The 55,014-nt window shown below is 64.5% G+C and carries 57 protein-coding genes and 1 tRNA gene (2 of these 58 running past the window's edge); 30 read left to right on the top strand and 28 right to left on the bottom strand.

Annotation, left to right across the window (positions count from 1 at the left end):
* From CHB90_RS08265 to CHB90_RS08240, 6 genes are all read right to left on the bottom strand, one after another.
* Positions 1-2,140, bottom strand: partial view of a DUF4384 domain-containing protein gene (locus CHB90_RS08265; RefSeq protein WP_089277386.1) — the 5' portion only. Its footprint begins 476 nt before the window's first position; 2,140 of the gene's 2,616 nt are visible here — the first part of the coding sequence; the start codon lies at positions 2,138-2,140; the stop codon falls past the left edge of the window.
* 43 nt (positions 2,141-2,183) lie between these two features.
* Positions 2,184-4,082, bottom strand: a complete 1,899-nt coding sequence (locus tag CHB90_RS08260; RefSeq protein WP_089277385.1) for an SH3 domain-containing protein — start codon at positions 4,080-4,082, stop codon at positions 2,184-2,186.
* Between the two features lie 162 nt (positions 4,083-4,244).
* Entirely contained in the window at positions 4,245-4,973 is a 729-nt protein-coding gene (locus CHB90_RS08255; RefSeq protein ID WP_089277384.1) for an amino acid ABC transporter ATP-binding protein, read from the bottom strand.
* The gene (locus tag CHB90_RS08250; protein WP_089277383.1) at positions 4,973-5,785 is read right to left on the bottom strand and encodes an amino acid ABC transporter permease; all 813 of its coding nucleotides are present in this window, start codon (positions 5,783-5,785) and stop codon (positions 4,973-4,975) included. The genes CHB90_RS08255 and CHB90_RS08250 overlap by 1 nt, the downstream gene beginning before the upstream one ends.
* A 126-nt stretch (positions 5,786-5,911) precedes the next feature.
* Positions 5,912-6,727, bottom strand: a complete 816-nt coding sequence (locus CHB90_RS08245) for an ABC transporter substrate-binding protein (protein WP_089277382.1) — start codon at positions 6,725-6,727, stop codon at positions 5,912-5,914.
* 261 nt (positions 6,728-6,988) lie between these two features.
* Entirely contained in the window at positions 6,989-7,951 is a 963-nt protein-coding gene (locus CHB90_RS08240; protein ID WP_089277381.1) for an aldo/keto reductase, read from the bottom strand.
* 406 nt (positions 7,952-8,357) lie between these two features.
* Here CHB90_RS08240 and CHB90_RS08235 point away from each other — a divergent pair, with 406 nt between their 5' ends.
* Entirely contained in the window at positions 8,358-9,440 is a 1,083-nt protein-coding gene (locus CHB90_RS08235; protein WP_089277380.1) for a Gfo/Idh/MocA family protein, read from the top strand.
* Positions 9,441-9,580: 140 nt separating this feature from the next.
* On the opposite strand, the gene CHB90_RS08230 is transcribed toward CHB90_RS08235, so the two are convergent.
* Entirely contained in the window at positions 9,581-12,010 is a 2,430-nt protein-coding gene (locus CHB90_RS08230) for an FAD-dependent oxidoreductase (RefSeq protein WP_089277379.1), read from the bottom strand.
* A gap of 155 nt (positions 12,011-12,165) precedes the next feature.
* Between CHB90_RS08230 and CHB90_RS08225 the strand changes: the two genes are divergently transcribed.
* Entirely contained in the window at positions 12,166-13,713 is a 1,548-nt protein-coding gene (locus CHB90_RS08225) for a trimethylamine methyltransferase family protein (protein WP_089277378.1), read from the top strand.
* Positions 13,714-13,718: 5 nt separating this feature from the next.
* Here the strand turns inward: CHB90_RS08225 and urtE are convergent, their stop codons facing one another.
* The 5 genes from urtE to urtA all read right to left on the bottom strand — a co-directional run bounded on the left by urtE (position 13,719) and on the right by urtA (position 19,963).
* Positions 13,719-14,417, bottom strand: a complete 699-nt coding sequence (gene urtE, locus CHB90_RS08220) for an urea ABC transporter ATP-binding subunit UrtE (protein WP_089277377.1) — start codon at positions 14,415-14,417, stop codon at positions 13,719-13,721.
* A gap of 83 nt (positions 14,418-14,500) precedes the next feature.
* Positions 14,501-15,244, bottom strand: coding sequence for an urea ABC transporter ATP-binding protein UrtD (gene urtD, locus CHB90_RS08215; protein ID WP_089277376.1), 744 nt, complete (start codon positions 15,242-15,244; stop codon positions 14,501-14,503).
* Positions 15,241-16,407 carry an urea ABC transporter permease subunit UrtC gene (gene urtC, locus CHB90_RS08210; RefSeq protein ID WP_089277375.1) on the bottom strand — a complete coding sequence of 389 codons (1,167 nt, stop codon included), beginning with the start codon at positions 16,405-16,407 and terminating at the stop codon, positions 15,241-15,243. The genes urtD and urtC overlap by 4 nt, the downstream gene beginning before the upstream one ends.
* 228 nt (positions 16,408-16,635) lie before the next feature.
* Positions 16,636-18,579, bottom strand: coding sequence for an urea ABC transporter permease subunit UrtB (urtB, locus tag CHB90_RS08205; protein ID WP_089277374.1), 1,944 nt, complete (start codon positions 18,577-18,579; stop codon positions 16,636-16,638).
* 103 nt (positions 18,580-18,682) lie between these two features.
* Complete coding sequence (gene urtA, locus CHB90_RS08200) at positions 18,683-19,963, bottom strand: urea ABC transporter substrate-binding protein (protein ID WP_089277373.1); 1,281 nt, start codon at positions 19,961-19,963, stop codon at positions 18,683-18,685.
* Positions 19,964-20,343: 380 nt separating this feature from the next.
* Here urtA and CHB90_RS08195 point away from each other — a divergent pair, with 380 nt between their 5' ends.
* The 13 genes from CHB90_RS08195 to CHB90_RS08140 all read left to right on the top strand — a co-directional run bounded on the left by CHB90_RS08195 (position 20,344) and on the right by CHB90_RS08140 (position 28,821).
* Complete coding sequence (locus CHB90_RS08195; RefSeq protein ID WP_245823198.1) at positions 20,344-21,186, top strand: urease accessory protein UreD; 843 nt, start codon at positions 20,344-20,346, stop codon at positions 21,184-21,186.
* Positions 21,187-21,190: 4 nt separating this feature from the next.
* Entirely contained in the window at positions 21,191-21,493 is a 303-nt protein-coding gene (locus CHB90_RS08190; protein ID WP_089277371.1) for an urease subunit gamma, read from the top strand.
* Positions 21,494-21,535: 42 nt separating this feature from the next.
* Positions 21,536-21,700, top strand: coding sequence for a peptidase M23 (locus CHB90_RS26115; protein WP_141135823.1), 165 nt, complete (start codon positions 21,536-21,538; stop codon positions 21,698-21,700).
* Positions 21,697-22,005 carry an urease subunit beta gene (locus CHB90_RS08185; protein WP_089277370.1) on the top strand — a complete coding sequence of 103 codons (309 nt, stop codon included), beginning with the start codon at positions 21,697-21,699 and terminating at the stop codon, positions 22,003-22,005. Before CHB90_RS26115 ends, CHB90_RS08185 begins: the two co-directional genes overlap by 4 nt.
* 51 nt (positions 22,006-22,056) lie before the next feature.
* Positions 22,057-22,875 (top strand): cyclase family protein, encoded by an 819-nt coding sequence (locus CHB90_RS08180; protein ID WP_089277369.1) that lies wholly within the window; start codon positions 22,057-22,059, stop codon positions 22,873-22,875.
* A 4-nt stretch (positions 22,876-22,879) separates the two neighbouring features.
* Entirely contained in the window at positions 22,880-23,185 is a 306-nt protein-coding gene (locus CHB90_RS08175) for an antifreeze protein (protein ID WP_245823197.1), read from the top strand.
* On the top strand, positions 23,185-23,580 hold the full coding sequence (locus CHB90_RS08170) for a carboxymuconolactone decarboxylase family protein (protein ID WP_089277368.1): 396 nt from the start codon (positions 23,185-23,187) through the stop codon (positions 23,578-23,580). The genes CHB90_RS08175 and CHB90_RS08170 overlap by 1 nt, the downstream gene beginning before the upstream one ends.
* Positions 23,581-23,628: 48 nt before the next feature.
* A complete protein-coding gene (gene ureC, locus CHB90_RS08165) occupies positions 23,629-25,338 on the top strand; it encodes an urease subunit alpha (RefSeq protein WP_089277367.1) in 1,710 nt (569 codons plus the stop codon).
* Between the two features lie 95 nt (positions 25,339-25,433).
* Complete coding sequence (locus CHB90_RS08160; protein WP_141135822.1) at positions 25,434-26,021, top strand: hypothetical protein; 588 nt, start codon at positions 25,434-25,436, stop codon at positions 26,019-26,021.
* Positions 26,018-26,488 (top strand): urease accessory protein UreE, encoded by a 471-nt coding sequence (gene ureE, locus CHB90_RS08155; protein WP_089277365.1) that lies wholly within the window; start codon positions 26,018-26,020, stop codon positions 26,486-26,488. Before CHB90_RS08160 ends, ureE begins: the two co-directional genes overlap by 4 nt.
* Entirely contained in the window at positions 26,484-27,119 is a 636-nt protein-coding gene (locus tag CHB90_RS08150; protein WP_170941010.1) for an urease accessory protein UreF, read from the top strand. Before ureE ends, CHB90_RS08150 begins: the two co-directional genes overlap by 5 nt.
* Positions 27,116-27,727, top strand: a complete 612-nt coding sequence (gene ureG, locus CHB90_RS08145; protein WP_089277363.1) for an urease accessory protein UreG — start codon at positions 27,116-27,118, stop codon at positions 27,725-27,727. Before CHB90_RS08150 ends, ureG begins: the two co-directional genes overlap by 4 nt.
* 2 nt (positions 27,728-27,729) lie before the next feature.
* Positions 27,730-28,821, top strand: coding sequence for an NAD(P)/FAD-dependent oxidoreductase (locus CHB90_RS08140; RefSeq protein WP_089277362.1), 1,092 nt, complete (start codon positions 27,730-27,732; stop codon positions 28,819-28,821).
* A 227-nt stretch (positions 28,822-29,048) separates the two neighbouring features.
* Here CHB90_RS08140 and CHB90_RS08135 read toward each other — a convergent pair whose 3' ends face one another.
* Positions 29,049-29,483, bottom strand: coding sequence for an RbsD/FucU family protein (locus CHB90_RS08135; RefSeq protein WP_089277361.1), 435 nt, complete (start codon positions 29,481-29,483; stop codon positions 29,049-29,051).
* Between the two features lie 211 nt (positions 29,484-29,694).
* On the opposite strand from CHB90_RS08135, the gene CHB90_RS08130 reads away from it, so the two are divergent.
* The 3 genes from CHB90_RS08130 to CHB90_RS08120 all read left to right on the top strand — a co-directional run bounded on the left by CHB90_RS08130 (position 29,695) and on the right by CHB90_RS08120 (position 31,384).
* The gene (locus CHB90_RS08130; protein ID WP_089277360.1) at positions 29,695-30,390 is read left to right on the top strand and encodes a hypothetical protein; all 696 of its coding nucleotides are present in this window, start codon (positions 29,695-29,697) and stop codon (positions 30,388-30,390) included.
* A 28-nt stretch (positions 30,391-30,418) separates the two neighbouring features.
* Positions 30,419-30,874, top strand: a complete 456-nt coding sequence (locus CHB90_RS08125) for a hypothetical protein (protein ID WP_089277359.1) — start codon at positions 30,419-30,421, stop codon at positions 30,872-30,874.
* 105 nt (positions 30,875-30,979) lie between these two features.
* The gene (locus CHB90_RS08120) at positions 30,980-31,384 is read left to right on the top strand and encodes an acyl-CoA thioesterase (protein ID WP_089277358.1); all 405 of its coding nucleotides are present in this window, start codon (positions 30,980-30,982) and stop codon (positions 31,382-31,384) included.
* Positions 31,385-31,386: 2 nt separating this feature from the next.
* On the opposite strand, the gene CHB90_RS08115 is transcribed toward CHB90_RS08120, so the two are convergent.
* Positions 31,387-31,593 carry a cold-shock protein gene (locus CHB90_RS08115; RefSeq protein ID WP_089277357.1) on the bottom strand — a complete coding sequence of 69 codons (207 nt, stop codon included), beginning with the start codon at positions 31,591-31,593 and terminating at the stop codon, positions 31,387-31,389.
* Positions 31,594-31,894: 301 nt separating this feature from the next.
* Between CHB90_RS08115 and CHB90_RS08110 the strand changes: the two genes are divergently transcribed.
* Positions 31,895-32,368, top strand: a complete 474-nt coding sequence (locus tag CHB90_RS08110) for a DUF2938 domain-containing protein (RefSeq protein ID WP_089277400.1) — start codon at positions 31,895-31,897, stop codon at positions 32,366-32,368.
* A gap of 135 nt (positions 32,369-32,503) precedes the next feature.
* On the opposite strand, the gene CHB90_RS08105 is transcribed toward CHB90_RS08110, so the two are convergent.
* Positions 32,504-32,980, bottom strand: coding sequence for a hypothetical protein (locus CHB90_RS08105; protein ID WP_089277356.1), 477 nt, complete (start codon positions 32,978-32,980; stop codon positions 32,504-32,506).
* A gap of 193 nt (positions 32,981-33,173) precedes the next feature.
* Complete coding sequence (locus CHB90_RS08100) at positions 33,174-33,566, bottom strand: DUF1036 domain-containing protein (protein WP_089277355.1); 393 nt, start codon at positions 33,564-33,566, stop codon at positions 33,174-33,176.
* Between the two features lie 297 nt (positions 33,567-33,863).
* Here CHB90_RS08100 and CHB90_RS08095 point away from each other — a divergent pair, with 297 nt between their 5' ends.
* Positions 33,864-34,523 (top strand): hypothetical protein, encoded by a 660-nt coding sequence (locus tag CHB90_RS08095; RefSeq protein ID WP_089277354.1) that lies wholly within the window; start codon positions 33,864-33,866, stop codon positions 34,521-34,523.
* A gap of 114 nt (positions 34,524-34,637) precedes the next feature.
* On the opposite strand, the gene CHB90_RS08090 is transcribed toward CHB90_RS08095, so the two are convergent.
* A tRNA-Ala gene (locus CHB90_RS08090) sits at positions 34,638-34,713 on the bottom strand.
* 194 nt (positions 34,714-34,907) lie between these two features.
* The gene (locus CHB90_RS08085; RefSeq protein WP_089277353.1) at positions 34,908-35,231 is read right to left on the bottom strand and encodes a TIGR02300 family protein; all 324 of its coding nucleotides are present in this window, start codon (positions 35,229-35,231) and stop codon (positions 34,908-34,910) included.
* Positions 35,232-35,336: 105 nt separating this feature from the next.
* Here CHB90_RS08085 and CHB90_RS08080 point away from each other — a divergent pair, with 105 nt between their 5' ends.
* Positions 35,337-36,026, top strand: coding sequence for a M48 family metallopeptidase (locus tag CHB90_RS08080; protein ID WP_089277352.1), 690 nt, complete (start codon positions 35,337-35,339; stop codon positions 36,024-36,026).
* Positions 36,027-36,052: 26 nt separating this feature from the next.
* On the opposite strand, the gene CHB90_RS08075 is transcribed toward CHB90_RS08080, so the two are convergent.
* Positions 36,053-36,541: a J domain-containing protein gene (locus CHB90_RS08075; RefSeq protein WP_089277351.1), complete on the bottom strand. Its 489-nt coding sequence runs from the start codon at positions 36,539-36,541 to the stop codon at positions 36,053-36,055.
* Positions 36,542-36,774: 233 nt separating this feature from the next.
* On the opposite strand from CHB90_RS08075, the gene CHB90_RS08070 reads away from it, so the two are divergent.
* A complete protein-coding gene (locus CHB90_RS08070) occupies positions 36,775-37,422 on the top strand; it encodes a GntR family transcriptional regulator (protein WP_089277399.1) in 648 nt (215 codons plus the stop codon).
* 60 nt (positions 37,423-37,482) lie between these two features.
* Positions 37,483-38,568 (top strand): cation:proton antiporter, encoded by a 1,086-nt coding sequence (locus CHB90_RS08065; protein WP_089277350.1) that lies wholly within the window; start codon positions 37,483-37,485, stop codon positions 38,566-38,568.
* Between the two features lie 46 nt (positions 38,569-38,614).
* Here CHB90_RS08065 and CHB90_RS08060 read toward each other — a convergent pair whose 3' ends face one another.
* From CHB90_RS08060 to CHB90_RS08045, 4 genes are all read right to left on the bottom strand, one after another.
* The gene (locus CHB90_RS08060; protein ID WP_089277349.1) at positions 38,615-39,028 is read right to left on the bottom strand and encodes a thioredoxin family protein; all 414 of its coding nucleotides are present in this window, start codon (positions 39,026-39,028) and stop codon (positions 38,615-38,617) included.
* Between the two features lie 22 nt (positions 39,029-39,050).
* Positions 39,051-39,764 carry a cytochrome c biogenesis CcdA family protein gene (locus CHB90_RS08055; protein ID WP_089277348.1) on the bottom strand — a complete coding sequence of 238 codons (714 nt, stop codon included), beginning with the start codon at positions 39,762-39,764 and terminating at the stop codon, positions 39,051-39,053.
* Between the two features lie 85 nt (positions 39,765-39,849).
* Entirely contained in the window at positions 39,850-41,046 is a 1,197-nt protein-coding gene (locus CHB90_RS08050; RefSeq protein WP_089277347.1) for a hypothetical protein, read from the bottom strand.
* A 4-nt stretch (positions 41,047-41,050) separates the two neighbouring features.
* Positions 41,051-42,013: an acetyl-CoA carboxylase carboxyltransferase subunit alpha gene (locus CHB90_RS08045; RefSeq protein WP_089277346.1), complete on the bottom strand. Its 963-nt coding sequence runs from the start codon at positions 42,011-42,013 to the stop codon at positions 41,051-41,053.
* A 122-nt stretch (positions 42,014-42,135) separates the two neighbouring features.
* On the opposite strand from CHB90_RS08045, the gene CHB90_RS08040 reads away from it, so the two are divergent.
* Positions 42,136-42,999: an AraC family transcriptional regulator gene (locus CHB90_RS08040; protein ID WP_089277345.1), complete on the top strand. Its 864-nt coding sequence runs from the start codon at positions 42,136-42,138 to the stop codon at positions 42,997-42,999.
* On the opposite strand, the gene CHB90_RS08035 is transcribed toward CHB90_RS08040, so the two are convergent.
* Positions 42,996-43,589 carry a LysE family translocator gene (locus tag CHB90_RS08035; protein ID WP_089277398.1) on the bottom strand — a complete coding sequence of 198 codons (594 nt, stop codon included), beginning with the start codon at positions 43,587-43,589 and terminating at the stop codon, positions 42,996-42,998. The genes CHB90_RS08040 and CHB90_RS08035 overlap by 4 nt on opposite strands.
* 72 nt (positions 43,590-43,661) lie before the next feature.
* Between CHB90_RS08035 and CHB90_RS08030 the strand changes: the two genes are divergently transcribed.
* Entirely contained in the window at positions 43,662-44,114 is a 453-nt protein-coding gene (locus CHB90_RS08030) for an Lrp/AsnC family transcriptional regulator (RefSeq protein WP_089277397.1), read from the top strand.
* A 37-nt stretch (positions 44,115-44,151) separates the two neighbouring features.
* Here the strand turns inward: CHB90_RS08030 and CHB90_RS08025 are convergent, their stop codons facing one another.
* Positions 44,152-45,111 (bottom strand): L-malyl-CoA/beta-methylmalyl-CoA lyase, encoded by a 960-nt coding sequence (locus CHB90_RS08025; protein WP_089277344.1) that lies wholly within the window; start codon positions 45,109-45,111, stop codon positions 44,152-44,154.
* A gap of 148 nt (positions 45,112-45,259) precedes the next feature.
* Positions 45,260-46,777 (bottom strand): COG3904 family protein, encoded by a 1,518-nt coding sequence (locus tag CHB90_RS08020; protein ID WP_089277343.1) that lies wholly within the window; start codon positions 46,775-46,777, stop codon positions 45,260-45,262.
* A 210-nt stretch (positions 46,778-46,987) separates the two neighbouring features.
* On the opposite strand from CHB90_RS08020, the gene dgcN reads away from it, so the two are divergent.
* The 4 genes from dgcN to CHB90_RS08000 all read left to right on the top strand — a co-directional run bounded on the left by dgcN (position 46,988) and on the right by CHB90_RS08000 (position 52,259).
* The gene (gene dgcN / locus CHB90_RS08015; protein ID WP_089277396.1) at positions 46,988-47,989 is read left to right on the top strand and encodes an N-acetyltransferase DgcN; all 1,002 of its coding nucleotides are present in this window, start codon (positions 46,988-46,990) and stop codon (positions 47,987-47,989) included.
* Between the two features lie 156 nt (positions 47,990-48,145).
* Entirely contained in the window at positions 48,146-49,111 is a 966-nt protein-coding gene (gene dgcA / locus CHB90_RS08010) for an N-acetyl-D-Glu racemase DgcA (RefSeq protein ID WP_089277342.1), read from the top strand.
* A gap of 90 nt (positions 49,112-49,201) precedes the next feature.
* On the top strand, positions 49,202-50,065 hold the full coding sequence (locus tag CHB90_RS08005; protein WP_089277341.1) for a D-amino-acid transaminase: 864 nt from the start codon (positions 49,202-49,204) through the stop codon (positions 50,063-50,065).
* 4 nt (positions 50,066-50,069) lie between these two features.
* Positions 50,070-52,259: an OmpA family protein gene (locus CHB90_RS08000; protein WP_089277340.1), complete on the top strand. Its 2,190-nt coding sequence runs from the start codon at positions 50,070-50,072 to the stop codon at positions 52,257-52,259.
* 84 nt (positions 52,260-52,343) lie between these two features.
* On the opposite strand, the gene CHB90_RS07995 is transcribed toward CHB90_RS08000, so the two are convergent.
* The gene (locus CHB90_RS07995) at positions 52,344-53,528 is read right to left on the bottom strand and encodes a TIGR03862 family flavoprotein (protein WP_089277339.1); all 1,185 of its coding nucleotides are present in this window, start codon (positions 53,526-53,528) and stop codon (positions 52,344-52,346) included.
* Positions 53,525-54,859 (bottom strand): mechanosensitive ion channel family protein, encoded by a 1,335-nt coding sequence (locus tag CHB90_RS07990; protein WP_089277338.1) that lies wholly within the window; start codon positions 54,857-54,859, stop codon positions 53,525-53,527. Before CHB90_RS07990 ends, CHB90_RS07995 begins: the two co-directional genes overlap by 4 nt.
* Before the next feature lie 82 nt (positions 54,860-54,941).
* Here CHB90_RS07990 and CHB90_RS07985 point away from each other — a divergent pair, with 82 nt between their 5' ends.
* A protein-coding gene (locus CHB90_RS07985; RefSeq protein WP_089277337.1) for an HNH endonuclease crosses the window boundary here: on the top strand, positions 54,942-55,014 show its 5' portion. The gene runs 230 nt beyond the window's last position; only the first 73 of its 303 coding nucleotides appear in the window; it begins with the start codon at positions 54,942-54,944; the stop codon falls past the right edge of the window.

Raw genomic sequence — 55,014 nt, 5'->3', positions numbered from 1 at the left:
TGTAGACGGTCAGGTGGCTTTGCGCCGCGACCGAGTGCTGGACCGGGTCATAGTCGCCGCCGTATTTCCTGGCGTCGTCGTGGGTCTTGATCGGTTCGTCGCCTTTCACGACATAGTCGGTGCCCGTCGGTTTGTAGTCGTCGTCCTTTTTTACCACATAGTCCTTTTCGGGCGGGACGTAGCCGGGGTCACCAGGCTTGTAGTCGGCGGTCGGCGGGACGTAACCGGGGTCGCCGGGCTTATAGTCGTCGGCGGGCGGCACATAGCCGGGATCGCCAGGCTTGTATTCGACAGGCTTGACCACCTTGACCTTTTTCACCGGAGCGTAGTCGGTGTCCTTGACGATCTGCTTGACCGAATAGCTCAGGTCCGCAGTCACCACATGGTCGGTCTTGTAGGGACGGTAGTCGGTCAGCTTGTCCAGCAGGACCGGGTAGGCGGCAGTCCATTCATCCCGCGCAATCGGCGAGATATCCAGACGGGTCAGCAGGCCGGCCATGTCGTGTCCGGCAAAGGCCATCCGGCTGCGCAGCATGTCCGAGGTCAGACCCAGTTCGTTGGCGGCCTGATCAAAGTCGACGAAGTAATCGACGTGATAGACAAACAGGCCCCGCACCGGCTCCAGCCCGGCCGCCTTGATGGTCGGCTCGATGCCCGCGCTGGCGAGGGTGTTCAGGAAGGCGTCGGAATCGCGCTGGAAGTACTCATTGACGACATCCTTGCCCGGATAGATCGCGTCGATGGTCTGACGCGCCGAGGCGGGCAGAGACAGGTTGTTCAGCGCAACCTCACGCACAGAATCGTCGTTGAAGCGCATGCCTTTGGAGTGGCACGAGATGCACGAGATGCCGTTCACAACCTCACCCGTACCGTCCGGGTAATCCGTGTCACGCACGATGGAGGTCGGACCCACGTCCAGACGCGCACCGTCGGCGGTGTTGAGGTAATAGGCGTGAAAGCCGTTGGGCAGGGTAAAGATCGACTCACCACCGTCATGCTCAAAGGCAAGATCGGGGCCGTAGGCGTCAATCGGACCCAGCGGATATTCGAAAAAGCTCTGACGCCCTTTCGATCCGGCAAAGTCATACGACGTCCAGAAGAAGCCGGTGCCCAGCGGGTGGCGTTCGATCAGACGGTTGTGCGATGACACACCCGAATCCTGAAAACCGGCGCGGATGACCTGCTCGTTCAGGATGTTCCGGCTCATGTTCATGCCCAGCTTGGCCTCCAGGCCCTGCACCGTGTCGGGCAGGCCCAGCATGTCATAGTACAGCGGGCTGACAGAGGCGGTCGCGGTGAACCAGTCGGCCCGGATCACCGGAGTCATGGAGCCCGACAAGTGTTGCAGCGTCCCAAGATAGGGGTCGGTGTCGCTTTCCATGGCGTAGGGGTACTGCGATTCGAGATACCCCCAGGTTTCATGCGTCCAGTCCAGATCGGGCAGGAAGACACGCAGCAGGATACCGTGCGGATCGACCTTTTCGAACTTGTAGACATTCGCGTTCCAGCTGAGCGCGTTCAGCAGTTTGACGGTGGCCGCCAGATAGCCCTCATAGTTCTCGTCGGTGACGTCGAGATCGTTCCACATCGGCCGCATCGAGATATAGCGGATGCGGTCACGGCGGTTGGTGGGCTGGGCCTGCAGATCGGCATGGGCCATGGCGTACATATCGGCCAACGAGATGTAGGTCCGCGGTTCGGGTGCGGAGTCACCCAGCGCGACGATCCAGTCCTGAAGCTGTTGCAGCTCTGCCTCGGTCGGCACACAGCTGGGATCCCAGCAGTTGTCCGGCATGGCGGGCGCGCCGCCGGTGATCACCTGGTACAGTTTGGACTTTTCCGGGTCGCCGACCGCCACGAATTTCGGGTCATTGGCCAGGCGGCGCATGTCCAGAACGTGACCAAAACCGGCCTTTGGTTTGGTCAGTCCATCGCCCAGCACACCTTGCTGGTGGCAGTCCGAGCAATATTTCTGCAAGACGCCATAGGCGGATTTTTCATAATCGGTTGCGTCGGCAGGAAGCTGATAGTTCAGATCTTCTGGATCAACCAGCAAGGTCTGATCCTGCGCCACAGCGGGCAGGGCGAAGGCGGTCGCCAGGGCGATGACGCTCACCTTCATCAGGTTGTTGGGTTGCATGACATAAGTCTCCTGTTGAAAGAGGGCTTGGGTGGAATTCTGATTAACGGCACCGGATGGAAAGGTACTTTTTCGAGGCCCAGCCAGTCGCACCGCCGGAGCCCCGGAACGGGTTCTTGCACTGTCCCGACAGGCAACGGATCTGGGCCCAGTTGCCGCTTTGGTTCAGCACTTGAACAGTGTCGCCGAGATAAGTCTCGGAGAGGATCCGGCCACGGGTGCTGGCCTGCGACCGGATGTTCAGAAAGCCGGTCCCGTTGTTGCGGGTATGGCTGGAATAGCGATTCAGGTTCACCACCGTGGCGGTGCACTGGGCGACGGGCCGATCCCTCGGCTTGTCCGAGGCCAGATAGCGGTTCGACACCCAGCCGTTCTGGCCGTTCGACAGGCGGACATTGTTCCAGCCGTCGTTTTCGCCCAGCACGGTCACCTTGTCACCGAAATCAATCCGGTTGATGACGCCATTGTGCGTGCCCGGACCGGAACGGACGTTAAGGTGGTCGGTGCCTGTGACATACATCGTATGCGTCTGGACCGGCGGCGGCGGGGTCACGACCTTTTCAGGGGTCTTGAGATAGGTGATCCGGTCGATCACCACCCGTGAGATACAGTCGGCATCCGCGCCACAGCGGTCACGGGTTCCAGTGCGCCACGCGGCCTGCTGGGTCGAGGTCACGGCGCGGGCGGGTGATTTGTACGCGCGCTCCATTTCCTCATCCAGTCCGGCAAGGTAGCGATCGCCGCAGATCGTGCGCTCTGTCGCGTTCAGGCCGCTGGACTTGCACCACCACAGCAGCGGCGTCGTGTCGACAACCTCTTCGGGCGGCGGCGGGGGCGGTGTGATGTCGATCGGGTCGGGAGCGGTGCACAGGCGCGCCACATAGGACTTGGCCAGGATCGAATAGGGGTGGTCGCCGCAGACCTGAAGGTAGGCCTCATAGGCGAAACACTCGGAAAATTCCTTGGCCTCGTCATACAGCGCATCGCACAGTTTGACTGCGGTTTCGTCCTTTGCGTCCGGCGGCGGGGGCGGCGCGGTTTCGCCGGTGTCCACGGGGTCGGGCACAGGCGGCGTTGTTGGCGGCGTCGGGTCCACGGCACCAGGCACAAATGCGGCCTTGAGCACCTTGGACTGGGCCAGGATATCGCCCATCGGAATGGCATAGTTCACCGCGTCGCGGTTGGACCCGGCATGGTGCAGGCCCACCACCTTTTGCAATGAGGCGTCAATCACCGGTGAGCCGGAGTTGCCCGGCAGGGTGTCACAGGTGTGCAGCAACTGCTTGTTCGACAGGGCGGGCGCGTTGGCACGGCATTTTTCGCGGCTGATGCGCTGCGCCTCCCCCATGGGATGGCCGATCACCCAGTAGGGATCGTTGTCCTGCGGCGTGATCGCGGCCAGATCAAGCATCCCGAATTCGGCTGAGGGATCGCCGATCACCTCCAACACGGAATAATCCAGTTCCTTGGAGGTTTCGACGGGTGTCGGCACAACGGTAAAGCGGCGTGTGCCTGCATCCACGCCGGGCTGGCGGTAGCCCGCCACGAACAACACGGAGTCGATGCGCGTGGCGCCGGCGCGTTCATTCTCCAGAATGCCGGGCACGCAATGGTGGTTGGTCAGGATGTGCTTCTTGTCGACGATAAAGGCGGTGCAGGGATAGACGCCGGTGTCGGTCAGGATGTCCAACCGGCCAACCGCCAGACCCAGTTTTGAAAACACGCTGTTTTCGGAATAGTTCAGGATTGGTTCGTTGTTGTAGTCGCCAACCGCCAGTTCAAGGGTGATGTCGCTGCCGCCACCGGCGGACTGGTTGCGGCTGAGCACAACGCTGCCAAAGCTCGTGCGGTCGAACCCGACAAAGTCCTGCGCGCGCACCGGTGTCGGCGCGGTGGCCGACAGCCCCAGCGAGGCGATCAGAGTTGCCAGTAGAACAGACATACGCACGGCGGGTCCCCTTTGGATAAAAATGAACTTTAACAAGTTGCTTTCATGTTCCTTCGAAAGAGGGCGTTCCGTCAACGAAGGAAAACCCGACCTTCGGAAAAGTCAGGGAAAATCCGGCATTTGTCTTACATGAATCGGGATTCGGCCCGGTTGCGCCTAGAGCACGCGGGACAGGAAGGCGCGCGTGCGCTCTTGTTCGGGGGTGCCAAAGAGCTGTTCCGGCGACCCGGATTCGAGAATCCGACCCCGATCCAGAAAGCAAACCGTGTCGGCCAGCTCTCGGGCGAACCCCATCTCATGGGTGGCCAGAACCATGGTCATACCTTCGGTGCGCAACTGGCGCAGCACGTCCAGCACCTCACCCACCAGTTCGGGATCGAGGGCCGAGGTGATCTCATCGAACAGCATGATCTGCGGTTTCATCGCCAGCGCGCGCACGATGGCCACGCGCTGTTGCTGGCCGCCGGACAGCTGGTCGGGGTAGTGGTGCATCCGGTCGGCAAGACCAAACCGCGCGAACAACTCTGCCACCTTGGGTTCCAGCTCTGTGCGGCTGGTGCCGTGGACACGGCGGGGGGCCAGCAGGGCGTTGTCCAGCGCGGTCATGTGCGGAAACAAGTTATAGCTCTGGAACACCATGCCGATGCGTTGGCGCACCGGCTGCGGGTCGTAACCGGGTTCGGAAATATCGACACCGTCCAGCGTGATGGTGCCGTCGTCGATCGGCTCCAGCAGGTTCATGCAGCGCAGGAGGGTGGATTTGCCCGACCCGGACGCGCCGATCAGGCAGATCATCTGACCGCCGGTGACGGTCAGGTCGATGCCTTGCAGCACCGGGTTGGTGCCAAAGCTTTTCTGCACGTTGTTCAGGACAAGTGTGGGCATCAGCTGCGGGCCTTGCGCTGGCGGTTCATCAGGTGGTCGGCGTAGCGGGTGGCGGGAATGGTGATCGCAAGAAACACCAGCGCCGCGCCGACATAGGGTGTGAAATTCGCCAGCAGCGATTTGTAGACGCCCGCCTGACGAAAAATCTCGACCGGGCCGATGAAGGACAGCAGCGCCACGTCCTTTTGCAGCGCGATGAACAGGTTCATGTTGGCGGGCACGACGCGGCGGATCGCCTGCGGCAGGATCACGAAACGCATCGCATCGGAGGACGACAGCCCCAGCGACAGGGCGGCGGCGCGCTGGCTGTCGTGGATGGATTCGATGCCCGAACGGATGACCTCTGCCACATAGGCGGCATAGACCAGCACCAGCGCCAGAGAACCCCAGATATAGGGGGAATTCCACGGGCGCGGCAGGCCCAGACCGGGGATGCCAAAGCCGATCAGGTAGATCACAAGGATCACCGGCAAGCCCCGGAACACGTCCGTATAGATAATCGCCAGCAGCTTGACCGGGTAGAGCGCCGGGGTGCGCAGATCGCGCGCCACCGCGACGGCCAGACCCAGCGCCGCGATGATCGGGGCGCACCAGGCAAAGATCGCGATGTCCATCAGGAAGGCGTTCAGCAGGCCCGGAAAGGTCTTGGCAAAGACCGCGCCGTTGAAAAAGCTGCGCTGTACGGCCTCCCAGCCGGGGGCCAGCGGCACAAGGACAATCAATGCAAGCAGGACCGCGCCGGTCGATCCGGCGGCAATCAGGTTGGCACGACGGCGCTGGCGCGCTTCGAAGATCTGGCGACGGCTGGGCATGGAACGGCCTGTAAGACGATTTCGCACCGGGGGGAAGGGGGCGCTGCCCCCGCCCCTGCGGGACTCCCCCGGGATATTTTCAGACAGAAGAAGCCGGGGCGCGGCGCGGGGCCTGCCCCGAGTGGTCTATTCGATGACCGGGACGCCGGTTGTGGCCTGTAGCCATTCGGCCTCGATCTCTGCCAGTTTGCCCGTCTCCGTGAGCGTGGTCAGTGCGGCGTTGACGCAGGCCGTGAGGGGGTTGTCTTTTTCGAGCAGCATGCCGAACTGATCGGGGTTTTCGCTGCGTTCTGGTGGGAACTGGCCCAGCACCACGCCGTCGTTGACCACCACCGCCGACAGGTAGAGCGCGGTGGGCAGGTCAAACAGCGCGGCATCAATCTGGCCCGCTTGCATCGCGGCGGTCACGTCGACGTTGTCGCCGTACATCATTGGCTGTTTGTCGGGGTCGATCAGATCCATCAGCATGGGGACGGCGGTGGTGTTGGCATCCGCGCCCCAAAGCAGGGACTTGAGGCTGGTGACTGTGGCATTGGCCCCGCCGTCGACCACAGCCTTGGTCGTCAGGACGGCCATGGCCGAGCTGTAGTAGGGGGCCGAAAAATCAACGACCTGAGCACGTTCGGGGGTGATGGAGAATTGTTGCAGGTTGACGTCGAAATCCTTGGCGCCGGGCTGGATCGACTGATCGAACGAGGTGCGCACCCATGTCACCTGATCCGGGTCAAAGCCCATTTCGGCGGCGACGGCATAGGCAACGGCGGACTCGAAGCCCTTGCCGCTTTCGGGGGCGTCGTCCAGCACCCAGGGAAAGAACGCCGGGTTGCCGGTGGCGACGGTGAATGTGCCCTCTGTCAGGGTCTTGCCTGTGGCGCAGTCGTTCTGGGCAAAGGCAGCGCCGGCAAACCCGCAGGCGAGCGCGGTCATGGTCATGAGTTTCATAGCAGGGGTCCCTATCGGATTATGGTTGCGGCCAGATTTGCCTCCGGGGCGGGCGTTGTCAATTTGACTGCGCTTCGATGGCCGGGATCAGGCCCGGAGTCCTGACCTCGCGCCCGGATTGGAGGGGCTTTTCCGGCTTGGCCTGTCCTTTCACCGGTGAGGGGGGTGCCGACCTTTCGGTGTGACGGTCTGTGAAGGCGGTGGGATTCGGTCAGGCGCAGGGCGTTTGGGGGGTCTTTGGGAGGGTTGCGGAGAGCCGCGTCAGCCGGGTTTGTAGTCGCGGTTGGCCTCTGGGTCTGTATCGGCGAAGGGCAGGGCCATCAGGTCATCCCATAGCGCGGCAGGCAGTTTCATCGCGGCCCAGTCCATCGTCTTTTGCACCCGTTCCGGGCTGGAGACGCCGATCACGGTCGAGGTGATGCGGGGATCGCGCAGCGAGAATTGCAGCGCGGCGACGCCGGTCGGCACGTTGTGGCGGGCGCAGATGTCTTCGATGGCGCGTACGGGGGCGAGGGCCGCATCGTCGGCCACCTGGTAGGTGACGCGGGGCATGGCGGCGCTGCCCTTGGCCAGCACGCCGCCGGCAAAGGGGGCTGCGTTGAGGATGGCGATGCCCTGGTCATAGGCGTAGTCGAACATTGCATCCGCAGACCGGTTCAGCAGGGTAAAGCGGTTGTGCGAGATCAGCGCATCGAACGGGTAGGCGCGCAGGATCGGGTCCATCACGTCGAGCCGCCCCATGGCGAGGCCGACGGCCTGTGCGATGCCCTCTTCCTTGAGCTTGAACAATTCATCCAGCGCGCCGCCGTCGCCGGTGATCTCGTTCAGGTCGCGGGCGTGTTCGGGGTCATGCAGGTGGAGCAGGGGGATGCTGTCGAGGTTGAGCGCGGTCAGGCTTTCCTCGATGGATTGGCGCACGCGGGCGGCGTCAAAGCGGCGGCTGTCCATGTCGCGGTCCAGTTTGGTCGACAGGACAAAGCCGTCGGGCAGTCCGCCGCGGTCCTTGATGACCTGACCGATGCGTTCCTCTGACCGGCCAAAGCCGTAGTTTCTGGAGGTGTCGAGGAAGTTCACTGGCCCGTCGAAGATGGCGTTGACGGTGGCGTGGGCGCGGTCCTCGGAGACGGAATAGCCATAGGTGTCCGGCATGTCGCCGAGGGCGGAGGCGCCGAAGCAGAGGTCTGTGACTTCGAGGTCGGTCTTGCCGAGGGCGTAGCGGGCCATGGGGGCCTCCTGAGTGTCCGGGGTTTGGGTGATTTGTGACCGGATCGGGGCTGTGTGGCAAGGGGGTGTGCGGGGGTGTCCACGCGTGGACACCGTCGGCCCCATGCGAAATCAAGGGGTTACAGAGACGTTTTCATCATTTGTTAGGATTTACGAGGTGCAGCGCCTCTGTGTTGGAGTGGTATGATGGCCGTCCTTGGACCCGTCATCTGATGTGCTTGTGGCCGCGCGTCGTGGCATGTGCGCCCGATTGGTAAGCATTCTCCGCTCCGCGACCTGCCGGTCCGAAGCTGCGGCCCGCGCGAAGGGCAGGTCACCTATGGTATCCAACGGTCGCCGCAGCTAGTCAGGTTTGGCTTTACCATTTGGAAAACGGCTTTCGAACAAGGAAACGGGATTAACAAGCATGGCGAAATCAATTCCGCAGGGGCGGGTCGGCGTTGCGCTCATCGGAGCGGGCATGATTGCAAAGACCCAGGTCGCGGCCTTGTCCGCGGCGAAAGAGGACGTGCAGTTAAAGGCGGTTGTTGCGCGCAGGCCCGAACGTGCGGGGTATCTTGCTGCGCTTTGGGACGGCGCGCCCCCCGAGTTTACCGCAGACCTCGCGGCAGTTGCCGCTGATCCGGCGATCCAATTTGCAATTGTCGCCACACCGCCAAGCGTGCGCCATGAGGTGATCGCTGAACTGGCACGCGCCGGCACACATATCCTGTTGGAAAAGCCTGTCGCGCGCACCTTGGAAGAGGCGGTTGGTGTCGTTGAGATCTGTGAACGGACAGGTGTGACGCTGGGGATGGTGTTTCAACATCGGATGCGCGCGTCATCCGTCGCGGCGGCCCGTCATGTTGCGAGTGGCGCGCTTGGGAAACTTGGCCATGTCGAGATCGCGGTCCCGCTATGGCGCGATCAGTCCTATTACGATGAGCTGGGCCGAGGCACCTATGCGCGCGATGGCGGCGGGGTGATGATGACCAACGCCATTCATTCCATTGATCTTGCGCTCAGCCTGACCGGCCCTGTGGCACGTGTTCAGGCGATGACCGCCACCACGCCGTTGCACCGGATGGAAGCAGAAGACCTTGCTGTCGCCGGATTGAAGTTTTCCTGCGGGGCTGCGGGTTCCTTTGTGGCCAGTACGGCTTGCTATCCCCACAGAACCGAGGTCATCCGGCTTCACTTTGAAAACGCAAGTTTGCGGATAGACAAGAACGCTCTTGAAGTGAGCTGGCGCGACGGGCGTTCCAGCGTCGAAGGAAAAGCCGTGACAGACGCGCATGAAGGCACGGCATCTCATAACAACCATGAATGGCATCAGGCGGTCATCCAAGAGTTCGTTGATGCGCTGCGCGTCGGCCGCGCGCCGATGGTGACCGGACGAGGAGCGCTGATTTCTCACCAACTCATCGAGGCGATCGAGTCCTCATCCCGGCAAGGCCGCCCGGTTGAGATAGGCGCCAGCTCTGCGGACCAGATCGACGCTGCGCGGTGATGGCAGCCGTTTTGCGCCGGTTTTGGACGCCCCCCATTCGGTGAGGGACCCGCAAAGGGGCAGGCGCTGGCCGGGTGGTCAAACAGGCAGGAGGCCCCGGATCAGGTCCGGGGCCGGAGCCTGATCCGGTTCGGGGCGCGTTATCCCCGTGGCAGGGTCATTTGCGGGTCATAGGGGCTGGGGTCGATCACTTCGGCGGCGAAACGGTCGCCCAGCAGGTCCAGTTCCAGCCTTGTGCCCGGTGTCGCCATAGCTGGATCGACAAAGCCCAGTGCAAGGTTCAGCCCGGTGCGAAAGCCGTAGGCCCCAGAGGTGACGGTGCCGACCACCTTGTCGCCGACCATCATCGACGCCCCCGGCGCGGCACGGCGGTCAGGCGCGTCGTGGCTGAGAGTGACGAGGCATTGGCGCGGGCCATCGGCCTGCCGCTTCAGCAGCGCCTCTTTGCCGATGAACTCCTTGTCGAGTTTGATAAAGCGGTCCAGCCCGGTCTCGAAGGGCGTGAATTCGGTCAGCAAGTCGGCCTTCCAGTGCAGGAAGCCTTTTTCCAGCCGCATGGATTCGACCGCGTGGCTGCCAAACAGGCGCAACCCGTGTTTGTCGCCCGCCTCACGCAGGGCACTGTAGGCGGCGTAGAGGGAGGCGTTGGGGACGTGGATTTCATAGGCCAGCTCACCCGAAAAGCTGACCGCAAGGACGGTTGCCGGGGCGAAGCCGATGAAACATTCGCGGGCCGACAGCCACGGGAAGCCCTGCGCCGACCAGTCGCCGCGTGAGACTTGGGACAGCACGTCGCGGGCCTTGGGGCCAGCCAGCACGAGGATGGTCTGATCATTGGTCAGGCTGCGGATCTGCACGTCCTCTTCGGCGCGCTTGTGCGCCATGAGCCAATCCATGTCGTGGAATTCCGAGGCGGCGGCAGAGCCGTACCAGACCCGCGCAGGCCCCCGGTCAGAGGCGGGCAGGTTGGCGAAGGTCGCCTCTGCCTTGACCATGCCGTGGTCGTTCAGCAGGTAGCCAAGGCCGACGCGGCCGTCCTTTTTGGTGACACGGCCACAGCAGAGGCGGTCGAGAAAGGCGTGGCGGTCAGTGCCGGTGATCTCCAGCCGGTTGAAGCCGTTGACTTCACAGAGGCCGACGGCGGTGTGGACGGCGTTCACCTCTTCGCCGATCAGCGCGTGTGCCTCGTCAAAGCGATAGCTTGGGGTCACGGTCAGGCCATCGGGGGCAAAGAATTCCGCTCGTTCCCAGCCATTCACAGGCCCGAAATGCGCGCCTTCGGTTTGCAGGATCGGGGTCAGCGGCGTTGTCTTGGCCATGCGACCCGCCGGGCGGTGTTCGTTGGGAAAGTGAAAGCGGAATTCGTTTTGATAGTCCTGGATCGCGTAGCGGGCGCAGAGTTCGACGTTGGTGTGGCCGGTGTAGCGGCGCGGGTCGATGACCCATGTGTCGTATTGCGCCTCACCATGCACGATCTGTTGCGCCAGCAGCCAGCCGTGGCCGCCGCCCTCACCCAGACCGGCGCGCAACCCGATGATGCAATAGGCGTTGCGCTTGCCCGGAATAGGGCCGACCAGCGGCGCGCCGTCGATGGTATAGGTGATGGGGCCGTTGACGACGGTGGTGATGCCGACCTCTGTCAGGGCGGGCATCCGTTCGAACGCGCCCTCTAGCACGTCCATCACCCGGTCCAGATCATCGGGGCAGAGCGCGTTGACAAAGTTGGGGTCGATGCCGTCCATGCCCCATGTCTTGCAGTCCTGTTCGTAGAAGCCGACCAGCAGGCCGTTCTTTTCCTGACGGCTGTAGTAGTCCGAGATCGGGCAGCGCAGCAGCGGCATCCGGTGGTCCGAGTCGCGGATGGCGGGGATCTCTTCGGTGACGAAATACTGGTGTTCCATCGACATGACCGGGTGATGCACGCCCATCATGGCACCGACCTCATTCACGCGGTAGCCGCAGGCGTTGATGACCACCTCTGTGTGGATCTCACCCTTTGGCGTGGTGACGATCCATGTGTCATCGGGCAGTTGCCGCAGGGCGGTGACGGGGGTGTCGCGGTGGACTTCGGCCCCTGCCTTGCGGGCGCGGCGGGCCAGCGCCTGGCACAGCTGCGCCGGGTCGATGTCACCGTCGAGCGGATCCCAGAGGCCGCCGATCAGGTTGTCGGTGGAAATCAGCGGGTGGCGGCGGGCGCATTCGGCGGCGTCGAGGACCTCGAACTCGACCCCCATGCCGCGCGCCATCGAGGTGAAGTGACGGTAGCCGTCCATATGCGCCTCTGAATTGGCAAGGCGGATGCCGCCGTCGGCGTGATGGTAGGTGATGGGGTAGTCGGGGTCTTCGGCCAGTTCCTTGTACAGCGCGATGGAGTGGCTTTTGAGGCCGACCATGGTCTGCGTCATGCCAAAGTTCGTCACCTGCGCGGCGGAGTGCCATGTGGTGCCGGACGTCAACTCATCCCGTTCGAGCAGCATGACATCGGTCCAGCCCTCTTGGGTCAGGTGGTAGAGCGTGGAGCAGCCTGCGATGCCGCCACCGATCACGACAGCGCGTGTGGTCGTCTTCATGGGAACCTCCGTGGATTGACGATATCGGCGGTGATTTTGCGGTTTCGGGCAAGGGGTTCCTTGCGGCTTTGCTATTCTGAAAACTGCGATTTCGGATGAGTGCAGATGTGTCGGGCCGCTTGTCAGGTTTGCCTGTGCGGTGCGTAGTGGCGGATATGGATTTGGATCAGGATCAGAGGCCTCTTCTTGGGGGGCGGGGCGGGCGTCGGCTGGGCGGGCGGGGTGCGCGGTATCTGGCGCGGGCAGCGGGGCCGGTGAACCCGGCACCGCCGGGGCAGCGGGGCGGGCAGTACACGCCGCTGACGGATGCGGATCTGTGGGCGATCTACCGCACGGCCAAGCGCCTGCTGGCGGATCTGGGCATGGGCGAGGTGCCAGCCCGACTACGGGACGACCTGCTGGCCGCCGGGGCAGAGGCGCGTGGTGATCGGATTTTGATCCCCGGGGCGCTGGTCGAGGCAGCCGTGGACGGGGCGGCGAAACGCTTTCCCTTGTACGGGCGCGATCCGGCGCGCGACATCGAGGTGGGCGGCGACCGGGTGCATTTCGGCACCGGCGGCGCGGCGGTGCAGGTGCTGGACATGGACAGCGCGCGATACCGTTCCGCGACCTTGCAGGATCTGCGCGATTTCACCCGGTTGCAGGATGCGCTGGAAAACGTCAGTTGGTTCACCCGTTGTTGCATCGCGACGGATGTGCCGGGAGAGCGGGAACTGGACCTGAACACCGCCTTTGCGCTGCTGGCGCATACGACAAAGCCGGTGGCAACGGCCTTTACCGTCGCTGACAGTGTCGCGCCCATCGTGGCGATGATGGATATGGCGCTGGGGCGTGAGGGGGCCTTTGCCGCGCGGCCCTTTGTCAAGGCGCATATCAGTCCGGTGATTTCGCCCATGCGCTACGGGGCGGACGCGGTGGACGTGGTCTATGCCTGCATCGCGCACAATATCCCGATGTCCTGCATCACCGCCGCGCAATCGGGGGCGACCGCCCCGGCCCCTTTGGCGGGGTTCCTGGCGCAGTCGCTGGCGGAAACCCTGGCCAGTCTGGTCATGGTACACGCCATCCGCCCCGGACACCCGATGGTGTTTTCCAACTGGCCCTTGGTGGTCGACCTGCGCACCGGCGCGTTTTCCGGCGGCGGCGGAGAAGTGGCGCTGCTGAACGCGGCCTCGGCGCAACTGTCAAACTGGCTGGGGTTGCCGTCCGGCGTGGCGGCGTCGATGACCGACGCCAAGGCGATTGACGCGCAATACGGCATGGAAAAGGGCATGACGGCGCTGGCGGCGGGGCTGGCCGGCGGTAATCTGGTCTATGAGAGCGCGGGCATGACAGCGGCCCTGTTGGGGGCGAGCTTTGAGGGGTTTGTGCTGGACAACGAGATGCTGGGCGCGGTCTATCGCGTGCTGCGCGGGGTTGAGGTCAGTGAGGACACGCTGGGGTATGACGCGATCCGTGAGGCGGTGCTGGGCGAGGGGCATTTCCTTGGCTCGGCCCAGACCCACGCCGCGATGGAGCGGGACTATGTCTATCCGCGTCTGGCCGACCGCACCGATCCGCGCAGTTGGCAAGAGGCAGGGGCCGAGGATGCCTGGAGCCGCGCCCGGACCGAGGCGCGGCGTATTTTGTCGGAGCATCGCCCGGAGTACCTGAGCACGGCGCAGGCGCGCGCGATCCGCGATGCCTTTCCCGAATTGCGCTAGGGGTTTTAGACCGAGACCTTGTCCAACAGCACGTCGCGCGGGGTGTCTGCCTTGGTCGCGTCATGGATCACGCGGCCCCGTTCGAGTGCGACGAAGTGATCGCCAAGGTCATAGGCGAAATCAAAGAACTGCTCGACAAGGATGATCGCCATGTCGCCCTTTTCACGCAGGTATTTGATCACCTCGCCGATTTGCTTGATGATGTTGGGCTGAATGCCCTCTGTCGGCTCATCCAGCAGCAGCAGCTTTGGCTTGGCAATCAGCGCGCGGGCGATGGCGAGCTGTTGCTGTTGTCCGCCGGACAGATCGCCGCCGCGTCGAGCCAGGAACTGTTTTAGAATGGGAAACAGGTCAAATATCTCGTCCGGGATGTGCCAGTCAGATTTCGGGATGCAGGCATAGCCGGTCTCAAGGTTCTCTTTCACTGTCATCAACGGAAAGATGTCGCGCCCCTGCGGGACATAGCCGACACCCGCGCGGGCCAGCGCATGGGCCGAGGTGCCTTTGGGCATGTCGTTGCCCTCGACGCTCATCTCTCCACCGGAGCGCGGGTGGGTGCCGGAAATGGCCTTGAGCAGTGAGGTCTTGCCCACACCATTGGTGCCCATCAGGCAGGTGACGGCACCCGGTTTGGCCTGCATCGAGATCCCGTGCAGGATCTGGCTGTGGCCGTAGTGGAGGGTCAGGTCGGAAAGGCTCAGCATGGGGGCGGTGTCCCTGTCGTCCGGAGGGTGCGCTGTGACGCGCGGGCGGAAGTGGGTATTTTTGCAGAAAAGAAGCCCATGGGTCAGCGCCCCAGATAGACTTCGATGACCTGCGGATCGCTGGTCACATGGTCGATGGAGCCTTCGGCGAGGACGGAGCCCTCATTCAGGACGGTGACCTTGCAGTTCAGGCGGCGGACAAATTCCATGTCGTGTTCGACCACAACGACGGCGCGGGTCTTTGCCGCCTCGACCAGCATTTGCGTGGTTTTCTCGCGCTCTGCCGGGGTCATGCCGGCGGCGGGTTCATCGACCAGCAAAAGGCGCGGTTCCTGTGCCAGCAGCATGCCGATCTCCAGCCATTGCTTTTGTCCGTGCGACAGCTCCCCCGCCGGACGGGTCAGGCTGTCGGTCAGGCCGGTCTGTTCTGCGATGGCCTCGATCCTTGCCGCGCCGTCCGAGGTCTTTTTGTAGAACAGCACATCAAAGGGGCCGCGCGGGTTTTTCAGCGCCATGGCGAGGTTTTCGCGCACGGTCTGGGCCTCGAACACCGTGGGTTTCTGGAACTTGCGGCCGATCCCCTCACGGGCGATGGCGGATTCCGACAGGCCAAGAAGTGAGATCCCCTTGTCGCCCCACAGGATATGACCGTCATCGGGTTTGGTCTTGCCGGTGATGATGTCCATGAAGGTGGTCTTGCCCGCGCCGTTGGGGCCGATGATGGCGCGCAACTCCGGCTCTCCGATCTGGAAGCTGAGGTTGTTGATCGCCTTGAACCCGTCGAAGGAAACGGAGACGCCGGAGAGTTCGAGGAGCGTCTTGCTCATGCTTTTTTCCTCACCAGTTTGTCGACGAGACCGCCGATGCCTTGGGGGGCGAACAGGGTCACGGCAACGAAGGACAGGCCGAGCAGCACCAGCCACCAGTCGGTCCATTTGATCGTGTAAAAGCCAAGGTTGATGTCGGGCGCGCCGCCGCCGGTGAACCAGCTGGACGCCAGCGTGACAGCGACCGTGCCGAGCACCGCGCCGTACAGCCGTCCGCGTCCGCCGATGGCGACCCAGACCGCAAGGTAGATCGACGCGATGGGCGCGATTTCCGCCGGGTTGATGATGCCTGCCTGCGGGTAATAGAGCGCGCCGGCGATGCCGGCCACGATGGCGGTCAGGGTGAAGACGAACAGCTTGTAGCTTTCGACGTGGTAGCCCAGGAAGCGCACGCGGGTTTCATTGTCGCGGATGGCGCGGATCACGCTGCCCATCTTGCCGGAGATGACAAAGGCGAAGAGGATATAGCCGATGGCCAGTGCCAGGGCCGAGGCCCAGAAGAAGGCCATGGAGACAAGGCTTTGTGGTGTGGATTCGAAGCCGGGGATGTTTTGCAGGCCGGACAGGCCGTTGTTGCCGCGCAGGCCGCTGTCGTTCTGGAACAGGTAGAGCGACAGCGCCAGTGTCATCGCCTGGGTCAGGATCGACAGGTAGACGCCTGTCACCCGGCTGCGGAACGCCAGCCAGCCAAAGACCAGTGCCAGCAGGCCGGGGATCAGCACGACCATCAAAAGTTGCAGTGGCAGGGAGTGGGCAAAGGACCAGATTGTCGGCAGTTCGGACGCGCCGACCACGCCGAAGATCTGGCTGGCGATGGCGTCAGAGACCTCGGTCGCGCTGGGCGGGATCACCTGATTGGCCATGCTGGCCGAGACGATGACCTCTGTCCGGGCGTACATCAGCCACATGCCGATGGCGTAGCCGCCAATGCCGAAAAAGGCGAAGTGGCCAAGGCTGAGGATACCGCAATAGCCCCAGACCACGTCCATCGCGATGGCGACAAGACACAGGCACAAGGTCTTGCCCAGCGTCTTGACGAAGCTGGTCGAGATCAGGCCGGTGCCGGTTGCCTCTGACAGCAGTGTCACGCCAAGGGTGAACAAGCCGAGGAGGGCGATGAACCACAGGATCGACGGGTTTTTTGCGAAAAAACTGCGGTTCATGCCGGGACTCCCAAAAGCGGATTGCGGGTTGGCCCGCCCTGTCGGTGGGCAGGGGGCGCTGCCCCCTCTTGCCCCTTGGGCAATTCACCCCCGGGATATTTTTCGCCAGAAGACGCCGGGACGTGGTCTGCCGTTGGTTGTCTTGTGCCGCTGCCGGAGTTTGACCGGCTGGAAGACAGCTCGACGAGAACGCCGTTGAGATGGCTGCAAAAAAGTGTCCGCATGGTCTCAGTCTCCTGCCGCGCGGCCCTTGAGGGCGACGATGCCCTTGGGGCGGAACTGGATGAAGAGGATGATGAAGAGGATCATGTAGGTTTGTGCCGCCAGCGTGTTGGACGGGTTGAAAAACTCGATGCCCTTTTGCAGCGTGCCGATCATGAAGGCACCCGCAAGCGTGCCCCAGACGTTGCCGACGCCGCCGACAACCACGGTCATGAAGCTTTGCACGATGTAGTCGGCCCCCATCTCTGACGTGACCTTGGCGTAGAGGCCGATGGCGACACCGGCGATGCCGGCGATGCCGGAGCCGAGGCCGAAGGTCATCATCTTGATGCGGTCGGGGTTGATGCCCATCGAGGCGGCCATGCGCGGGTTTTGTGTCACCGCGCGCACCTCAAGGCCAAGGCGGGTGCGTTTGAGGATGAACAGCAGCAGCCCGAGGAACAGCAGCGCGAGGACAAAGATGGCAATGCGGATATAGCTGATGGCGATCACGTCGTTGATCTGCCACGCGCCGTCGAGCCAGCCGGGAGAGGTCAGCGGGCGGGCCTGTGTGCCGAAGATGTTCTTGGCCAGCTGTTGAAGTGCAATCGAGACACCGAAGGTGGCCAGCAGCGTTTCCAGCGGGCGGTCGTACAGCCAGCGGATCACCAGCCGTTCCATCGCCACACCCGCCCCGAAGGTCACCGCAAAGGCCAGCGGCAGGGCGACGACCAGCGACAGCGTGTAATCGGGGATGAACAGCTGCACGACGTAGCCGGTATAGGCGCCCATCATGATGAATTCGCCATGCGCCATGTTGATCACGCCCATCACGCCAAAGGTGATGGCAAGGCCGATTGCGGCAAGGAAGTAGATCGACGCGAGCGAGATGGCATCCAGCCCGAGATCGGCAGCCTGCGACACGGCCACCCGGCTTTGCACCGCCGCCTGGGTCACTTCGGCGGCGTCGGTGATGGTGGCGTCCGGCTCGTCGTATGCGTCATAGATGGTCCAGCCTGCCAGAGTCTCGGCGATGATTTCAGGCGTGGCGCGGGGCGGAACCTTGCCCGCTGCGGCGAGCGCATCGTAGGCGCGCAGGCGGGCCTCTGGTGTGGTCAGTTGGGCGGCGGGCATGCCACCGGCCTTGCCGTTTTCGACATGGGTTTCCAGCGTCGGGCGGATGCGGGTCGGGTCGATGATCGCGGGCGCACCCGCCTTGGCGGCGATCATGGCGTAGGCTTCTGCCTCTGGCAGGTCGGTGCCGGGGGTGAGGATACGGGCGACATTGGCCGAGGCGGGGATCTCTTGCGCGATTTCTGTTGTTGTCGTCAGGACTTGCGACAGGACGGCGCGGCCATCGACGCTGAGGTCCGACGACAGCGCCCTGATGGCGGCAATGCGCGCCTCTGGCGTGGTGCCAAAACGGGCGGCAAGATAGTTCAGCAGGCGCTGTTTGCGCAGCTTCAGCGCGGCATCCGGTTCGCCGTCGATCGAGGCGGCAAGCGGCGCGATCTGGCTGGGGTCAAGGCCGCGGGCGATGGCGTCAACGGCCCCGGCCCGGCGGGTGATGTCGGGATCGGACAGTTGGAACTGCACCAGCGCCTCGGCGATGGCGCGGCGCACACCGCCATTTGGTTTGATCTGGTTCAGGGCGTCGGGGTCGACGGCGGTCTGCGCCGGTTCACCTGTGCCAAGGTCGATCAGTGTCACCGTGTCGCCGGTCTGTTCGACGTAGAAGAACAGGCCGTCCTCCTCGCGGGTATAGACGTTCTTGTCCTGCCATCGTTCCAGAAAACGCGGCACCTCTGGCAGACCGGAGGCAGACAGCGCCTCCAGCACCGGACCGACCGTCCCACGAGAAGGCTTGGCAACTTCCGCCTGATGTTCTTGCAGGATGGACTGCAAGTCCTGGGCGAAACCGGGCGCGGGCAGCCACGCGAAGAGAAGAGCCGCAAGAAGGGCACGGAGCATGGATCGGCCTGTCGTTGAGGAGGGGGCGGGCAGGGCGAGTGTCGCCCTGCCAATGGTCATTCGGTGACAGAGCGCGCGCAGGCGCTCTGTCGATCAGAGCCGATCAGTAGTTTGATTTGATCTGTACGCAGGTCGATGTCTCGGTGTTGTACATGCCGCAGCCGAGGTCTTTCCAATCCGACTTGAGCACAGCCGATTCCGGCAGGAAGTCGGTCCAGGCGTCGCCGGGGACCGGGTCGGTCTGGCTGATGATGTCGAACTGTCCGTCCGCAGTGATCTCGCCGATCAGGACCGGCTTGGACAGGTGGTGGTTCGGCAGCATGACGGCCATGCCGCCGGTCAGGTTCGGGAATTCCTGCCCGTACATGGCGGTGCGCACGGCATCGACATCGGTGGTTTCAGCGGCGGTGACCGCGTTCACCCACATGTTGAAGCCGATGTAATGTGCCTCCATCGGGTCGTTGGTCACGCGGTCTTCGCCCATGCGGGCCTTCCACGCGGCAATCCATTCCTCATTGGCTTCGCCTTCGGCGGACTGGAAGTAGTTCCATGCAGCCAGGTGGCCGACGAGGTTGGAGGTATCCAGCCCCGAGAGTTCCTCTTCGCCGACAGAGAAGGCGACGACGGGGATGTCATCGGCGGACACGCCAGCGGCGGCCAGTTCCTTGTAGAAACCGATGTTGGCGTCGCCGTTGATGGTGCTGATCACGCCGACCTGCTTGCCGTCCTCACCCAATGCCACGACGTCGGCAACGATGGTGCCCCAGTCGGAATGGCCAAAGGGGGTGTAGTTCACAAAGATGTCTTCTTCGGCGATGCCCTTCGACGCCAGATAGCTGGCGAGGATGTTGTTGGTTGTGCGCGGATAGACATAGTCGGTGCCGAGCAGGGCGAATTTCTCGACGCCCAGTTCCTCAAGGAAGTAGTCGACCGCCGGGATCGCCTGCTGGTTGGGGGCGGCGCCGGTGTAGAAGACGTTCTTGGACGATTCTTCGCCCTCGTACTGGACCGGGTAGAACAGCAGGCCATTCAGTTCCTCGATCACCGGCAGAACCGATTTGCGCGACACGGATGTCCAGTTGCCGAACATCACGTCGACCTCATGCACGGTCAGCAGTTCGCGCGCCTTTTCGGCAAACAGCGGCCAGTCAGAGGCCGGGTCGACCACAACGGCCTCCAGCTCACAGCCCAGCAGACCGCCAGCGGCGTTCTGCTGTTCGATCAGCATCAACATGGTGTCTTTCAGCGTGGTTTCAGAGATCGCCATGGTGCCGGACAGCGAGTGCAGGACGCCAACCTTGATCGGGCAATCCTGGGCGCTGGCGCCACCGGCAACGAGGGCCAATGTGGCGGCACCGGACAGCAGTTTCGTGAAACGGTTCATTCTTGTCTCCCCGCGGGTGAGCCTCCCTTGTCCCGGCATCGCCGGGCGTCTAGGTCATCCCCCGCAACAGTATGTTGCATCCAGTGTGGCGGCCTGTTCGAGCTACAAACCTTTCAGGTCGTCACACGCCCATTTTGCCGATTTGACAGCAGCACGGCTTGGGCGCCCCGAGTCATTGGTTCAGGTTGTCCCCTGGTCAATCACGGCGCGGGTTCGGGTGGTTGGGTAATCTGGTTTGCTCAATTTTTAATCCACATCTCACGTTGGAGGTGAATTTTTGTGCGAAAGAGGCGGGCGGATCGTTAACCTTCCCCCCTGGCGTGTTGCATTGCCGGACGTGTGGTGGCGGTAATGACCAGCGACAGGTCGCGGATGGGACAATGACACTGCATATGCGCGAAAAACAGGCGGCCACGTTGCCAAAGGCGAACATCCTGCCCCGTGCGCGCGGGACGCTGGACCTGACGACCAAGCCGCGTGGTGATCGCTCGGCGATTGACCGACTGCGGACGTCGGGCTGTGTTCGGGTGCTGTTTCCGCGCAGCGAGAGGGCCGTCGAGGCCATCGTGATCAATACCTCTGGCGGGTTGACGGGCGGCGATTCCCTGTCCCTTGCGGCGGTGGCCGGGGCGGGGTCACACCTGACGCTGACCACACAGGCCGCTGAACGCGCCTACCGCGCCAGCGCCGATGTGGCGCGGGTCGAAACCCGGCTGGCGGCGCAGGCCGGATCGCTGTTGCAGTGGTTGCCGCAGGAACTGATCCTGTTTGAGGGCGCACGGCTGCGCCGCCGCCTGCGGGTGGATATGGCTGCCGACGCGCGACTGCTGTTGGCAGAGCCGGTGATCTTTGGCCGTACCGCCATGGGCGAGCGGTTGCGGGACGTCGTGTTCTCTGACCGGATCGCGGTCTGGCGCGACGGCGCGCCGCTGTATCTGGACGGGCTGGACCTGCGCGGTGATCTTGAAAGCGCGATGGCGCGTCCGGCGCTGGGCGGCGGGGCCGGGGCGATGGTGAGCCTTGTCTACGTCGCGCCCGACGCCGAGGCGCAGCTTGCGCCCTTGCGGGACATGATGCCCGAGACCGGGGGCGTGTCGCTGATGCGCGCCGATCTGTTGGTGGTGCGCCTGCTGGCCTCTGATAGCCTGGAACTGCGGCGCAGCCTGCTGCCCGTCCTTGACCGGCTCAGCCGGGACACTTTGCCGATTTCGTGGAGACTCTGACAACATGCAACTGACCCCGCGCGAGAAAGACAAGCTGCTGGTCGCCATGGCCGCCGAGGTGGCCCGCAAGCGGCTGGCCCGAGGCGTCAAGCTGAATTACCCCGAGGCCATTGCCCTGATCACCGACGCGGTGGTCGAGGGCGCGCGCGACGGGCGATCGGTCGCCGACATGATGATGGCGGGGGCCGAGGTGATCACCCGTGAGCAATGCATGCAAGGCGTGCCCGAGATGATCCACGAGGTGCAGGTCGAGGCGACATTCCCGGACGGCACCAAGCTGGTGACGGTACACGACCCGATCCGTTGATTTTTGGGTATTTTTACAAAGAAGAAACCAAAGGAGACCACGATGAAGACTGTTTTGACATTCGCATCCGCGCTGTTGGCGGCGGCACCGGCTCTGGCGCATGAGGGCGGGCACATGCATCCGCATGGCATGGAAGGCGGCCTGACGTTGTTGCCGATGGCGGCGCTGATCGGGGTGGCCGCGCTGGTCGCGTGGAACCGCCGATGATCCCGGGTGAGCTGTTCCCTGCCAAGGGCACGCTGACCCTGAACGAAGGACGCGCGGCAATCACGCTGCGCGTCGCCAATACCGGCGACAGGCCGGTGCAGGTGGGATCGCATTATCATTTCGCCGAGGCCAACCCGGCACTGGATTTCGACCGCGATGCGGCGCGGGGCACACGGCTGGACATTGCGGCCGGAACGGCGGTGCGGTTTGAGCCGGGGCAGGCGCGTGAGGTGCATCTGATCCCGATCTCGGGCGGGCGCATGATCTATGGTTTCAACCAAAAGGTGATGGGCGCGCTGGACTGAGGCGGGTGAGTCGGGTGACGCTGGTGTTTCGGACATCAGGGAGGAAAGACCATGTGCGATATTTGTGTGATGACGTTGGTGAAGGAACGGATGCTGTCGCGGCGTTCGTTTTTCAGAGCGGGTGCGGCCGCCAGCGCGGGCGCGGTGTTGGGCTTGGGGGCGACAACGCCGGCAATGGCGGCGGGGCACGGCAGCGTCGTGGACATGAGCCATGTCACCGATGAGACCTTTCCGACCTATTTCGGCGTGCCCGGCATTTCCTATGACAAGGTCAATGATTTCGCCAAGGATGGCTTTAACCTCTATAATCTGACGGTGAACGAGCACACCGGCACCCATGTCGACGCGCCGCTGCATTTTTCGGCGGACGGGCAATCGGTAGATGAGATCCCGGTCGAGAACCTTGTCTGCCCGCTGGTCAAGATCGACATTGCGGCGCGGGCGGCGGACGATCCCGATACCATGGTGACGCCGGATGACCTGAGCGCCTGGATTGCCGCCCATGGCGAGATCCCGGACGGCGCCTGCGTGGCGATGGACTCGGGCTGGGCGGCAAGATTGGGCAGTGACGGGTTCCGCAATGCGGACGGCGATGGTGTGATGCACTTCCCCGGCTTCCATGTGGAAGCGGCGCAGATGCTGGCCGAACAGACCGGGGCCGTCGCCATCGCGGTGGACACGCTGTCGCTGGATCATGGCCCGTCGGCAAGCTTTGACACGCATTACGCGTGGTTGCCGACCAACCGCTATGGAATCGAGTGTCTGGCCGGATTGAGTCAGGTGCCTGCTGCGGGTGCGACACTGATCGTGGGTGCACCCAAAACCGGCCGGGGCACAGGTGGCCCGGCCCGCATTTTTGCAATGGTGTAAAGACATGGCCCGACCAACCCCTTTCGACCTTTGGCTGTCCGCCACGCGGATGGCCTTTATGTACGCCGAGGCGCAGGCGGTGATCACGATGCGCGTGTTGGGGATGGCGGGGCTGTGGTCCGTCAAACCGGATGAGGCAACGCGGATGGTGCGCGAAAAGGTCGAGCATTTTCCGCGCGCCTTTCAGGCGGCCACGCAGGCGGCGATCAAGGGGGGTGACCCCCTTGGCGCCGCCATCGGTCCGCTGCACCGGCAGACCCGTGCCAACGTGATCCGCCTGTCACGGCGCGGCCCGAAAAGGACGTTCTGATGGCCACTGTTCCGCTATTGTCCGATGAGGACCTGACACCTGAGGCGCGCGCCGTCTTTGACGACATCCGCGCGGTGCGGGGGTCGGATTTCGTCAATAATTTCTGGCGCGCGCTGGCGCATGATCCGGCCTTGCTGAGCGCGACATGGGAGCGGTTGAAGGTGGTGATGGCGCCGGGCGCGCTCGACCCTCTGGTCAAGGAGATGCTCTACGTCGCGGTCTCGGCCAGCAATGGCTGCGAATATTGCGCGCACTCGCACACCGCCGCCGCCCGCGCCAAGGGCATGACGCCCGAGATGTACGGCGAGCTGTTGGCCGTGCTGGGCATGGCCAGCCAGACCAACGCGCTGGCCAGTGCCTTGCAGGTGCCGGTGGATGACGCTTTCAAGGAATGATTTTTCGACGGGCGTGCGCCGCCCGTCGACCCCAAGGACGAGGACACAATGCCTGCCATTATCAAACGTTCCGACTATGCCGCCATGTTCGGCCCCACCACCGGGGACCGGGTTCGGCTGGCCGATACCGACCTGATCATCGAGGTCGAAAAGGATTTCACCACCTACGGTGAAGAGGTGAAATTCGGCGGCGGCAAGGTGATCCGTGATGGCATGGGGCAGGCGCAGACCTCCCGCGCCGGGGGGGCGGTGGATACCGTCATCACCAACGCGCTGATCGTCGACTACACCGGCATCTACAAGGCGGATGTGGGCCTGAAGGACGGGCGCATCCACAAGATCGGCAAGGCGGGCAACCCGGATACGCAGCCCGGCGTGGATGTCATCGTTGGTCCGGGGACAGAGGTTATTGCAGGTGAGGGGCGCATCCTGACGGCGGGTGGCTTTGACAGCCATATCCATTTCATCTGTCCGCAACAGATCGAGGATGCCTTGCATTCCGGGCTGACCACCATGTTGGGCGGCGGCACCGGCCCCGCCCATGGCACGCTGGCCACCACCTGCACGCCGGGGCCCTGGCACATCGGGCGGATGTTGCAGGCGGCGGATGCCTTTCCGATGAACCTTGCCTTTGCGGGCAAGGGCAATGCCTCGCTGCCCGCAGCACTGGAGGAGCAGGTCAAGGCCGGTGCCTGTTCATTGAAACTGCACGAGGATTGGGGGACGACCCCCGGTGCCATCGACTGCTGCCTGAGCGTGGCGGATGCGATGGATGTGCAGGTCATGATCCACACCGATACGTTGAATGAATCTGGCTTTGTCGAGAACACGGTCGCCGCCCTGAAGGGGCGGACCATCCACGCCTTTCACACAGAGGGCGCGGGGGGCGGCCACGCGCCGGACATCATCAAGATCTGCGGCGAAGAGCATGTTCTGCCCTCCTCGACCAACCCGACGCGGCCTTTCACGGTCAATACGCTCGAAGAGCATCTGGACATGCTCATGGTCTGTCACCACCTCGACAAATCCATCCCCGAGGACGTTGCCTTTGCCGAAAGCCGCATCCGCCGTGAAACCATCGCGGCAGAGGACATCCTGCATGACATGGGGGCGTTTTCGATCATCGCCAGCGACAGTCAGGCCATGGGCCGTGTGGGTGAGGTGCTGATCCGCACTTGGCAGACTGCCGACAAGATGAAGAAACAGCGCGGGCGGCTGGCACAGGAGGTCGGCGACAACGACAATTTCCGCGTGCGCCGCTACATTGCCAAATACACCATAAACCCGGCCATCGCGCACGGGCTGAGCCATGAGATCGGCAGCATCGAGGAAGGCAAGCGCGCCGATCTGGTGCTGTGGAACCCGGCCTTCTTTGGCGTCAAGCCAGAGATGGTGCTGCTGGGCGGCACCATCGCCTGCGCGCAGATGGGTGACCCCAACGCATCCATCCCGACGCCACAGCCGGTATATTCCCGGCCCATGTTCGGTGCCTTTGGGCGCAGCGTCGAAAACTCGGCGGTGATCTTTGTCTCCGAGGCCGCGCAGGCCGAGGGGATCGGCGCGGAACTGGGGCTGGCCAAGCAGACGGTGGCGGTGCGCAACACGCGCAACATCGGCAAGAAGGATCTCAAGCTGAACGATGCCACCCCCAAGGTCGAGGTCGATCCTGAAACCTATGAGGTGCGCGCCGATGGGGAACTGCTGACCTGTGAACCGGCGACTGAACTGCCGATGGCGCAACGGTATTTCCTGTTTTGAGGTCTGAGGTGCGGCAGCGCCTGCCTTTGCTTGATCTCTGGCAGGCGCTCGCGCAACATTGCTCCGCGCCCGGCAGAACGAACTGGAGTATGACAATGCGTTTTCACGTTGTGGCCATGAGCCTCGTCCTTGCAATCCCGGCCCTGGCGGACTGCCCGGTGGCGTCCGATCTCGACACCGGCATCCGGTTTACCGTCGATGGCACCGATACCGAGGAATACCGCCAATCCGGCCCCGGTGTGGTTGAATCGCTTTATATTTCTGCGGATGGGGCGACCTCGCGCAGCCTGTTGGCGCAGGGGATTTACCTGATCGAATTGGTGGACATGGTGGACGGTAGCCCCGATCAGGACACCCGGACCACCTATGCCTTTCCCGGTCGGGCCGAGGATCTGGCCCTGCCCGCACCCGGGCAGCAGGTGGCCTATGACCTTGTCATGAACAGCCTTGGCGACCTGAAACAGGAACGCCAGACCTATGATTTCGGTCAGGCGGCGGTGATCAACTTCGGGGCCTGCGAATACCAGATGATCCCGATCGAAATCCGCTATGACCCGGATGAGTCCGGCAGCGTAGACCTGCTGTACTACCTGCCGGAGCTGGGCTTTTCCTACTTTGCGGGAACTGACCATGCCGACGGGTCGGACCGCTACATGTATTCCAATATCGAGGTGATCGAGTGACAGAGTTGCCCGTCGCCCAGACCCTGCATCGCGCCGGAGAATGGTCCGGGGCACATGACAGCTGTCGGCTGACCTATGACGCGCGGTTCCTGCGCCGCAAGGTGCTGACCACTGTCGCAGGGGAGCGTTTCGTCGTGGATCTGGAACAGACCACGTCATTGGATCACGGCGACGCGCTTGAACGGGGGGACGGGCGGTTGGTTGAGGTGATCGCTGCCGAAGAGGACTTGCTGGCCGTGACCGGCGATCTGGCCCGGCTGGCGTGGCATATCGGCAACCGGCACACGCCCTGTCAGGTGGCGGGCGAACGGCTGCTGATTCAGCGCGACCCGGTGATCCGGCACATGCTGGAGCATCTGGGCGCGACCATCACCGAGGTGTCGGAACCCTTTACGCCAGAGGGCGGCGCCTATGGGCACGGTCGCACCCACAGCCATGAGCACGGCCACACCGCCCATGCCCATTGACCACACTCTGCTGACCCTGACGCAATGGCTGTCGCCTGCCTATCCAGTGGGGGCCTTTGCCTATTCGCACGGATTGGAAACGGCGGTGCAGGCGGGGTGGGTGACAGATGCCGCCACGCTGGAGGCGTGGTTGCGGGACATCCTGTCCGATGGGTCGGGCAAGACCGATGCGCTGTGGATCTGGTTGGCGTGGCGGGGGGAGCACCCTGTGGCTGAGTTGGACGCGCTGGCCCGCGCATGGTCGCCTGCACAGGAACGCCTGCGCGAGGCAGAGCGGCAGGGCGCGGCCTTTGCCAAGGTCACCGCAGAGGTCTGGGGGCTGGACCTGCCACCGATGCTGCTGCCTGTGGCGCTGGGGGCGGCGGCGCGGCAGATGGGGATGGACCCGGAGCAGGCGGCGGCGCTGTATCTGAATGCCTTTGCGGGCAACCTGATCTCTGCCGCGCAACGGCTGATGCCTCTGGGCCAGACCGCAGCGCAAGGCGTGGTGTCCCGGCTGACGCCGCTGTGCGCCGATGTGGCCACCAGCACGGGGGCGTTGACGCTGGACGACATGTCCTCTTCTGCCTTTCTGTCTGACGTCGCCGCCATGCGACACGAAACACTTGAACCAAGGCTATTCCAGTCATGACCCAAATGAACGGCCCCTTGCGTATCGGCATCGGCGGACCCGTCGGTGCCGGCAAGACCACCCTGACCGCGCGGCTGGCCGAGCGGTTGAAGGATGAGTTTTCCATCGGCGTCATCACCAACGACATCTACACCCAAGAGGACGCTGAGGCGTTGATGCGGATGCAGATCCTGCCCGCCGATCGGGTGATCGGGGTCGAAACCGGCGGCTGCCCGCATACGGCGATCCGCGAGGATGCCTCGATCAACCTCGCCGCCGTGGCCGAGATGCGGCAGCGCCACCCAGAGGTGCAGGTGGTGCTGATCGAGTCCGGCGGCGACAACCTGTCGGCCACCTTCAGCCCGGAACTGGCGGACCTGACGGTCTATGTGATCGACGTGGCCGCCGGGGAGGAAATTCCGCGCAAGGGCGGCCCGGCTATCACGCGGTCAGACCTGCTGGTGATCAACAAGACCGATCTGGCGCCCTATGTCGGGGCCTCGTTGGAGGTGATGGAACGGGATGCCACGCGGATGCGCGCGGGCCGACCGTTTGTGTTTTCCGCCTTGAAGGGCGGCGAAGGTGTGGACAAGATCCTGCGCGAAATAAGGGAAATCGCGGGGCTTTAACCATGTCGCAGGACATCATCGTAATCGGCGGCGGGATCGCCGGGATCAGCGCGGCGGCGGAACTGGCCCGCAGCGCCAAGGTGACGGTGATCGAGGCAGAGCCGCAGATTGGCTATCACTCGACCGGGCGTTCGGCGGCGATCTTTATCCGCAACTATGGCAACTCGGTCCTGCGCGCGTTGAACGCGGCGGCCTATCCGGCACTGGCTGGCGACCTGTTGGGGGACAGCGTGCTGTCGCCACGGGGCGAGTTGATGCTGGCCCGCGACGAGGAATTGCAGGTTCTGGAGGACTATCTGGACGGCTCAACCGGGATCGACCGGCTGACGGCGGCAGAAGCCACCGATTTGGTGCCGGTCCTGCGCACCGACCAGATCGCGGCAGCGATGCTGGAGCGGGACGCGCAGGGCATCGACGTCGACCGGCTGTTGCAGGGCTATGCGCGGCTGTTTCGGTCGCGCGGCGGCGCGATTGAGACCGGCGGCCGGGTCACGGCCATCACGCGGGACGGCACTGGCTGGCGGGTCGAGGTGGGGGGACAGGTTTTTACCGCCGGGATCGTGGTCAACGCGGCGGGCGGCTGGGCCGATCAGGTGGCGCAGATGGCAGGTGTGGGCCCCGTGGGGCTGGTGCCGAAACGGCGCTCTGCGGTGATCATGGCGCTGCCTGCGGGCATTGACCCGGACGGCTGGCCGCTGTTCGGGTCCATCGCCGAGACGTGGTACGCCAAGCCAGAGGCGGGGCGGTTGATGATCTCTCCGGCGGATGAAGACCCGGTGACACCGGGGGACATTCACGCCGACGACATGGTGCTGGCCGAGGGGCTGGACCGCTTTTCGCAGATGGTGGATGTGCCGCTGGTGCGTCCGTCCCATAGCTGGGCTGGGATGCGCAGCTTTGTGGCGGACAAGACGCCGGTGGTGGGGATGGACCCCGATGCGGCGGGCTTTTTCTGGCTGGCCGGGCAGGGTGGCTATGGGGTGCAGACCTCGCCTGCGCTGGCGTGTCTGGCGGCGGCCCTGTGCCTTGGCGAACCGCCTACTTTGACGGCGGATGTGGTGGCTGCGCTGGCCCCGGACCGATTGCGCGGCTGACCGGGAAAACCGCTTGTTTTCAGGGGGCGACGGGCGGCTTAGAACGCCGCCCAATCGGTAAAGCGGTAGGTTTGCGGCTTGGTGTTGCCGGGGGTGGGCGTGGTCGGCTGGGCGGGGCTGGGTTGATTGTGCTTGGTCATCTCAGGTCTCCTTCTCTGCCATTGAATGTGGGGCAGACGAGGCCTTTTCGACAGTCATGTTTCCAATACCTGTCAGGGATGTGACCGTTAGCGCGGCGGGATGACCCCCTTTTTCAGGATGATATTGCCATAAAGCCTTGATTCCCCAGTCTGAATCACCGCAAAGGTCGTCTTGGCGCGCTCGTAAAAGGCAAAGCGTTCCAGCGTTGCAATGGGTGCGGGATGGTCGGCCGCGCGGTCGATAATACCCTGAAATTCCTGCACGATTTCCGGAATGGCATCCGGGTCGTCGACCACTTGCATGGTCTGTGATGGGTCGCTCACGAAACTGTCGAGCGGCATCAGCGTCAGCACCGCTTCCAGCACATCCGTTGCGGTGATGCCGTCCAGGCGATGCACCTTGCACCCCATTGAATAGGCGGGGAAATTCGCATCCGAAATCACGATCTCATCGCCGTGGCCCATGGCCCTCAGCGTGTGCAGGATGTCGGGGGACAGGATGGGGGGCACGTTGTGCAGCATGGGCGGAACCTCTGGAATACCCGACCATGAAAAACGCCAAAGCCGCGCAGCGCAAGAGCAAACCGCGCCGGGACGTGTGGCGCCACACGCTCGGCGGGGCCTTTGGACTGTCGGGGTGGCGGTATTGTGGACGGCCTTGAGGCGGCAGAGGCTTTGCGGCAAAGCTGGGCGGCGGCCTGCGGGCCGCGTGTTGCGGCAAAAGGGACAGGCCATGCCAGAGCTGATGGAAGGTGCGATTTTCTTGGCGATCGTGACGGCGGTTGTGGTCCGGGCCGTGGTCAATCGCTCTGGCACGCGGCGACTGCCGCTTTGGGCTACGGCGCTGGTCGGTGTTGCGACTGCATGGCTGGGGATGCCCGCCTTGGCCTGGGCACAGGATCTGTGGCGGTCGACCTCCTGGCTGCCTGAAATCACCAGTGGGGCGCTGTTCATCGGGGTCTGGGTGGCGCTGATTGCGGCGGTGCTGTTCGAACGCAAGGGCGCGCCGCGCCGGGTGCCGTTGTGGGCGGCGGCACTGGCGGGGGGCGTGGCGACATTTGCGGTGCCGCCGCTGCTGGACGCCGTCACCGGCTCTTATCAGCGCGCGTCGTTCCGGTCGGATGTGAATCACTGCACGCGCGGGATGCTGGGGCAGGTACAACCGCAGGACGTGACCAACACTTGCGATTTTCCGATCACCGTCGGGTTGTGCTTGCCGACCGAGCAAAACCCTGACCCCTGCGCGCAATCAGTGACGATTGCGCCGGGAGAGGTGGCGCGGTTCGATCCCGGCACTGCGGGCCTGTCGTCGCTGCCATCCAACCCGGCCGGGTTGACCGTGGTCGCCTGCCGGCTGCCGCACCGGCCGTCGCGCACCCCCAAGGTGACGGGCCGGGGATTTGATGGCGTGTGCCTGCCAGCCGGATAAGGCGCACACGCGCGGGAAAGGAAAGCGGATGCTGACAGGTGTGTTGCGGTACGGGGTACTCTTCGTGGGTCTGTTGTTTGTCTGGTTTGCGACGCTGAGCGCCCGCTGGGGAGAGCCGCCGCCGGTATCGCTGTTCAGCCCGCGTCAGACCCTGACGGTGGAAACCGCGACGGTTGTCAGGTCGCCAGTCGGCAATGGCACGACGCGAACAGACCCAGTGATCACCGTGGAATGGCCGCGCGACAGCGGCACGCAGGTGGCCATCAATGGCCTGCTGGCGCTGACGCAACGGGGCAATGCAGAGCGGGCGCGCGCGTTGGTGGCAGACTATCCGCCCGGATCGGACATCCGGGTGCGCATTGTGGGTGGGCAGCCAATGGCCAACCGGCAGGATCTGTTCCGCACGGCGCATGCGGTGTTTCTGGGGCTGATGGGCAGCCTGATTGCCGGGTTTGGACTGGTGCTGAATCGGGCACTGAAATAGGCGCGGTGCGGCGTTTGGCTGGTCACATGCCGCGAATTGGGTCACTGATGGGACACGGTGTATCGCGCACAGCGGGCAGCCCGGTTCAACAAAGGGAGCAGGTCCATGGAAGAAAGCGGCCCAAAAGGCGAATTGACGCTGCGGACGCTGGCAATGCCGGCGGATGTGAATGTGAACGGCGACATCTTTGGCGGTTGGGTGCTGGCGCAGATGGACATTGCCAGCGGCATGGTCGCGGGCCAGCGCGCGCAGGGCCGGGTGGCAACCGTCGCGGTGGACGCCATGAAATTCATCCGTCCGGTCAAGGTGGGCGATGTGCTGTGCATCTACGCCCGATTGGTGCGGGTCGGGCGGACGTCGATGGCCATCGGGCTAGAGGCCTGGGCCCTGCGCAACCGGATCGGCAAGCGCGAAAAGGTGACAGAGGCGGTGTTCACCTATGTGGCCATCGACCACGAGGGCAGCAAGCGCGAGGTGCCGCCCGAGTCCGAAGTCCCGGGCGGCGCATAAGATCAGAGCAGTTCGATATCAGAGGAGCTCTCGCGGCCGTCACGGCCGGTTTGCATCTCAAAGCTGACTTTCTGGTTGTCGGCAAGGCCGGTCAGGCCGGACCGCTCGACCGCTGAAATGTGGACAAAGATATCCTTGCCGCCGCCTTCGGGCGCGATAAAGCCAAAGCCTTTGGTGGTGTTGAACCATTTCACGGTGCCAGTCGCCATCGTGATGTCTCCATGTTCGTGTTCTGCCGCACGCGGAAGTGCTGCGGCCCGGCATAGGTCAGAGCAGTATCGATTGCGCTGACACCGCAAGGCGGAGACAGGAAGACGATAGTGATAACGTAGCGCTCAAAAATTCTCAGATTCGGGGATTCGGATCAAGTGGGATCAATCAGCGGGTGGGACATTGCGCGGGCATCCCCGGTCGGCAGGGACGTCGCGCACAGGGGCAAGGCGGCGGCGGGATGGATTGCGGGCCCCGGCGGATTGCCCCATGTTGGCCCAAAGGTTTTTGGGGGGACAGATGGGCATTCTCATTGCGGGTATTCTGATCGGCATTGGCGGCACGATGGCGATGGATCTCTGGGCGCTGCTGCTGGCGCGGGTGGCGGGACTGCCACGGCCGAACTGGGGCAATGTCGGACGCTGGGTGGCGCATCTGTTCCGCGGCAGCGTGTTTCATGATGACATCGGTCAGGCCGCCCCGGTGGCGGGGGAACGCGCGCTGGGCTGGATCTTTCACTATGCGGTGGGCATCGCCTATGGCGTGATCTTTGCGCTGATCGCCGGGCGGGCGTGGTTTGGCGACCCCAGCTTTGTCCCGGTCTGGATCTTTTCGTTGCTGACCATCACCGCAGGCTGGTTCCTGTTGCAGCCGGGCATGGGGCTGGGCTGGGCCGCGTCGCGCACCGCGACACCGTGGAAGGCGCGCGGCATGGGGCTGGTGGCACATACGGTGTTCGGGCTTGGGATGTGGGGGGTGGCGCTGGCTGGATGAAGGCAGCGCCAAAGCGCCGCGAGACGGGTCCGGTCAACCGGGACGGAACCCTGTCGGGGTGGCCAACTGGCGCGATGCGCCAGTTGCCTGTGTGCCGTTCGGACGGACCTGCGCGCCTGAACGCAGGTGAACCATTCAGTTCATGGTCACTTTGCCGTTGATGATGTTGGTATAATCATCCCCTTCGCCGCCTGCGTCAAACGCGCCGCCGCCGGTGATCGAGGCCCATCTGCCGGTGCCGCCCAGCACCATCCAATCACCCAGAGTGCGACCTTCGGCGCTCATCCCGTTGGCCATCCACTTGATAACCGCGACGTCGTCGTTGGCATCGGTGTAGTGGCACAAGCCCTCGCCCGAGACGACGCCCTTGTCGACCAGGATCGCGCCAAAGCAGGGGCCTGTGGCCGATGCAAAGGGGTTGTCAGCGTCCTCGGTGTCGAAGCGATCGTAGCTCGACGTGACGTGGACCACGATCAGGCTCTCTGAGGCGGGCATGGCTACGGCTGTCGAACTGCCATGCCCGACACCGGATACGTTGACAGTTTCGGCCAAAGCCGGAGTGGACGCAAAAAAAACTATGGCCGCAAAGGCCGAAAAACGATTCAAATACATGATTGTCTCCTCCAGGATCCGCTCTGTTGTCGAGCGGTCGGGGGAGTGTAGCACATCAATCGGGGGAATCGCCGGACGCGGAACCTGCGGCTTGCCGATCCTGCCGATACCCATCCGACACGCATGGAACCGGCAGGCGGGCATCCTACGGCGTTCCCGCAAGACCGCAGGGCCTTGCGGGAAGAAAGTGCCGTCAGTTGCAGGTGAACCGTTCGGTCCATGTGCCCCAGTTGGACATGTCCATCCGGCGCGTGCGGAACCCGTAAGTATTGGACGATCCGCGAATGTGGTAGTGCCGGTCAGTCCCGGCCCAATTGATCCGCTCACTGATCGGCGCAATGCTCTCGCCATAGGTATAAAAGATCCGGTTGGTCGTTGTGGCGACAAAGGCCTGCTGACCGGGTTCCAATGTCCACCAGCCCTTGGTCACCCAATTGCCCGACATATCCCGGACGTGGATTGCGGTCTGGATGCGTCGCCAACATTCATTCTTGAAGTAGACGGCGAAATTGTTGTTTTGCGCAGCGGCTTCCTGCGCGCCGCTTGCCATCAAGAGGCAAAGCATCAGCCAAAAAAATCTATGCATCTGGATATCCTGAATTTTAGAACGTGCGTCTCAGGTTAGGCGAGGTCGGGCCATCGGGCAAGACTGGTTTCCCTGACCGCGGAACATGGCATGCAGGCTGTGTTTGACATGTGCGGTCGGGTCAGATGTCTCTGGCCGGACCGTTCGCGGGGCGCGACATGCCGGGGAGGGACGGCTTGGTCGGGACGCAATACGCTTGGGGCCGTGATTGACCGCGGCGCACCCCAACGGGAACTGCGGCTTGGAAACCAACCTTGCCGTTGCTACGCTCGTCTTGAATTTGCAAGGAGTGCTTTCATGTCGCCTCGTCGCACGCTGGGCCTGATGTGTGTTCTGTCCGGGCTCGCGTCCGGGGCATCGGCGCAGGATATCGATGTTTCGGTCATTCGCGCTGCTGGTGCCATCTGTGCCGCCGGGTTCAATCTTGAAACACAAAACCGGTTCGACACCCGGTTGACCACGGCGTTCACGGTACTGCGCGGCGGTCGCAGTTCCGCCGTCAACCCGGATCAGGCCGGCATGGTGCTGGAGACACTGACCTATGACCCGGCGGACGACGCCGAGGAAAGCTATATGAAATGCGTGTCGGAAACGATCCGGTCGGTTCTTGCGGTGTCGGACGCGGCGGTGGCAGCCGACAGCGGGCGCGAGGTGATCGACAGCACGCTGGTCGCCGATCCGCTGGATGTCATGCAAAGCGGCGACCGCTTTCAGATGGGGATCGGGGACAGCCGCGCCGTGGGCAGCCAGACGCTGTTGTTCGCCTTGCACAAGGTCGCGCTGTTCAATGGGCGCAACTACGTCACGATCACCAAGTCCGATGTCTTCGAGGCCACCAGCGAGACGGTCGAGGTATATCAGGCGACCACGCTGAAGCTGAACGAAAGCTGCGCGCTGAATCCCTACTCGATCGACCTGCAAGCAGAGCTTGCCTCGTTCCTGGTGATCTGCCGCTAAAGGGCGCGCGCCCGGTCACGTCGCCTGCAGTGTCGATGATGGCGCGCGTGGCCCCGGCGACGTCCAACCGGCATCCTTGCAAGGATGGTCCGGTACGATCACGATATTAGGGAATGGTGGAGCCTAGGGGGATCGAACCCCTGACCTCTACAATGCCATTGTAGCGCTCTCCCAGCTGAGCTAAGGCCCCGTTCCTTGGGCGACGCCACCGGCGTCGTGCCGGGGTGATTACGCAATGCCGCCGATGGGATCAAGCGGAAAATCACGGCGGATCGAGAATTTCACAACACCGTCAGGCCCCGTGTGGCCGGGTCACCTGGCCCACAAAAAACGCCGGTCGGAAAACCGACCGGCGTCTGTGCAAAAACCCCGAAGAGATCGGCGTCAGGAGTCGTCGTCATCGCTGGCGACGTCGGCGATTTCGTCCAGCGAAACATCGTCATCGTCGTCTTCGTCCTCGAGAACATCGTCGTCCTCAAGCTCGACGCCAACATCATCGTCTTCGGCCAGTTCGGCCTCTTCTTCGTCTTTCTTCGTCTTCGGATTGGCTGCATCAGCGGAATCCGCCGCGATCATGCTGCGCTTGCCGGTTTCGAGGTTGACCACCTCGCCGGTGTACGGGCTGACAATCGGGTTGCGATTCAGGTCGTAGAAACGTTTTCCGGTGGTGGGGCACACACGCTTGGTGCCCCATTCTTCCTTGGGCATGGGTGATCCCCTTCAACTCTTGTGTCTGTCGACAATCTATGCCCCCTGCCATATCAAATAGCGGATGTCAAAAGTTTTGACCGCAGGGAGCGAGGCTAGGGGCATATGGGGCAGATTACCTTGGCTGGCAACCCTTTGATCGCGGTTCAATTGCGCCGGTCGGCGCGCGCCCGCCGGTTGAGCCTGCGGGTTTCGCGGCTGGACGGGCGGGTGACGCTGACGCTGCCCAGTGCAGTGCCAGAGGCAGAGGGCGTGGCCTTTCTGCGCGCCAAGGAGGATTGGCTGCGCGGCCAGTTGGCGGATGTGACCGGGCCAGTGGCGGTGGTGCCGGGCCTGCGTCTGCCGGTTGAGGGGGTGCCGCATGAGATTCGCATCGGGCCGGGACGACGGGTGAGGCAAGAGGCGGGTGTGTTGTTTGTGCCCGGCTCCGAAGAACAGGCGGCGGCGCGACTAAAAGGCTGGCTGCGCACGCGGGCGCGTGACCGGTTGTCCGAGGCGTCAGACCGCTATGCGGCGCGGCTGGGCCGTGGCTATACCCGTCTGACGCTGCGCGACACGCGCTCGCGGTGGGGGTCATGCACCCATGATGGCGGGCTGATGTATTCCTGGCGTCTGATCCTGGGCCATCCGCAAGTGCTGGACTATGTCGCGGCGCATGAGGTGGCGCATCTGGCGCATATGAACCACTCCGCGGCCTTCTGGCGGCAGGTCGAGGCGCTGTATGGCGATTGGCGCGGGCCGCGCAAATGGCTGAAGGAGCACGGTACGGAACTGCACCGGTATCGGTTCGACTAGGCACCCCGTTTTTAGGCGCCTCGTATCTAGGCGCTCCGTATCATGACCGCCTGCGTGGCGGTTTCACAGATCTCCTGAACTTCGCCGTACTTGCGGCGCGCCTGCTCGGCCAGCCGGTTGCCTGCGCCCTGCAAGGCGGCCAGCGGTGGGGCCTGTCGGTTCGGGGTCTTCGCCACGCCGACGTCGCCCTGCGAGGGGGGAGGTGGGGTGTCAGGCGTTGGTCGGCCCGCGCGCAGGGCGTCCACTTGCCGTGTCCGCGTTGCGCGGGCCTCTTGTCGGCGCTGGGCTTCGCGCGCCTGGTGGATGCGCAGCTTTTGCGGGTTGTGCCAGCGCAGCGAATCGTAGGCATCGTTGATCCGAGACAGCCGCCGCGTGGCGGTGTCGATGTCGCCGCCCAGGGCATCGGGGTGGTTTGCCTTGACCAGCCGAACCCAGGCCTTGCGGATTGTGGCGAAGTCATCCTCAGGCGTCACGCCAAGAACGGTGTAGGCCTGTTGGGGGGCGATGCGGGTCATGGCGAATCCTCCGGGCGAGAGCTGTGGGATGGCCCGCCCCGGTCCTGCCCCCGCAGACCGGAAAAAAGCCGCTCAAACTGTTTATAAATTCGCGGCGAATGCTTTTCAGCTAAATTCTGAACGAAAGGTTAAGGCGTGCGGGGCCAAGATCAGGGCCAAGACCAGGACCGGGTGTGCGCCTGCGCGTCTGAGCGCCATTGACCGGGGTGCGAAACGTGATCACAAACACATCCATGCAAGGAACGCTCAGATCAGATGTTGCCGTCTCGGCCCATGACCGCGTCTATCGCGGCTTGCGCACGCGCATCATGCACGGCCAGATTGCCCCCGGTCAGGCGCTGACCCTGCGCGGCCTCGGGCGGGAATTTGGTGTCTCGATGACACCCGCGCGCGAGGCGGTGAACCGGCTGGTCGCCGAGGGCGCATTGCAGATGTCCAGCTCGGGGCGGGTCTCGACCCCCGAACTGTCCAACGAACGGATCGAGGAACTGGCCGCCCTGCGCGCCCTGATCGAGGTGGAACTGGCCTCGCGCGCGTTGCCACGGGCGCATATCGCGCTGATCGAGCGGCTGCAGACCATCAACGCCAGCATCGCTGACGTGGTGTCGAACCGCGACTCGGTCGGCTATATCCGCACCAACCTGGAATTTCACCGCACGCTGTATCTGCGCGCGCAGGCCCCGGCGATGCTGGCCATGGCGGAAACCGTCTGGCTGCAACTGGGGCCGACGATGCGGGCGCTGTATGGACGGCTGCGGCGCTCTGAGCCGCCGCAATATCACCGGCTGATCATCGCCGCGCTAAATGCCGGGGATGAGCCCGGCTTGCGGCTGGCGGTGCGGTCGGATGTGACACAGGGGTTGCGGATGCTGGCGGGCTAGTCCCGTTCGGCGTCGCCGCGCCGCATGGGCGCGCGCGCCGCGATGCACCATAGCAGAGCCATGGAACACGGACCGATCTTCATCGCGCTGGGCGGCTTGTTTCTGGCCGGGCTGGCGGCGGACACCTTGGGGCGCCGCACCCGCGTGCCGCGCGTCACCCTGCTTTTGCTCATGGGGGTTTTGGCCGGACCTGCGGCCCTTGGCTTGATCCCCGAGGTGGCGGTCGACTGGTATGAACCGCTGTCCATCGTGGCGCTGACCATGGTGTCCTTTCTGCTGGGCCTTGGCGCGTTGGGGGTTTCCGCCGCGATGGCACTGCTGATCGGCGCGGTGGCCACGGCGACCGACCCTGCCGCCATGCAGGAAACGCTGAGCGAGGCGGGGGCGCAGGACGGTTTCGCCGACACATTGCGCGGCATCGTCGCCATTGACGATGCCTGGGGGATGATCGCCTTTGCGCTGGCCATGGTCGCGGCGCAGGCATTGCAGAACGGCGGCTTTGACGCGGGTCACATGGTGCTGGCGCTATGGGAGGTCGGCGGCGCGCTTGCCCTGGGACTGGCGCTTGGCCTGCCTGCGGCAGTGCTCACCGGCCGGTTGAAACCCGGAGAGCCGACCCGGCTCGAGGCTTTGGGGCTGGTGTTCCTGACCGCCGGTCTGGCGCTGTGGCTGGAGGTGTCGTTTCTGCTGGCGGGCATGACGGTCGGGGCGGTGATCGCCAATCGCGCGCGCCATCATGAACGCGCCTTTCACGAGATCGAACTGATCGAACGCCCCTTCCTGATCCTGTTCTTCCTGCTTGCTGGCGCGTCGATGGATGTGCGGGCGCTGGTGGCCGTGGGCTGGATCGGGGCCGCCTATGTCGTCCTGCGCATACTTGGGCGGCTGGCGGGCGGCTGGCTGGGTGGCTGGATGGGCGGCCTGAGCGCGGTAGAGCGGCGCTGGATCGGCCCGGCGCTGTTGCCACAGGCGGGGGTGGCCGTCGGCATGGCGCTGGTCACCTCGGTCGAGATGCCAGAGTTGGGGGCCACGCTGTTGACCCTGACCATCGGCACCACGGTGGTCTTTGAACTGATCGGCCCGGTGGTGACCCTGCTGGCCCTGCGCAAGGTCCAGCAGGCCGAAACCTCAACCGGGCAGGGCTGAAAGGGGGGGGCTGGTGCGGGGGCCCGTAACCCCCCCCTGCGGGCCGTCAGGCCATCGCCGCGCCCAGGGCCGTGTCCATCAACCCCTTGATAGAGGCGCGCGAGGTCTGCGCGACAATGCGGCCCAGCTCTGCCTCCCCCTTCAGCACAACCAGCGTCGAGCGGCGCGGGATGCGCAGCGACTTGACCAAGTCGGATTTGCCATAGGCGTCCCAATCCACATCGACAAAGGTGATGTGCTGCTCATAGGCGGCGTTTTCCTGCTTGAGCGCCTTGATCACCCGGTCCTGTGCGGCGCAGGTCGAACACCAGCTGGCCTTGAAGTCCAGAAAGACTGTCTCCCCCCGGCCAAGGCGCTCTGTCACCAGACCGGGGTTATAGCCCAGCGGGGCTGCGGCGGCGGCAAAGGGCAGGGCAAGCGCGCTGCCTGCGGTGAGGATCAGAAATTTGCGGCGGTCCATGGATAGGTCTCCTTGAAAGGGGTCAAAGGGCAACCGAAAGGTCGATCAGCCAAGCGGGCAGAACGCCGACCAGCCAGCCCTCGATCAGGTGGTGAAGATTGAAAAACAGCGCAAGGCCGACGGCGACAAAGGTCGCCCCCAGGATCGGGCGGGCGCGGATTGCCAGCGCGCGCAGGTGGGCGTTGTGGCGGCCAATCGCGCCGCGCGTGCCATAGGCCAGCCCCAGGATCAGCGTGGACACTCCCAGAGCAAAGAAGACCATGATCAGCGCCGCCCAACCAAGGTTCTGCCCCTGACTGGCCAAGGATATCGCGCCGCCCAGCGTCGGGCCGATACAGGGGCTCCAGACCGCGCCAAGCAGCATCCCGCCCAGAAACTGACCGCGCAGCCCGCTGCGGGCCACATGATCCATCTGCGCGTCCGCCCGCGCCGCCAGTCCGGCGGTGGCGGTTTCCATCAGCGCCGCGCCCTGCGGCAGCAGCAGCGCCAGACCGAACAGCACCATCAGCACCGCACCCGCCTTGGCCACCGTGTCCACGTCCAGCCCGATCACATGGCCAAAGGCGGTGATGCCCAGCCCCAGCACGACAAAGGACAGGCTCAGCCCGGCGGCCATCGCCAACGGGCCAAGGCGGCTGGCCTGCAAGGCGGTGGCAATGACAATCGGCAGCACCGGCACCACGCAGGGGTTGATCAGCGTCAGCAGGCCCGCGCCATATGCGAATATCAATTCCATGGCAGCGATATTGCCAAAGTTCCGCGCGCTGTCACCCTACGATGCCCTGACGACGCATCACGCTCGCGTGGGGGAATATGACAGGTCAGCGCCGCAGCAGGCGGGCCAACACACCGGGCCGGATGGCAAAACGGGCAAGATCGCGGGCAGTGTCGGGCAGGCCGCAGCGGTGCATCATGTCGGCAAACGCGGCATTCCGGGTGTCCCCGGTGATCCAGTCGCCCTGCGCGGCGATGGCCTGCAGCGCCTGCCGGTCAAGCTCTGACAGCCGGGACCGGCGGCGGCCCCGGAACAGGCCCTCGATGGGCGCACCGTCCGCCAGCACGGCCAACAGGGCACGAACCTGCCCGGTGGTTGCGGTCCCCGCGGCGCGGGCCCGCGGCAGGGCGGTGATGATCGCTTTGGCCGTTTCGACCCGGTGCGCATCGTCGCCGCGCCAGCGGGCTAGGCAGGTTGCAACCCGGTCCGCTGTCCAGCCGGGGCGCGGAAACAGCGCGCGGTCCGCCGTGTCGGACTGGTACAGCGCATCGCTGTGGCGCAATCCCTCCAGCAGAACGTCGCGCCGGGCTGCTTCCTTGACGGTCATGCTCAGCGCCGCCTCGACCCGGATCGGCAGCGGCTGCGCCGGGTCCAGCCAGCGCCGCAGGTGCGGATCAGCGGGGTCCACCTCGACAGAGCGCGACAGCTGACCCAGCGTCGCCAATCCGGCGCGTCGGACCGTCGGTGTGCCGGACCGTTTGATCGCGGCGAAGATGCGCGGTGCAGTGTCGGTCCCCGCCGCCGGAAATTCGGCCAGCAACATCAGCATCGCCGCCACCTGTGCGGGGGCGTCGCTGTCCAGCAGGGGCAAAAGCTGCGGCAAGGCGCGGGCGACGGCGGAGTGGCATTCGGCATCGACATGACGCGAGGTGCCAGAGGCGGCGCCGGTGTTATCGCGGTCCGTCGCACTGCCGGTCACATCGGCGTAAAAGGCGCGGGTGCTCTGGCCCTGCGCCAACATCCGCGCGCAGGACGGCGCGGCAATGGCGCGCAGCAGGTGTAGCAGGCCGGGGGTGCGCGGCCCGGGCCGCAGCGCCAGTTCCGCAAGGAACGGGATCGCCGCCACCGTGCCGCCATAACAACGACCCTGATGGCAGAGCGTATCGTCCAGCGTGGCAAGGGCGCGCGCGGCCTGCGATGCGCCACCCAGCGCCAGCGCCCGCAGCGCGGCGGGAACATCGGTGGCCGGGCCGTGGCCATGTGTCAGGCGGGCCCACTCCACCCGGTCCAGCCCGTCCAGCATCGGATCAGGCCGCCAGTCCCTTGGAGCCGAGGTTCAGGAACTTGTCCCGGCGGGTGCGGATCAGATCCTCGCGGCTCATGCCGTCCAGATCCAGCAACAGCGCGTTGAGCGCGGTGCGCACCGCGTCGATCGTGACCCCCGGCGCGCGATGGGCACCGCCCAGCGGTTCCGGGATGATGCGGTCGCAGACCCCCAACTGGTGCAGATCCTGCGCGGTCAGGCGCAATGCCTCGGCGGCCTCGCGCATCTTGTCGGCGTCCTTCCACAGGATCGAGGCGCAGCCCTCGGGCGAGATCACCGAATAGACCGCGTGTTCCAGCATCGCCACGCGGTTGCCTGTGGCAAAGGCCACCGCCCCGCCAGAGCCGCCTTCGCCGATCACCACAGACACCAGCGGCACGCCGATTTGCAGGCACTTTTCGGTCGAGCGCGCGATGGCCTCGGACTGGCCGCGTTCCTCGGCGCCCTTGCCGGGATAGGCGCCGGGCGTGTCGATCAATGTGACCACGGGCAGGCCGAACCGATCCGCCATGTCCATCAGGCGCAGCGCCTTGCGATAGCCCTCTGGCCGGGCCATGCCGAAATTGCGGGTGATGCGCGAATTGGTGTCATGGCCCTTTTCGTGACCGATCACCATGACGGGCCGGTCGTCCAGACGGGCCAGTCCGCCCATGATGGCCTCATCCTCGGCAAAGTTGCGATCACCCGCCAACGGAGTGAATTCGGTAAACAGCGCCTCGATGTAATCCTTGCAATGGGGACGTTCGGGATGCCGCGCGACCTGGCATTTGCGCCACGGCGTCAGCTTGGCATACAGGTCCTTGAGCAGGGTCTTGGCCTTGCCGTCCAGCGCGGCGGCCTCGGCCTCGACATCCATGTCCTCATTGTTCCGGGCCATGGCGCGCAATTCTTCGGCCTTGCCTTCGATGTCTGCCAGAGGTTTTTCGAAGTCGAGGTAATGGGTCATCGGCGTCTCCTTGCACGCCGCTATATGACCTTGCCGCGTTCCGGATGCAATAAAGCAAGATTTGTCGATCTGTCCCGCGTTATGCAGATGTCAGGCCCGGTCGCGCCGTGGGAGATGGGTATTTGAACAGAGAAGAAACCAAAGAGGCGCATCCCTATGAGGACCGTCTGCGCCGCGTGATCCAGTACATTTTTGACAATCCGGCGGGCGATCTTTCGCTGGATGCGCTGGCGGATGTGGCGGCGATGTCGCGGTTCCATTGGCACCGGGTGCATCACGCCATGACCGGAGAAACCTGCGCCCAGGCGGTGCGCCGCATTCGCGCCCATCGCGCCGCCTGTTGGCTGGTGCAAACCGATTGGCCGGTGGCGCAGGTGGCGGCTCAGGCCGGCTATGACAACCCCGACAGCTTTGCCCGCGTGTTTCAGCGACACTACGGCATGACGCCTGCGGCCTTTCGCGCCGCCGGGCGTCCCGATCCGCAATCCCCGATCCTCAGACAAGGAGTTCCTCAGATGTATCCCTTTGAAATCCGAGACTGCGCCCCCCAACGGCTGGCCGCATTGCCGCACAAGGGCGCTTATCCAGAGATTGGTCGCGCCTTTCAGCAGGTCGCGGCGGTCTTTACCGCACAGAACCTGTGGGGCCATGCGCGCGGCATGGTGGGCGTCTACTATGACAGTCCCGCCGACGTCGCCGAAGCCGAGTTGCGCAGCCATGCCGGTGTTATCGTGGTGGACGGGGTGTCGATGCCATCTGACCTTGAAGAGGTGCTTTTGCCGGGGGGGCGTCATGCGGTTTTGACGCTCAAGGGCCCCTATTCCGGGCTACAGGCGGCCTGGGATCATCTGTATTGCACCGCCCTGCCGCAAAGCGGCGCGGCCCCCGCCGATACCCCGCCCTATGAGGTGTATCTCAACGACCCGAGCGACACTGCGCCGGCCGATCTGATAACGGAGATCCATGTGCCGCTGGCGGGTGCCTAGCCCAGCAGGACCGGTGCCATGGCGGCCAGCAGCAGCGCCGCCATGGTCCAGTTGAAGAGGCGCAGGCGGCGCGGGTCCGCCAGCCAGCGGCGCAGCCCGGTGCCCAGCATGGTCCATGTGACGGCAGAGGCGGTGCCGATCACCGCATAAGTGGCCGACACCCAGGCCACCGCCGCCAGATCGCGGCTGGCGGCGTAAAGCGTGATGGCCCCCAGCGCCATCGACCACGCCTTGGGGTTGACCCATTGAAAGGCGGCAGCCTGCGCAAAGCTGAGCGGGCGGGCATTGGTGCGGGCCTCTCCGGGGGCGGCCTGATGGGCGATTTTCCATGCCAGCCACAGCAGATAGGCGACAGAAATGACCTTGAGCAGCGTGTAGGCGGGGGGCCAGACCTCGAACACCTGCATCACCCCCAGACCCACCGGCAGGATCATCAGCGGAAAGCCGTAGGCCACCCCCGCCAGGTGCGGCAACGATCGGCGCAGGCCGAAATTGGCCCCAGATGTCATCAGCATCAGGTTGTTCGGCCCCGGTGAAAACACGGTGGCGGCGGCAAACAGCGCAAGCGCAAGGAGGAGTTCAGGTGTCATGGCGCAATAAATGCACCGAAGCGGCGGCATGAAATTGCATTCTGCGGCGTATTTGACGTATCTGTGCAATCCATGAGCGACATGGATGCCCTTGACCGCAAGATATTGCGCGAACTCTCTGCCGATGGGCGGCTCAGCAACCTTGCGCTGGCCGACCGCGTAGGGCTGTCGCCCTCGGCCTGTCTGCGCCGCACCGCCGCGCTGGAGAAATCCGGGGTGATCAGTGGCTATCGCGCCGTGCTGAGCGCCGACAAGATCGGCATCGGTTTTGTCGCCTATATCACCGTCGGGCTGAACCAGCATACCAAACCGGCGCAAGAGGCGTTTGAGCGGGCGATGGCGGCGGCACCGCAGGTGCGTGAGTGCCACAACATCACCGGCCCGGTGGAATACATGCTGCGGGTCGAGGTCGCCGACCTGATCGCCTACAAGTATTTCCACACCGATATTCTGGGCGCGCTGCCGCAGGTGCGCACGCTGACGTCCTATGTGGTGATGGGGTCGCCCAAGGATGAGCGGGCGTAAGGGGCGCGGCCCATCCCGGACCGCGCCGCAACCGATCCTATTGACCGGCGATCATCTCGGACTGGCGCACGATCACCTCGGCCTGCTTGATGCTGGCGATGTCGACCAGGCGACCCTTGTAGACGGTTGCGCCTTCGCCTTTGGCTTTGGCCTCTTCCATGGCGGCAAGGATCTCGCGCGCCTCGTTTACCGCCGCCTCGGACGGGGTGAAGACCTCATTTGACAGGGCGACCTGTTTCGGGTGGATCGCCCATTTGCCGACCATGCCCAGCGTGGCGGAGCGCAGCGCCTGCGCGCGGAAGCCTTCGTCATCGCTGAAGTCGCCAAACGGCCCGTCAACCGGCAGCACGCCATGGGTGCGGCAGGCGGCGACAATCACGGCCTGCGCCCAGTGCCACGGGTCGGACCAGTGTTTCGCGCCCTCGCGGACCATGTAGTAGTTTTCCTGCGTGCCACCGATGCCGGTGGTCGCCATGCCCATCGAGGCGGCAAAATCAGCCGCGCCAAGGCTCATCGCCTCCAGCCGGGGCGACGCGGCGGCGATTTCCTCCACATGGGCGATGCCCGCGGCGCTTTCGATGATGACCTCGAACTTGACCGGCTTTTCCCGGCCCTTGGCGCGCTCAATGGCCGTCACCAGCGCGTCCACCGCATAGAGATCCCCGGCGCAGCCGACCTTGGGGATCATGATCCGGTCAAGACGTTCGCTGCCCTGTTCCAGCAGATCCACCACGTCGCGATACCAGTATGGCGTGTCGAGCCCGTTGATGCGCACCGACAGGGTCTTTTTGCCCCAATCAATCTCCGACAGCGCCTTGATGACATTGGCGCGCGCACTGTCCTTGTCCGAGGGGGCCACCGAATCCTCAAGGTCAAGGTTGATGACATCCGCCGCGCTGGCCGCCATCTTTTCAAAGATGGCCGGGCGCGATCCGGGGCCGAACAATTGGCAGCGGTTGGGGCAGGCGGGGGCGGGTGGCTGGATGCGGAACGACATTTCAGGGCCTCTCGGTCAGAAAATTGCGTGTATCTTGGCGTGAGGGTTATAAAACTGCGCGGCGACCCGCAAGGTCTTTTTGCAGGTGCAGAAAAATCCCCCTGTCGTTGCCCGAGACAAGGGGGTGACAGGAGGGGCAGAGGCCGGATCAATACGCCCGCATGTCAAAGCAGAAGGCATTGCCCGATCCGCTGTTGCGCAGGCACTGCATGTGGTCCGATATGTCAAAGACCCCCTCGATATAGGGCTTGGTCGCGCGACTGCCGTTGATCCGCGGGCCTGTGCCGTCCATTTGGACCACCGTACTGGCCCCGCTGGGCCATGTGAACTCCACCGTGACCTGCATCGTGCCATCGCCCGTGAACCGGGCGGTTTCCACGGCATCGCAGGGGTCGTCATCGGTCTTGCGATCGGCGGAATTGTAGACAAGGCACCGGGTCTCAAGGCTGCGCCGGTCCGTCCAGACCGTGGCATCGGCAGGCACTGCGCCGGTCCCGTGCCGGGCGGCCAGCTCGGCAAAGCGGGTCCAGGGCGGATACAGCGCGGCCTGATCCAGCGCCATGGCATCGCCGTGCGCAAAGGAAATGCTCAGCCGCCGCGTGTTGCCCCGCATGGGCGTGTCCATCGGCCAGCGCCCGCCAAAGCTCACCTCGCAATTCAACCCGTCCTCGGCCGGTTCGGGGTCGCTGACGAAACGGGCGTCGCCGAAATCACCCGACGTCCCCAGATCAATCTCTGCCTCGCCGCGCGTGTAATGCCGCGCCAGAACGCTTTCCGAGTAGTCGCCAAGACGGCGACCGCTGAAAAAGCTGCGGCCCGGACCGTCATGGCGCGTGGCATAGGTCTGGTAATAGCCGGTGGAGGGGCGCAAACCGGGCTGGGCGTTCAGGCAGGCATTGACGAAATGGCCGCGTGAGACCTTGGCCGGATAAGGCAGCCCGACGACGTCGATCATCCACTGTGATGCCTCGCCCACGGTTTGCAGGACATACATGTCCTGGGGCGGGGTGGCGACCATGCGGTTCATCAGCGTCGCGGGAAAGCGCATCTGGCTCTGCCGGTCGCTCAGCTCTCCGATGGACCGCACGGCGATGGCAAAGGCGCGGTCGACCGCTTCGGCAGAATAATTGCCGTCCGCGATGTCCAGTCCCGGCGCGTGAAAGCCCAGCGACCCCTGCGCATGCAGGACGCGGTTGGGCAGGCGCCCGCCAGAGCTTTCGCTTTGCGTGCCGCCGGCCATGAACAGGACCGCGCAGGCGGAATGACAGGTGGCGTCGCGCGGCACCGCGGTGCCGATCGCACTGTAAAGATAGCCGTTGTCGCCAGTCTGATCGGTCAGAACATCCGCCATCTTGAGCGCCTCGGCCAATGACCCGCCGGGGCTGTCCAGGCAAATGCGCGGCACGGCCAGGCCGCCGACCTGGTCCCAGCGATCCAGAAAATCGCTTTCCCCGGCGTAGGGATTGCCGACAACGCGGTCCAGCGCGGCACGAAACCCGTCCGCGTCGCCGGATCTGATCGGGCCCTGAACGGTCAGGATACAGCCCAGATCCGCATCGCCCCCGTCGAGGAATTGCGCGGCCGACAGGGGCGGGGCCTGCGTAAGGGAAAGTCCGGCAGCGGTCAGCAAACCCGCCGCAAATCGGGAGAAATGGCAATTTGTCATATTCAACCTTCTGATGTTTCAAAGACAATCGGGGAAATACGCTAAGAGAGAATGGCCATTCGCACAACCGGACGTCCATGCACGATTCTTCGGCATATCGGGTCAAAATCACAGATTACTTCGAGGAAATTGCGCCACAGGTGAAGAAACGCAATGCAGTTTCGCGGCAAATGAGGCAGAGTCGCGCAAATTCTGATGCCGGAGGCGACCATGATCGAAACCCCCTATCTGTTGTTCCTGGGCGATGCGCCCGATCCGCTTGCGGCCAAGGTGGCCCAGGGTATCCGCGACTGGCGGCCGGAAAATTGCGTGGGGCAGTTCCGCATGGACGGCTGCAAGGCCGATCTTGGCCTGCCCGACATGACATTGGAAGAGGCAAAGGCCGCCGGGGCCAAAACGCTGGTGATCGGCGTGGCCAACCGGGGCGGCAAAATCAGCAAGGCTTGGAAAAAGGTGCTGGTGTCGGCACTGGAAGAGGGGCTGGACCTGGCCTCTGGCCTGCACAACCTGCTGCGCGCCGAGGCGGATCTGAAAGCCGTGGCCGAGGCGACGGGCCGTGCCCTGCACGATGTGCGCGTGCCCGAGGTCGAGTATCCGATTGCCGATGGCACCAAGCGGACCGGCAAGCGCGTGCTGGCGGTAGGCACTGATTGCTCGGTGGGCAAGATGTACACGACACTGGCGCTGGACAAGGCGATGCGCGCGCGCGGCATGAAAAGCACCTTTCGCGCGACGGGCCAGACCGGCATCCTGATCACCGGCGACGGCGTGCCGCTGGATGCGGTGGTGGCGGATTTCATGGCCGGGTCGATCGAATATCTGACGCCTGACAATGACGCCGATCATTGGGATGTGATCGAGGGGCAGGGCAGCCTGTTCCACGTCAGCTTTTCCGGGGTGACGCTGGCGCTGATCCACGGCGGACAGCCGGACGCGCTGATCCTGTGCCATGAGCCGACGCGCACCCATATGCGCGGTCTGCCGGGCTATGCCCTGCCGACGCTGGAAGAGGTGCGCGACCTGTCGCTGGCGCTGGCCCGGGTGGCGAACCCGGACTGTCAGGTTGTGGGCGTGTCGATCAACACCCAGCACATGGGAGAGGCCGAGGCGGTCAGCTATTGCGCCGAGGTCGAGGCCCGACTGGGTCTGCCGACGGTCGATCCGTTCCGCCATGGCGCAGAGCGGCTGGCAGAGGCGATGGAAAACATCTGACGGCGGGCGGTCCGGCCTTTGGCCGGACGCTGTTTCGCGCTTGCGCGCGAAAGGCGCCCCACCCACCGTCCCTTTGGGCGCATTGTCTGGGGTGTGGCGTGCGCGGGGGGGTGGTCTATGGGTATTTCTTACAGAGAAGAAGCAGGAGCGGCAGAGATGACCATCAGCGTATCGCGAGACGTGTTCAAGCTGGCCGAGGCCTTTACCATTTCGCGCGGCAGCCGGACCGAGGCACATGTGCTGACGGTAAGGGTGACGCGTGGCGGGGTGAGTGGCCGGGGCGAATGTGTGCCTTATGCGCGCTATGGCGAGACGCTGGATAGTGTGGCGGCTGAGATCGCGGGGTTGCCTGAGGGGATCTCTCGCGCGGATCTGCAGGACGCGCTGCCCGCCGGGGCCGCCCGCAACGCCGTTGACTGCGCATTGTGGGATCTGGAGGCCAAGGCCGCTGGCGTCCGGGTCTGGGATCTCGTCGGCATGCCTCCGCCGGGGCCGGAACTGACCGCCTATACGCTGTCGCTGGACACGCCTGGCAACATGGAGGCCGCGGCGCGCCGCCACGCCGCCCGCCCCTTATTGAAGATCAAGCTGGGCACGCCTGATGACATGCCCCGGCTGGAGGCGGTGCGGCGCGGTGCCCCCGAAGCCCGCATCATCGTCGATGCCAATGAAGGGTGGAGTGCGACCGTCTACGCCGATCTTGCGCCGCATCTGGTGCGGTTGGGTGTGGCGCTGGTCGAGCAGCCCTTGCCTGCCGGTGAGGACGCCGCCTTGATCGGGATGGACCGCCCGGTGCCGGTCTGCGCCGACGAAAGCTGTCATGACCGCGCGTCCCTGCCTGCGCTCAAGGGCAAGTACGACATGGTCAACCTCAAGCTGGACAAGACCGGCGGGCTGACAGAGGCGCTGGCCCTGCGCAAGGCCGCCTTGGCCGAGGGCTATGGCCTGATGGTTGGCTGCATGGTGGGCTCATCGCTGGCGATGGCGCCCGCCGTCCTGCTGGCGCAGGGCGCCGCTGTCACCGATCTGGACGGGCCGCTGCTGCTGGCCGAGGACCGCGACACACCCCTGCGCTATGACGCTGAGGGCGTTCACCCGCCCGAGGCCGCGCTGTGGGGCTGACACCCGCCGCGCCGCCGCCGCGCCAAAGGCTTGCGGCGCGTCCGGTGCCTGCCTAAAACACCCGCAACACATTGTCCGAGGACCACGCCCATGACCCGCACCGTCTACGTCAACGGAGACTACCTGCCCGAGCACGAGGCCAAGGTCTCGATCTTTGACCGCGCCTTTCTGATGGGCGACGGCGTCTATGAGGTGACGTCGGTCCTGGATGGCAAGCTGATCGATTTCCAAGGCCATGCCACCCGGCTGCAACGCTCGCTGGATGAGCTGGATATGCGCGCACCGGTCAGGATGGACGACCTGCTGCAGATCCACCGCGAACTGGTCGACCGCAACGGCATCACCGAGGGGCTGGTGTACCTGCAAATCACCCGCGGCGCACCTGATGACCGCGATTTCGCCTTTCCTGACCCCGATACGACCCCTTCGACCATTGTCCTGTTCACCCAGAACAAGCCCGGCCTTGCCAATAGCCCGGCGGCGCAAAAGGGCATCAAGGTCATCTCGATTGACGATCAGCGCTGGGGCCGCCGCGACATCAAGACGGTGCAACTGCTGTACCCGTCGATGGGCAAGATGATGGCCAAAAAGGCCGGCGTCGACGACGCATGGCTGGTCGAGGACGGCTTTGTCACCGAAGGCACCAGCAACAACGCCTATTTCATCAAGGGCAACCGGATCGTCACCCGCGCCCTGTCCAACGACATCCTGCACGGGATCACCCGCGCCGCCGTGCTGCGCTTTGCCAAAGAGGCCCAGATGGAGGTCGAAGAGCGCAGCTTTACCATCGAAGAGGCGCAAGGCGCGGATGAGGCGTTCATCACCTCCGCCTCGACCTTTGTGATGCCGGTGGTCGAGATTGACGGCGTCGCGCTGGGCACCGGCACACCCGGGCCGCGCGCGCTGCGCCTGCGCGAAATCTATCTCGACGAAAGCCGCAAGGCCGCGATCTAGGCCGATGACCGCCAGGGCGCTTGTCGAGGCGATGGCCGCGCTGGTGATCTTTCTGACACTGGCGGGGCTTGGCCTGTTCCAGGTGCCCAGCGAAGACGCCACGATAGAGGCGGGGTTGCAGGCGCAGGCCACCGCCCAGCTGGCCGATCTGCCCAACCCACCAACCCTGACCGTCACGGGCCGCGACATCGCCGTCGCGGGCCGGGTTCAGAGCCACGCGGTCCGCCGCCAGATCGAAAGCGGATTGCGCGGGATCGACGGTGTCAGAGACGTGACCGCCCGGCTGGAGGTCTTGCCAGAGGTCGCAGAGTTTACATTTGCGATGCAAAAGGATGCGGCGGGCATGGCGCTGGCGGGGCAGGTGCGCCGTGCCGCTACGCTGGAGGCTCTGGCTGACCTGACCGCCGCACCGCTGACGGACATCGCGCTGGCCAGTGGTGGGGCGATTGACGGCTGGGATGATGCGGTCCTGTCGCTGGCGCGGGTCGCGGCGCAACTGGATAGGGCCGAGGTCACGCTGACAGGCACCACGGCCCGGATCAGCGGTGTGGCGCTCTGGCCCTCCGATCTGGAGGCCATCGACCATGTGCTTGCGGAGCTGCCCAAGGACATTACCGTCACATCGGATCTGACCGCCCGCGACGATGGTCTCCCCTTTGTTCTGATCGCGGAAAAGCAGCCGGGTCTGGGGGTGCGCCTGCGCGGCAAGCTGCCCGCCACGCTGTCCCCCAAGGATCTGTCAGAGGTCTTCGGGCCGGGCGTCCGCGCCGAAACCCTGACCGTTGGCCCTGTCGATCCGGGCTATCCCGCGCTTGCCGCCCATATGCTGGCCGCTGCGCGTGTTCTGCATCTGGCGGATCAAGGCGTGGTGACGGTGACGCCCGCCGCCATGCTCCTCTCTGCCCTGCGCGGCGGCGCGGAGGTGGATCGCGCGCTGGACGCGCTGCGGGCCAATCTGCCCGGTGACACCCTGTTGGACGTGTCGCGGATCCCCCTGACCGATCCAGAACCCTTTTGGCTGGACCTTGAGCGGCGCAATGGCACGGTCACGGTCCGGGGTGTTGTGCCAGTCGATCTGGCGCAAGACACGCTGGCCGCCGCATTCAAGGGCGCGGATGTTTCCGGCCTGCGGCACTCTCTTTACCCGGATATCACCGGCTGGACCGCTGGGCTGGACGCGGTCAGCGCCGCCTTTGGCGAGGTCGTCGCGGGGCGGCTGCTGTTGGAACAAGGCTCTGTCACATTGGACGCGCTGTTGCCCGATCCGGCCCGCGCCGAGCGGGTCGATAGGCTGTTGGCGGCGCTCCCCCAGGGGCAGGATTTCCGCCGCACAGTTGCATTGGTCGATGACGGGCTGATGCTGAACGCAACCCTCACCTATGCCCCGCAGATGGGCGCGCGGATTGAGGGCACCTTGCCCGGCAATTTAGCGGCAGCCGAACTGCCGGACCTGTTGGGCCTGCCCGATGTTGCAGGTGAGGCGGGCAGTGACGCGGACATGCCCTTGCCCCGCGCCACGGCGGTTCTGCTGGCCGTGGAACGCTGGCTGGGAGAGGCTGAGGATCTGACCCTGACACTGACGCCAGAGCAGATCACGCTGGACGCCGTGCTGTCGCCGGGCGTCGACTTGGCCCAGATCGACGCGGCGATGCGCGCGGTTTTGGACCCGCAGGACACCCTGCGCCTGCGCCCGTTGTCCGACAGGCCGCCCGCAGGTGCCACGCGGCGCAATGTGGCGCTGGGCTTGGCGCAGGTCTTTGTGGCGGGCTACTGGTTGCCGGTGCTGGATTTCACGCCCTCGGTGGCCGAATGCGCGCGGCAAAGCCTGTTGGCCGAACGCGCGGATCCGGTCCGCTTTTTGTCCGGCTCTGCCCGGCTGGACGCCAGATCGGTGCGCGGCGTCAACGCGCTGGCCGCCGTGGCGCGCGTTTGCGTGTCAGAGGGCGGTTTGCAGGTGCAGGTCGAGGGCCACACCGATGCCTTCGGCGCGGAGGCGGCCAACCGGGCGATCAGCCGCGATCGCGCGGTTGTGGTGGCGGTCGAGATCTCCAAACGCGGTGTGCGGGCCGGGGCCATGAACGTGGTCGGCTTTGGCCCGTCCCGGCCCGTGGCCGACAATGGGACCGAGGCAGGCCGCGCGCTGAACCGGCGTATCTCGCTGTTCTGGCGGGCGCCGGGGCAGGCGGTGCAATAGGCGGAAATCTTAATGTCAGGTAAACTCGTCTCTGCAAGCCATTGATTTCGTTGGGCCGTTAACCTTGCCCACTGTGGCGGACCCCTACGCGGCGGCCAACCACGCGGCCGCATGCCGCCCCGCCCAGAGACCCGTGGCAAGACAGGCCGTCAACAGATACCCCCCTGTCGGGGCCTCCCAATCCAGCATCTCCCCGGCGCAGAAACAGCCCGGTTTTCCCCGCAGCATCAGCCCCTCATCCAGCGCCGCAAAGGGCACCCCGCCCGCGGTCGAGATTGCCTCATCCATCGGCCTCAGCCCCGCATGGGGGAGGGGAAGCGCCTTGATCATCGCGGCCAGAACGGCAGGCTCATCAGGCAAGGGGCGGGCAAATTCCATCAGCAAGGCCTGCGCCGCCGGGGCCAGCCGCAGCGCCTTGCGGATCGCATTGGCGCGGCTCTGTTTGCCACGCGGCCGCGCCAATCGTTCCGCCAGCACATCCACCGAAATATCCGGCAACAGATCAACCGTCAGATCATGGCCCGCGCGCAGGGCCGGGGTCAGCGGATAGATCCCGCCCCCCTCCAGCCCCCGCGCGGAAATCACCGCCTCGCCCCGGTTCTCCAAAGCCCCGGCGCGAAAGGTCACGTTCTTGAGCGGTGCGCCGAAATGGCGTGCCATATGCGGCGACCAATCGACAAGAACCCCGGCACTCGATGCGGCAAACGGGGCTACCGGCAGGCCCGCAGCCCGGAAATGATCCGCCCAGACCCCGTCCGACCCCAGCCGCGCCCAACTGGCACCGCCAAGCGCCAGAACCGTGACCGACGGGCGCTGAACGACAGGTCCATCCGGCGTATCAAACCGCAGCCCGCCCTCCTCGGCCCACCCTTGCCAGCGCCAGCCGGTGCGCCGATCCAGCCCCATGCCGTCCAGCCGCGCCAGCCAGGCCCGCAGCAACGGCGAGGCCTTCATCGCGGTGGGAAACAGCCGCCCGCTGGAGCCGGTAAAGGTGGCCTGACCCAGCCCCTCGGCCCAGGTCTGCACCTCTTGTGGGCCAAAGGCGTCCAGCATGGGCGACAGCGGCGCGGCGGCCCCGGCATAGGCGGCGCGAAAGGCGGCGGCGTCCTCGACCTTGGTCAGGTTCAACCCGGATTTTCCGGCCATCAGGAACTTGCGGCCGACTGACGGCTTTGCCTCTGCCAGAACAACCCGGTGCCCCGCCGACAACAGCGCCTCCGCCGCCATCAACCCGGCCGGTCCGCCGCCGATCACCAGCGCGTGGCTCATGGCGCTGCGGGTCCGGGCACCTGATGCAGTTCGACGACGCGATGCGGATAGGGGATCTCTATCCCGTTGTCCTTGAGCGCGTTCCAGATCAGGAACAGCACGTCCGAGGTGTATTTGTTCGGCCCGTCGTCGATGCCGTTGACCCAGAATTCCACAGCGAAATCCACACCTGAGTCGCCAAATCCGCGCAGCTCACAATCGGGGGGATAGGGCGCGGCCAGCACGCCGGGATGCTGCGCCACTGCCGCCTCGACGATGGCGGGGACGGTGTTGATGTCGGTCTTGTAGCTGACCGAGAAATCCGCCTCATAGCGATTGGCGCTGCCCTGATCGGAATAGTTGATGATGCGGGTGGTGATGAAATCCTCATTCGGCACCACGATCCAGCGGCCATCGTAAGTCTCAAGGATCATCGCCCGCGCAGTGGTCTTGACGATGGTGCCTGCCTGTCCGTTGTCCAGTTCGACGTAGTCGCCCACGGTGGCCTGCCCTTCAAGCAGCAGGATAATGCCGGAAATGTAGTTCGACGCGATCTTTTGCAGGCCAAAGCCAAGGCCGACACCGATGGCACCGCCCAGCACCGCAAGCGAGGTCAGCGGGATGCCGACGATGTTCATCAGCAGCATGAAGGCAAGGCCGAAAATCGCGAACTCCGCCGCTTTGGCGGCAATCTGGCGGGTGGCCGGGCGCATTTCCTCTTGTTTGTGGATGTAGGCACCCGTCTGGTCGTTGGACCAGCGGCCCAGCCAGAACAGAATGGACCCGGCGATCAAGCCCCGGATCACCGCCATGGCGGTGAATTCGATATTGCCAAGGCTCACTGTCAGCTCGTTCAGCCGGTCGGTCGCCACGTCCAGCAGGCCCAGCGTGTACAGCGCCATGACCGGAAGCAGGATCAGACGGCCCAGCACCTTGAGAAAGCCGTCCTTGACGATCTCGCGCACCAGCACGCGGGCGGCCAGCAACAGGAAGAACCGCTTGCCGAATGCGATCACCGCGCCGGAGCCAAAGATTGCGCGGGTCAGCCCCTCACCGATGCCGGTGAAGGCAAAGGCCAGCAGCGGCAGCAGCAGCGGCACGAAGATCAGCAAGAACCGCCGGATCGTGGCCAGCACCGATGTCCGCCCGGCCTCTGGTGTCAGAACACGTTCCAACCAGGGGCGCAGTTTCCGCGTCAAAAGCCAGGCAATCACAAAGGCCGCGACCAGCAAGCCGAACTGTGACCGCGCGGCGGGCGACATCAGCCATTCGCGGGCGATGTCCCATCCTTGCAGCACATAGGCAGCGGCCTGTTGCACAAATTCAGGCTGGCCGGCGAGGTCGAAATTCATTTTGCTTGATCCCTGGCGTCGTCGTCCCATCCTCTTGCCCAATGTATGCCGTGGGGACAAGGGCAGCGATCCGGGGGACGACATGGACGACACGTCGGAGGCTGTTTGCCCGCTCTGCCTGCGCCCGATCCCGCGCAGCGCGAGGCAAAGCCTGC

Origin of the sequence: Antarctobacter heliothermus (assembly GCF_900188425.1) — a bacterium.
GTDB classification, from domain to species: Bacteria; Pseudomonadota; Alphaproteobacteria; order Rhodobacterales; family Rhodobacteraceae; genus Antarctobacter; species Antarctobacter heliothermus.
Note: the sequence above shows the minus strand (reverse complement) of the source record. Positions and strands in the feature narration are given on the sequence as shown.

Bases quoted from the DNA above. Each gene is read 5' to 3' on its own strand.
- dgcN (WP_089277396.1), top strand. From the start codon at position 46,988: ATGATCGAAACCCCCTATCTGTTGTTCCTGGGCGATGCGCCCGATCCG.
- CHB90_RS08260 (WP_089277385.1), bottom strand. From the start codon at position 4,082: ATGTCTGTTCTACTGGCAACTCTGATCGCCTCGCTGGGGCTGTCGGCC.
- CHB90_RS08080 (WP_089277352.1), top strand. From the start codon at position 35,337: ATGGGGCAGATTACCTTGGCTGGCAACCCTTTGATCGCGGTTCAATTG.
- CHB90_RS26115 (WP_141135823.1), top strand. From the start codon at position 21,536: ATGAAGACTGTTTTGACATTCGCATCCGCGCTGTTGGCGGCGGCACCG.
- CHB90_RS08095 (WP_089277354.1), top strand. From the start codon at position 33,864: ATGTCGCCTCGTCGCACGCTGGGCCTGATGTGTGTTCTGTCCGGGCTC.
- urtD (WP_089277376.1), bottom strand. From the start codon at position 15,244: ATGAGCAAGACGCTCCTCGAACTCTCCGGCGTCTCCGTTTCCTTCGAC.
- CHB90_RS08020 (WP_089277343.1), bottom strand. From the start codon at position 46,777: ATGACAAATTGCCATTTCTCCCGATTTGCGGCGGGTTTGCTGACCGCT.
- urtE (WP_089277377.1), bottom strand. From the start codon at position 14,417: ATGCTGAGCCTTTCCGACCTGACCCTCCACTACGGCCACAGCCAGATC.
- CHB90_RS08230 (WP_089277379.1), bottom strand. From the start codon at position 12,010: ATGAAGACGACCACACGCGCTGTCGTGATCGGTGGCGGCATCGCAGGC.
- CHB90_RS08005 (WP_089277341.1), top strand. From the start codon at position 49,202: ATGACCCGCACCGTCTACGTCAACGGAGACTACCTGCCCGAGCACGAG.
- CHB90_RS08190 (WP_089277371.1), top strand. From the start codon at position 21,191: ATGCAACTGACCCCGCGCGAGAAAGACAAGCTGCTGGTCGCCATGGCC.
- CHB90_RS08085 (WP_089277353.1), bottom strand. From the start codon at position 35,231: ATGCCCAAGGAAGAATGGGGCACCAAGCGTGTGTGCCCCACCACCGGA.
- CHB90_RS08255 (WP_089277384.1), bottom strand. From the start codon at position 4,973: ATGCCCACACTTGTCCTGAACAACGTGCAGAAAAGCTTTGGCACCAAC.
- CHB90_RS08025 (WP_089277344.1), bottom strand. From the start codon at position 45,111: ATGTCGTTCCGCATCCAGCCACCCGCCCCCGCCTGCCCCAACCGCTGC.
- CHB90_RS08105 (WP_089277356.1), bottom strand. From the start codon at position 32,980: ATGTATTTGAATCGTTTTTCGGCCTTTGCGGCCATAGTTTTTTTTGCG.
- CHB90_RS08140 (WP_089277362.1), top strand. From the start codon at position 27,730: ATGTCGCAGGACATCATCGTAATCGGCGGCGGGATCGCCGGGATCAGC.
- CHB90_RS08235 (WP_089277380.1), top strand. From the start codon at position 8,358: ATGGCGAAATCAATTCCGCAGGGGCGGGTCGGCGTTGCGCTCATCGGA.
- CHB90_RS08130 (WP_089277360.1), top strand. From the start codon at position 29,695: ATGCCAGAGCTGATGGAAGGTGCGATTTTCTTGGCGATCGTGACGGCG.
- urtC (WP_089277375.1), bottom strand. From the start codon at position 16,407: ATGAACCGCAGTTTTTTCGCAAAAAACCCGTCGATCCTGTGGTTCATC.
- CHB90_RS08060 (WP_089277349.1), bottom strand. From the start codon at position 39,028: ATGGACCGCCGCAAATTTCTGATCCTCACCGCAGGCAGCGCGCTTGCC.
- CHB90_RS08125 (WP_089277359.1), top strand. From the start codon at position 30,419: ATGCTGACAGGTGTGTTGCGGTACGGGGTACTCTTCGTGGGTCTGTTG.
- urtB (WP_089277374.1), bottom strand. From the start codon at position 18,579: ATGCTCCGTGCCCTTCTTGCGGCTCTTCTCTTCGCGTGGCTGCCCGCG.
- CHB90_RS08000 (WP_089277340.1), top strand. From the start codon at position 50,070: ATGACCGCCAGGGCGCTTGTCGAGGCGATGGCCGCGCTGGTGATCTTT.
- CHB90_RS08120 (WP_089277358.1), top strand. From the start codon at position 30,980: ATGGAAGAAAGCGGCCCAAAAGGCGAATTGACGCTGCGGACGCTGGCA.
- CHB90_RS08030 (WP_089277397.1), top strand. From the start codon at position 43,662: ATGAGCGACATGGATGCCCTTGACCGCAAGATATTGCGCGAACTCTCT.
- CHB90_RS08250 (WP_089277383.1), bottom strand. From the start codon at position 5,785: ATGCCCAGCCGTCGCCAGATCTTCGAAGCGCGCCAGCGCCGTCGTGCC.
- CHB90_RS08245 (WP_089277382.1), bottom strand. From the start codon at position 6,727: ATGAAACTCATGACCATGACCGCGCTCGCCTGCGGGTTTGCCGGCGCT.
- urtA (WP_089277373.1), bottom strand. From the start codon at position 19,963: ATGAACCGTTTCACGAAACTGCTGTCCGGTGCCGCCACATTGGCCCTC.
- CHB90_RS08045 (WP_089277346.1), bottom strand. From the start codon at position 42,013: ATGACCCATTACCTCGACTTCGAAAAACCTCTGGCAGACATCGAAGGC.
- CHB90_RS08240 (WP_089277381.1), bottom strand. From the start codon at position 7,951: ATGGCCCGCTACGCCCTCGGCAAGACCGACCTCGAAGTCACAGACCTC.
- CHB90_RS08050 (WP_089277347.1), bottom strand. From the start codon at position 41,046: ATGCTGGACGGGCTGGACCGGGTGGAGTGGGCCCGCCTGACACATGGC.
- ureC (WP_089277367.1), top strand. From the start codon at position 23,629: ATGCCTGCCATTATCAAACGTTCCGACTATGCCGCCATGTTCGGCCCC.
- CHB90_RS07995 (WP_089277339.1), bottom strand. From the start codon at position 53,528: ATGAGCCACGCGCTGGTGATCGGCGGCGGACCGGCCGGGTTGATGGCG.
- CHB90_RS07990 (WP_089277338.1), bottom strand. From the start codon at position 54,859: ATGAATTTCGACCTCGCCGGCCAGCCTGAATTTGTGCAACAGGCCGCT.
- dgcA (WP_089277342.1), top strand. From the start codon at position 48,146: ATGACCATCAGCGTATCGCGAGACGTGTTCAAGCTGGCCGAGGCCTTT.
- CHB90_RS08055 (WP_089277348.1), bottom strand. From the start codon at position 39,764: ATGGAATTGATATTCGCATATGGCGCGGGCCTGCTGACGCTGATCAAC.
- ureG (WP_089277363.1), top strand. From the start codon at position 27,116: ATGACCCAAATGAACGGCCCCTTGCGTATCGGCATCGGCGGACCCGTC.
- CHB90_RS08070 (WP_089277399.1), top strand. From the start codon at position 36,775: ATGCAAGGAACGCTCAGATCAGATGTTGCCGTCTCGGCCCATGACCGC.
- CHB90_RS08075 (WP_089277351.1), bottom strand. From the start codon at position 36,541: ATGACCCGCATCGCCCCCCAACAGGCCTACACCGTTCTTGGCGTGACG.
- CHB90_RS08035 (WP_089277398.1), bottom strand. From the start codon at position 43,589: ATGACACCTGAACTCCTCCTTGCGCTTGCGCTGTTTGCCGCCGCCACC.
- CHB90_RS08065 (WP_089277350.1), top strand. From the start codon at position 37,483: ATGGAACACGGACCGATCTTCATCGCGCTGGGCGGCTTGTTTCTGGCC.
- CHB90_RS08170 (WP_089277368.1), top strand. From the start codon at position 23,185: ATGGCCACTGTTCCGCTATTGTCCGATGAGGACCTGACACCTGAGGCG.
- CHB90_RS08225 (WP_089277378.1), top strand. From the start codon at position 12,166: ATGGATTTGGATCAGGATCAGAGGCCTCTTCTTGGGGGGCGGGGCGGG.
- CHB90_RS08180 (WP_089277369.1), top strand. From the start codon at position 22,057: ATGTGCGATATTTGTGTGATGACGTTGGTGAAGGAACGGATGCTGTCG.
- CHB90_RS08195 (WP_245823198.1), top strand. From the start codon at position 20,344: ATGACACTGCATATGCGCGAAAAACAGGCGGCCACGTTGCCAAAGGCG.
- CHB90_RS08175 (WP_245823197.1), top strand. From the start codon at position 22,880: ATGGCCCGACCAACCCCTTTCGACCTTTGGCTGTCCGCCACGCGGATG.
- CHB90_RS08115 (WP_089277357.1), bottom strand. From the start codon at position 31,593: ATGGCGACTGGCACCGTGAAATGGTTCAACACCACCAAAGGCTTTGGC.
- CHB90_RS08185 (WP_089277370.1), top strand. From the start codon at position 21,697: ATGATCCCGGGTGAGCTGTTCCCTGCCAAGGGCACGCTGACCCTGAAC.
- CHB90_RS08135 (WP_089277361.1), bottom strand. From the start codon at position 29,483: ATGCTGCACAACGTGCCCCCCATCCTGTCCCCCGACATCCTGCACACG.
- CHB90_RS08160 (WP_141135822.1), top strand. From the start codon at position 25,434: ATGCGTTTTCACGTTGTGGCCATGAGCCTCGTCCTTGCAATCCCGGCC.
- CHB90_RS08100 (WP_089277355.1), bottom strand. From the start codon at position 33,566: ATGCATAGATTTTTTTGGCTGATGCTTTGCCTCTTGATGGCAAGCGGC.
- CHB90_RS08110 (WP_089277400.1), top strand. From the start codon at position 31,895: ATGGGCATTCTCATTGCGGGTATTCTGATCGGCATTGGCGGCACGATG.